Origin of the sequence: Agrobacterium sp. NPDC089420 (assembly GCF_044900305.1) — a bacterium.
Taxonomy (GTDB): Bacteria; Pseudomonadota; Alphaproteobacteria; order Rhizobiales; family Rhizobiaceae; genus Agrobacterium.
Genome location: NZ_JBJDMY010000013.1, coordinates 115344 through 171788 on the forward strand (window position 1 = coordinate 115344; position 56445 = coordinate 171788).

54 protein-coding genes (2 of these 54 running past the window's edge) are annotated in these 56445 nt (G+C 61.3%); 23 read left to right on the forward strand and 31 right to left on the reverse strand.

The genetic code is table 11. The features are described 5' to 3' along the window. Together ACI2KA_RS19385 and ACI2KA_RS19390 are read left to right on the forward strand one after the other, a co-directional pair. Positions 1 to 800 carry the 3' portion of an ABC transporter permease gene (locus ACI2KA_RS19385; RefSeq protein ID WP_404504089.1) on the forward strand. Its footprint begins 70 nt before the window's first position, so 800 of the gene's 870 nt are visible here — the last part of the coding sequence; the start codon falls outside the window, past its left edge; its stop codon occupies positions 798 to 800. Continuing rightward, on the forward strand, positions 797 to 1531 hold the full coding sequence (locus ACI2KA_RS19390; protein WP_404504090.1) for an ABC transporter ATP-binding protein: 735 nt from the start codon (positions 797 to 799) through the stop codon (positions 1529 to 1531). The genes ACI2KA_RS19385 and ACI2KA_RS19390 overlap by 4 nt, the downstream gene beginning before the upstream one ends. A gap of 5 nt (positions 1532 to 1536) precedes the next feature. Here the strand turns inward: ACI2KA_RS19390 and ACI2KA_RS19395 are convergent, their stop codons facing one another. The 7 genes from ACI2KA_RS19395 to ACI2KA_RS19425 form a co-directional block, all read right to left on the reverse strand. After that, entirely contained in the window at positions 1537 to 2364 is an 828-nt protein-coding gene (locus ACI2KA_RS19395; protein ID WP_404504091.1) for a carbohydrate ABC transporter permease, read from the reverse strand. Continuing rightward, positions 2361 to 3245 carry a carbohydrate ABC transporter permease gene (locus ACI2KA_RS19400; protein WP_404504092.1) on the reverse strand — a complete coding sequence of 295 codons (885 nt, stop codon included), beginning with the start codon at positions 3243 to 3245 and terminating at the stop codon, positions 2361 to 2363. Before ACI2KA_RS19400 ends, ACI2KA_RS19395 begins: the two co-directional genes overlap by 4 nt. Positions 3246 to 3315: 70 nt before the next feature. After that, a complete protein-coding gene (locus tag ACI2KA_RS19405) occupies positions 3316 to 4590 on the reverse strand; it encodes an extracellular solute-binding protein (protein ID WP_404504093.1) in 1275 nt (424 codons plus the stop codon). A gap of 72 nt (positions 4591 to 4662) precedes the next feature. Next, positions 4663 to 5736, reverse strand: a complete 1074-nt coding sequence (locus ACI2KA_RS19410) for an ABC transporter ATP-binding protein (protein ID WP_404504094.1) — start codon at positions 5734 to 5736, stop codon at positions 4663 to 4665. Between the two features lie 7 nt (positions 5737 to 5743). Further along, positions 5744 to 7255, reverse strand: a complete 1512-nt coding sequence (locus ACI2KA_RS19415; protein WP_404504095.1) for an alpha-N-arabinofuranosidase — start codon at positions 7253 to 7255, stop codon at positions 5744 to 5746. A 120-nt stretch (positions 7256 to 7375) separates the two neighbouring features. Next, entirely contained in the window at positions 7376 to 8305 is a 930-nt protein-coding gene (locus tag ACI2KA_RS19420) for an ArsR/SmtB family transcription factor (RefSeq protein ID WP_404504096.1), read from the reverse strand. Between the two features lie 159 nt (positions 8306 to 8464). Next, positions 8465 to 9757 carry an ABC transporter substrate-binding protein gene (locus ACI2KA_RS19425; protein WP_404504097.1) on the reverse strand — a complete coding sequence of 431 codons (1293 nt, stop codon included), beginning with the start codon at positions 9755 to 9757 and terminating at the stop codon, positions 8465 to 8467. A gap of 111 nt (positions 9758 to 9868) precedes the next feature. On the opposite strand from ACI2KA_RS19425, the gene ACI2KA_RS19430 reads away from it, so the two are divergent. From ACI2KA_RS19430 to ACI2KA_RS19455, 6 genes are all read left to right on the forward strand, one after another. Beyond that, positions 9869 to 10924, forward strand: coding sequence for a LacI family DNA-binding transcriptional regulator (locus ACI2KA_RS19430; RefSeq protein ID WP_404504098.1), 1056 nt, complete (start codon positions 9869 to 9871; stop codon positions 10922 to 10924). Next, complete coding sequence (locus ACI2KA_RS19435) at positions 10917 to 12794, forward strand: DUF2264 domain-containing protein (RefSeq protein WP_404504099.1); 1878 nt, start codon at positions 10917 to 10919, stop codon at positions 12792 to 12794. Before ACI2KA_RS19430 ends, ACI2KA_RS19435 begins: the two co-directional genes overlap by 8 nt. Continuing rightward, entirely contained in the window at positions 12791 to 13807 is a 1017-nt protein-coding gene (locus ACI2KA_RS19440) for a hydroxyacid dehydrogenase (RefSeq protein ID WP_404504100.1), read from the forward strand. The genes ACI2KA_RS19435 and ACI2KA_RS19440 overlap by 4 nt, the downstream gene beginning before the upstream one ends. Continuing rightward, the gene (locus ACI2KA_RS19445; protein ID WP_404504101.1) at positions 13804 to 14580 is read left to right on the forward strand and encodes a sugar phosphate isomerase/epimerase family protein; all 777 of its coding nucleotides are present in this window, start codon (positions 13804 to 13806) and stop codon (positions 14578 to 14580) included. Before ACI2KA_RS19440 ends, ACI2KA_RS19445 begins: the two co-directional genes overlap by 4 nt. A 95-nt stretch (positions 14581 to 14675) precedes the next feature. Further along, positions 14676 to 14930, forward strand: a complete 255-nt coding sequence (locus ACI2KA_RS19450) for a DUF4160 domain-containing protein (RefSeq protein ID WP_404504102.1) — start codon at positions 14676 to 14678, stop codon at positions 14928 to 14930. 2 nt (positions 14931 to 14932) lie between these two features. Continuing rightward, the gene (locus ACI2KA_RS19455) at positions 14933 to 15412 is read left to right on the forward strand and encodes a hypothetical protein (protein ID WP_404504103.1); all 480 of its coding nucleotides are present in this window, start codon (positions 14933 to 14935) and stop codon (positions 15410 to 15412) included. A gap of 41 nt (positions 15413 to 15453) precedes the next feature. Here the strand turns inward: ACI2KA_RS19455 and ACI2KA_RS19460 are convergent, their stop codons facing one another. The 4 genes from ACI2KA_RS19460 to ACI2KA_RS19475 all read right to left on the reverse strand — a co-directional run bounded on the left by ACI2KA_RS19460 (position 15454) and on the right by ACI2KA_RS19475 (position 19736). After that, on the reverse strand, positions 15454 to 16530 hold the full coding sequence (locus tag ACI2KA_RS19460; protein ID WP_404504104.1) for an ABC transporter ATP-binding protein: 1077 nt from the start codon (positions 16528 to 16530) through the stop codon (positions 15454 to 15456). 88 nt (positions 16531 to 16618) lie between these two features. Next, positions 16619 to 17494, reverse strand: coding sequence for a carbohydrate ABC transporter permease (locus tag ACI2KA_RS19465; RefSeq protein WP_020809242.1), 876 nt, complete (start codon positions 17492 to 17494; stop codon positions 16619 to 16621). After that, the gene (locus ACI2KA_RS19470) at positions 17487 to 18365 is read right to left on the reverse strand and encodes a carbohydrate ABC transporter permease (protein ID WP_404504149.1); all 879 of its coding nucleotides are present in this window, start codon (positions 18363 to 18365) and stop codon (positions 17487 to 17489) included. The genes ACI2KA_RS19465 and ACI2KA_RS19470 overlap by 8 nt, the downstream gene beginning before the upstream one ends. Before the next feature lie 81 nt (positions 18366 to 18446). Further along, complete coding sequence (locus ACI2KA_RS19475; RefSeq protein ID WP_404504105.1) at positions 18447 to 19736, reverse strand: ABC transporter substrate-binding protein; 1290 nt, start codon at positions 19734 to 19736, stop codon at positions 18447 to 18449. A 117-nt stretch (positions 19737 to 19853) separates the two neighbouring features. On the opposite strand from ACI2KA_RS19475, the gene ACI2KA_RS19480 reads away from it, so the two are divergent. From ACI2KA_RS19480 to ACI2KA_RS19510, 7 genes are all read left to right on the forward strand, one after another. Further along, on the forward strand, positions 19854 to 20552 hold the full coding sequence (locus ACI2KA_RS19480) for a TetR/AcrR family transcriptional regulator (protein ID WP_404504106.1): 699 nt from the start codon (positions 19854 to 19856) through the stop codon (positions 20550 to 20552). A gap of 245 nt (positions 20553 to 20797) precedes the next feature. Further along, entirely contained in the window at positions 20798 to 21940 is a 1143-nt protein-coding gene (locus tag ACI2KA_RS19485; RefSeq protein ID WP_404504107.1) for a Gfo/Idh/MocA family protein, read from the forward strand. A 10-nt stretch (positions 21941 to 21950) separates the two neighbouring features. Next, positions 21951 to 23114, forward strand: a complete 1164-nt coding sequence (locus ACI2KA_RS19490; RefSeq protein ID WP_404504108.1) for a dihydrodipicolinate synthase family protein — start codon at positions 21951 to 21953, stop codon at positions 23112 to 23114. 24 nt (positions 23115 to 23138) lie between these two features. Then, on the forward strand, positions 23139 to 23960 hold the full coding sequence (locus ACI2KA_RS19495; protein ID WP_404504109.1) for a sugar phosphate isomerase/epimerase family protein: 822 nt from the start codon (positions 23139 to 23141) through the stop codon (positions 23958 to 23960). A gap of 19 nt (positions 23961 to 23979) precedes the next feature. Beyond that, positions 23980 to 25215: a Gfo/Idh/MocA family protein gene (locus ACI2KA_RS19500; RefSeq protein ID WP_404504110.1), complete on the forward strand. Its 1236-nt coding sequence runs from the start codon at positions 23980 to 23982 to the stop codon at positions 25213 to 25215. Between the two features lie 327 nt (positions 25216 to 25542). Beyond that, on the forward strand, positions 25543 to 25713 hold the full coding sequence (locus ACI2KA_RS19505) for a hypothetical protein (protein WP_404504111.1): 171 nt from the start codon (positions 25543 to 25545) through the stop codon (positions 25711 to 25713). A 538-nt stretch (positions 25714 to 26251) separates the two neighbouring features. Next, a complete protein-coding gene (locus ACI2KA_RS19510) occupies positions 26252 to 26542 on the forward strand; it encodes a hypothetical protein (protein ID WP_404504112.1) in 291 nt (96 codons plus the stop codon). Between the two features lie 372 nt (positions 26543 to 26914). Here the strand turns inward: ACI2KA_RS19510 and ACI2KA_RS19515 are convergent, their stop codons facing one another. The 5 genes from ACI2KA_RS19515 to ACI2KA_RS19535 form a co-directional block, all read right to left on the reverse strand. After that, positions 26915 to 28012 carry an acyltransferase family protein gene (locus ACI2KA_RS19515; protein WP_404504113.1) on the reverse strand — a complete coding sequence of 366 codons (1098 nt, stop codon included), beginning with the start codon at positions 28010 to 28012 and terminating at the stop codon, positions 26915 to 26917. 155 nt (positions 28013 to 28167) lie between these two features. Beyond that, positions 28168 to 30126 carry a MacB family efflux pump subunit gene (locus tag ACI2KA_RS19520; RefSeq protein WP_404504114.1) on the reverse strand — a complete coding sequence of 653 codons (1959 nt, stop codon included), beginning with the start codon at positions 30124 to 30126 and terminating at the stop codon, positions 28168 to 28170. Between the two features lie 3 nt (positions 30127 to 30129). Continuing rightward, positions 30130 to 31353 carry an efflux RND transporter periplasmic adaptor subunit gene (locus ACI2KA_RS19525; protein ID WP_404504115.1) on the reverse strand — a complete coding sequence of 408 codons (1224 nt, stop codon included), beginning with the start codon at positions 31351 to 31353 and terminating at the stop codon, positions 30130 to 30132. Between the two features lie 21 nt (positions 31354 to 31374). Further along, on the reverse strand, positions 31375 to 31668 hold the full coding sequence (locus ACI2KA_RS19530) for a hypothetical protein (RefSeq protein WP_404504116.1): 294 nt from the start codon (positions 31666 to 31668) through the stop codon (positions 31375 to 31377). A 126-nt stretch (positions 31669 to 31794) separates the two neighbouring features. Next, entirely contained in the window at positions 31795 to 32418 is a 624-nt protein-coding gene (locus ACI2KA_RS19535) for a hypothetical protein (protein WP_404504117.1), read from the reverse strand. A 202-nt stretch (positions 32419 to 32620) separates the two neighbouring features. Between ACI2KA_RS19535 and ACI2KA_RS19540 the strand changes: the two genes are divergently transcribed. Beyond that, positions 32621 to 33352 carry a response regulator gene (locus ACI2KA_RS19540; RefSeq protein ID WP_404504118.1) on the forward strand — a complete coding sequence of 244 codons (732 nt, stop codon included), beginning with the start codon at positions 32621 to 32623 and terminating at the stop codon, positions 33350 to 33352. Continuing rightward, positions 33349 to 34611: an ATP-binding protein gene (locus ACI2KA_RS19545; protein WP_404504119.1), complete on the forward strand. Its 1263-nt coding sequence runs from the start codon at positions 33349 to 33351 to the stop codon at positions 34609 to 34611. The genes ACI2KA_RS19540 and ACI2KA_RS19545 overlap by 4 nt, the downstream gene beginning before the upstream one ends. Before the next feature lie 39 nt (positions 34612 to 34650). On the opposite strand, the gene ACI2KA_RS19550 is transcribed toward ACI2KA_RS19545, so the two are convergent. From ACI2KA_RS19550 to kduI, 6 genes are all read right to left on the reverse strand, one after another. Next, a complete protein-coding gene (locus tag ACI2KA_RS19550) occupies positions 34651 to 35745 on the reverse strand; it encodes a glycoside hydrolase family 105 protein (RefSeq protein WP_404504120.1) in 1095 nt (364 codons plus the stop codon). 154 nt (positions 35746 to 35899) lie between these two features. Next, entirely contained in the window at positions 35900 to 36778 is an 879-nt protein-coding gene (locus ACI2KA_RS19555; RefSeq protein WP_404504121.1) for an amidohydrolase family protein, read from the reverse strand. Beyond that, positions 36775 to 37911 (reverse strand): D-galactarolactone cycloisomerase, encoded by a 1137-nt coding sequence (locus ACI2KA_RS19560; RefSeq protein ID WP_404504122.1) that lies wholly within the window; start codon positions 37909 to 37911, stop codon positions 36775 to 36777. Before ACI2KA_RS19560 ends, ACI2KA_RS19555 begins: the two co-directional genes overlap by 4 nt. Before the next feature lie 24 nt (positions 37912 to 37935). After that, positions 37936 to 38847, reverse strand: a complete 912-nt coding sequence (gene kdgD, locus ACI2KA_RS19565; protein ID WP_404504123.1) for a 5-dehydro-4-deoxyglucarate dehydratase — start codon at positions 38845 to 38847, stop codon at positions 37936 to 37938. 112 nt (positions 38848 to 38959) lie between these two features. Beyond that, on the reverse strand, positions 38960 to 39703 hold the full coding sequence (gene kduD / locus ACI2KA_RS19570; protein ID WP_404504124.1) for a 2-dehydro-3-deoxy-D-gluconate 5-dehydrogenase KduD: 744 nt from the start codon (positions 39701 to 39703) through the stop codon (positions 38960 to 38962). Then, positions 39700 to 40524, reverse strand: a complete 825-nt coding sequence (gene kduI / locus ACI2KA_RS19575) for a 5-dehydro-4-deoxy-D-glucuronate isomerase (RefSeq protein ID WP_080820777.1) — start codon at positions 40522 to 40524, stop codon at positions 39700 to 39702. Before kduI ends, kduD begins: the two co-directional genes overlap by 4 nt. A gap of 138 nt (positions 40525 to 40662) precedes the next feature. Here kduI and ACI2KA_RS19580 point away from each other — a divergent pair, with 138 nt between their 5' ends. The 3 genes from ACI2KA_RS19580 to ACI2KA_RS19590 all read left to right on the forward strand — a co-directional run bounded on the left by ACI2KA_RS19580 (position 40663) and on the right by ACI2KA_RS19590 (position 42667). Beyond that, on the forward strand, positions 40663 to 41460 hold the full coding sequence (locus tag ACI2KA_RS19580; RefSeq protein ID WP_404504125.1) for an NAD-dependent epimerase/dehydratase family protein: 798 nt from the start codon (positions 40663 to 40665) through the stop codon (positions 41458 to 41460). A 108-nt stretch (positions 41461 to 41568) separates the two neighbouring features. Further along, a complete protein-coding gene (locus ACI2KA_RS19585) occupies positions 41569 to 42306 on the forward strand; it encodes a FadR/GntR family transcriptional regulator (protein ID WP_404504126.1) in 738 nt (245 codons plus the stop codon). Between the two features lie 43 nt (positions 42307 to 42349). Beyond that, the gene (locus ACI2KA_RS19590) at positions 42350 to 42667 is read left to right on the forward strand and encodes a cupin domain-containing protein (protein ID WP_003499912.1); all 318 of its coding nucleotides are present in this window, start codon (positions 42350 to 42352) and stop codon (positions 42665 to 42667) included. An 8-nt stretch (positions 42668 to 42675) separates the two neighbouring features. Here the strand turns inward: ACI2KA_RS19590 and ACI2KA_RS19595 are convergent, their stop codons facing one another. From ACI2KA_RS19595 to ACI2KA_RS19620, 6 genes are all read right to left on the reverse strand, one after another. Further along, positions 42676 to 43908, reverse strand: a complete 1233-nt coding sequence (locus tag ACI2KA_RS19595) for a M24 family metallopeptidase (RefSeq protein ID WP_404504127.1) — start codon at positions 43906 to 43908, stop codon at positions 42676 to 42678. 234 nt (positions 43909 to 44142) lie between these two features. Continuing rightward, positions 44143 to 46146: an aldo/keto reductase gene (locus ACI2KA_RS19600; protein WP_404504128.1), complete on the reverse strand. Its 2004-nt coding sequence runs from the start codon at positions 46144 to 46146 to the stop codon at positions 44143 to 44145. Positions 46147 to 46190: 44 nt separating this feature from the next. Beyond that, positions 46191 to 47276: an ABC transporter ATP-binding protein gene (locus tag ACI2KA_RS19605; protein WP_404504129.1), complete on the reverse strand. Its 1086-nt coding sequence runs from the start codon at positions 47274 to 47276 to the stop codon at positions 46191 to 46193. Positions 47277 to 47287: 11 nt separating this feature from the next. Beyond that, on the reverse strand, positions 47288 to 48124 hold the full coding sequence (locus ACI2KA_RS19610; RefSeq protein WP_404504130.1) for a carbohydrate ABC transporter permease: 837 nt from the start codon (positions 48122 to 48124) through the stop codon (positions 47288 to 47290). Continuing rightward, the gene (locus ACI2KA_RS19615; protein ID WP_404504131.1) at positions 48121 to 48981 is read right to left on the reverse strand and encodes a carbohydrate ABC transporter permease; all 861 of its coding nucleotides are present in this window, start codon (positions 48979 to 48981) and stop codon (positions 48121 to 48123) included. The genes ACI2KA_RS19610 and ACI2KA_RS19615 overlap by 4 nt, the downstream gene beginning before the upstream one ends. 259 nt (positions 48982 to 49240) lie before the next feature. Next, positions 49241 to 50512 carry an ABC transporter substrate-binding protein gene (locus ACI2KA_RS19620; RefSeq protein WP_404504132.1) on the reverse strand — a complete coding sequence of 424 codons (1272 nt, stop codon included), beginning with the start codon at positions 50510 to 50512 and terminating at the stop codon, positions 49241 to 49243. A gap of 86 nt (positions 50513 to 50598) precedes the next feature. Between ACI2KA_RS19620 and ACI2KA_RS19625 the strand changes: the two genes are divergently transcribed. Further along, positions 50599 to 51495, forward strand: a complete 897-nt coding sequence (locus ACI2KA_RS19625; RefSeq protein WP_404504150.1) for a helix-turn-helix domain-containing protein — start codon at positions 50599 to 50601, stop codon at positions 51493 to 51495. A gap of 193 nt (positions 51496 to 51688) precedes the next feature. Here the strand turns inward: ACI2KA_RS19625 and ACI2KA_RS19630 are convergent, their stop codons facing one another. Next, complete coding sequence (locus ACI2KA_RS19630; protein ID WP_404504133.1) at positions 51689 to 52543, reverse strand: AraC family transcriptional regulator; 855 nt, start codon at positions 52541 to 52543, stop codon at positions 51689 to 51691. Positions 52544 to 52667: 124 nt separating this feature from the next. Between ACI2KA_RS19630 and ACI2KA_RS19635 the strand changes: the two genes are divergently transcribed. Further along, positions 52668 to 53864 carry an MFS transporter gene (locus tag ACI2KA_RS19635; RefSeq protein WP_404504134.1) on the forward strand — a complete coding sequence of 399 codons (1197 nt, stop codon included), beginning with the start codon at positions 52668 to 52670 and terminating at the stop codon, positions 53862 to 53864. An 84-nt stretch (positions 53865 to 53948) separates the two neighbouring features. After that, positions 53949 to 54845 carry a LysR substrate-binding domain-containing protein gene (locus ACI2KA_RS19640; RefSeq protein WP_404504135.1) on the forward strand — a complete coding sequence of 299 codons (897 nt, stop codon included), beginning with the start codon at positions 53949 to 53951 and terminating at the stop codon, positions 54843 to 54845. A 24-nt stretch (positions 54846 to 54869) separates the two neighbouring features. On the opposite strand, the gene ACI2KA_RS19645 is transcribed toward ACI2KA_RS19640, so the two are convergent. After that, positions 54870 to 56150 carry a TRAP transporter large permease gene (locus ACI2KA_RS19645; protein WP_404504136.1) on the reverse strand — a complete coding sequence of 427 codons (1281 nt, stop codon included), beginning with the start codon at positions 56148 to 56150 and terminating at the stop codon, positions 54870 to 54872. Positions 56151 to 56153: 3 nt separating this feature from the next. Continuing rightward, positions 56154 to 56445, reverse strand: partial view of a TRAP transporter small permease gene (locus ACI2KA_RS19650; protein WP_269709742.1) — the 3' portion only. 260 nt of this gene lie beyond the right edge of the window; the window shows 292 of its 552 coding nt (coding positions 261–552); its start codon lies beyond the right edge, outside the window — the gene reads right to left on this strand; its stop codon occupies positions 56154 to 56156.

A 56445-nucleotide genomic window follows, 5' to 3' on the forward strand; every position in this document is an offset into this window, starting at 1 on the left:
CGGCGCAAAGGGTGGGGAACTTCTTCGGGCGGTTCGACCTGCGCGGCGCGATCGTGCCGGTCGGCTCGCTGCTGCTGCTTGAGTTTTTTGTCCGCATGGGCTGGGTCAGCCCCTATGTGCTGCCGCCGCCGTCGGAGCTTTACGATACGTTCCTGCGGCTCGCCGAGGGGCCATTATGGACGAATGTCGCAGCCAGCACGGCCCGCGTTTTCATCGGCTTCGTCATCGGTTCTCTGCTTGCGGTCGTCATCGGTTCGCTGGTCGGGCTGGTGATTGCCGCCGAGCGTTATCTCGAGCCGACATTTCAGGCGCTGCGGGCGGTTCCGAGCCTTGCATGGGTGCCGCTGCTGATGATCTGGTTCGGCATCGGCGAAACCTCCAAAATCGTCCTCATCGCCAAGAGCGCGTTTTTTCCGGTCTATCTCAACCTCTTCTCCGGCATTCGCAATGTCGACCGCAAGCTGGTGGAAGTGGGGGAAATGTATCGCCAGCCCTTGCCGGTGCTGGTGTGGCGGATCTTCATTCCCGCATCCCTGCCGCATCTGTTCACCGGCCTGCGTTACGGGCTGTCGCTGGCCTGGCTGAGCGTCGTTGCCGCCGAGCTTCTGGCCGCTTCGGAGGGCATCGGCTACATGCTTTCCGACGGGCGGGAACTGTCGCGGCCCGATCTGGTGATGATCGCCATCATCTGCCTGGCGGTACTCGGCAAGATTTCCGACAGCCTGTTCAAGATCGTTGAAGATCGCTGCCTGCGCTGGCGCGACACCTACCCCCTGCAGCAAGGAGGGCGGCTGCGATGAGTCTGCTTCACGTGGATGTACGCGAAAAAGCCTTCGGCGACACCGTGATCCTGCAGGATATCCACTTGGCGCTCGGCGATGGCGAGGCGGCGGTTCTTCTCGGACCCAGCGGTTGCGGAAAGAGCACCCTGCTGCGCATCGCCGCCGGTCTCGACCGGCATTTCACCGGCACGGTCAAGATCAGCCAGGCGGAAGAGGACGGTGCGGCGGCTACGCCGCCGATCGCTTTCGTCTTTCAGGAACCGCGCCTGATGCCCTGGCTGACGGTTGCCGAAAACATCGGTTACGCCGCCGGGAAAAAATATGACACGCAGCGGGTGCGGGAGCTGATCGATGATGTCGGCCTGAGCGGCCATGGCGATGCGCTGCCCAAAGCCCTGTCCGGCGGCATGGCCCAGCGCGTCGCCATTGCAAGGGCGCTTTATACCCGGCCGCGCATATTGCTGCTCGACGAACCCTTCAGCGCGGTGGACGCGTTCACCCGCATGAAGTTGCAGGACCTCGTTCTCAAGCTCGTCGAACAGCGAGGCATCTCCTTCCTGCTCGTCACCCACGATATCGATGAAGCGCTCTATCTGGGTGACCGGATCTACATGATGGGCGCCCAAGACGGGCGCATCCAGCAACGGATGGAAGTGGACATGCCACGCCCGCGCGACCGCCGGTCACCGCACCTTGCCAGCCTCAAGAACGAGGTGCTGACCGCCCTGCACAACGCCCACATCATCTGAAAACCTCACCCCTTCACCCCGGAGGAAATCATGATCGCCTCCGTTACCCGCCGCTGGAAGACGACATAGGCGATGATGACCGGCAAAGCCGCCAGCATGGCGACGGCCATCAGCCGCGCATAGGCGACACCGAAGGCGTCGTTGACCTGGGTGATGCCGACCGGGATCGTCATCATGTTTTCGGAAGTGACCACGAGGAAAGGCCAGAAGAAGGCGTTCCACACCGAAATGAACGTCACGATCGCCATGGCGGTCGTGATGCCCCAGTTGAGCGGCAGATAGACCTTAAACAGGATCGTGTATTCGCCGCCGCCATCCAGCACCACGGCCTCGCGCATCTCCTTCGGCACGCTGTCGAAAAACTGCTTGTAGACGATGATGACGATGGGCGTGATGAGCTGCGGCAGGATGATGCCCGCCCAGGTGTTGATGAGGTTGAGGTTCTTCATCAAGATGAACTGGGTGACGACGAGCGTCTGCGCCGGCACCATGAAACTCGCCAGCACGATACCATAGAGCAGGCGCCGGCCGGGGAAACGGATCTGCGACAGCGCATAGGCGCACAACATCGAAATGAACAGCACGGAAACCGTGACGATGACGGCTGTGCCGATGGAATTCACATACCATGTCATCAGCCGGGTATTGAAGATGGCATTCATGTAAGCGCCCAGCTGGAACTCGTCCGGCAAGAGCGACGTGTTGCCGGCGACATTCTCATCGGAACGAAGCGAGGTGATGAAACTCCAGTAGAGCGGAAAAATCCACACCAGCGCCGCCGCAAAGGTCAGCAGGGTCAGGACGATGTTCTCGAGTTTTCTGGCGGGGCTCATGAATTCCTCCGGATGCGCAGCAGCTGGAACTGGAGAACGGAAACGATGACGATCAACAGGAAGAGCACGGTCGCCACGGCGGAGGCATAACCGCCATGGTTCATCTGGAAGGCTTCGCGATAGACTTTCAGAAGGAGGACGAAGCTGGAATTGAAGGGGCCGCCGCCGCTCAACAGGTAGATCTGGTCGAAAATCTTCAGCTGCAGGATCAATTGCAGCGTCAGGACAAGAGCCGTGACCGGCCAGAGCAGCGGCCAGGTGACGCGGCGGAAGCGCTGCCAGGTCGTGGCACCATCCAGCGCTGCGGCCTCGTAAAGCTCGGCCGGGATATTGCGCAGGCCGGCGATGAACAGCAGCACGTTAAAGCCGTTCGTCCACCAGATGGTGACGACGGCAACCATCGGCATCACCCAATAGGGGTTCTTGAAAACGGCGACCGGCTTGCCGGCCAGCAGCGAAATGACCGGCTGCAGAACGCCGAACTGCAGATCGAGCATCCAGGCCCAGATTTCCGTCACCACCGAGACAGGCAGGACATAAGGCAGGAAAAACAGGCTCATGGCGATTGTCTGCCCGATGCCCGACAGCCGGCTGACGGCGAGCGCGATCGTCAGCGCGATGATGGTTGTCGGCACCACGGTCAGGAGGACGAAATAACCATTGTTCCTGAGCGAGGTGACGAACAGCCGGTCGCCCAGCAGTTTCGCGTAGTTTTCCAGACCGACCCAGTTACCGTCGCCGATCAGCGGCGCATCCGTGAAGCTGATGCGTACCATCTCGACCAGCGGATAAAGGAAGAAGGTGGCGAAGACGACGATGAACGGCGTCACCATCGACAGCGCGATCAGCGACTTTTTCCGCCGGTTTTCAATCATTGCCATGAAATGCCTCCGGGCCTGTGCGCATTGCACCGTGCCCTCCGGCCACCAGGGACCGAAGGGCGGGCGTGGATTACTTGAGCTTGCCCTGAAGCTCGGACTGGATCTGCTCGACGGCCTCCGCACTGCCCACATAACCCTGGATGGCCGGTGCGATGACATTGAGCGCCGCGTCATAGGCCGGAGAGGCGACCCCGGTAATCGTGGTCTTCGGGTCAAACACCGCCGCCTCCGCCAGCGAGGCATAGGTAGCGTTCGGCTGCATTTCCTTGTATTCGGCGCTTTCGGTGATCGACTTATAGGCGGGAATATGCCCGGCATCGGCCCAGCTGATGGCGTGTTTTTCCATCCAGCCGATCACCGTCATGACGGCGGCGCGTTTTTCGCCGGAAACCGTCTTGTCGCCTTCATTGGGGATGGCGAAAGCATGGGAATCCGCCCAGGTGGCGCGCTTGCCCATCAAAGGCGGCACTTCCACGGCGCTCCATTTGAAACCGAGCTTGCCGTTCTTTTCCAGATCTTTGTAGGTCGGCACTTCCCAGACGCCGTTCAGCTGGAACGCGGATTTGCCGGCGGAAAACAGCGCCACCGAGGCCTCATATTCCGCCTGTTCCGGCGCCCAGCCATTTTCCCGCCACCGGGACAACGTGTCGATGGCCTTCGCCGCCTTTTCGGCATTGTCGCCGGCGAGAACCTCCTTGCCGGTGACGAGTTCGCCGCCCTGCTGCGACAGCAGCGTGTAGAACACGCGCCACACCCCGCCCTCGCCGCCCGACTGATAGGTGATCGGTGTCTGGACGCCATTCTCCTTCGCCCACGCCAGCGCCTTTTCGAAATCCTCGATCGTCTCGATGCCCGTCAGCTTGCCTTCGGCATCGAGATAGGGAGAGCCTTTCAGAAGATCGGCGTTGTAATAAAGGACAAGCGCGTGAATATCGAACGGCACGGCATAAAGCTTGCCATCCTGCGTGGCCGCATCCACCGGCGCGCTGAAGAAGTCTTCGGTCTTCAGCCCGGCATCCTCCAGATCCTTCGCGGTGATTTCGCTCAGCACCTTTTCTTCAAGACCGAGCGGCGCGCGCGACAGGTGATAGGTCATGATGTCCGGCCCGGCCCCCACGGCGGAGGCCGTGCGCACCTTGGTATAAAAGGGAACGCCCCATTCCAGCGTCGTGCCCTTGATCTGGATATCGGGATGTTCCTTGTTAAAGGCCTCGATCAGCGCTTTCATGCGCACGCCGTCGCCACCGGCCAGAAAGTCCCACCAGATGATATCCTGCCTTGCAAGCGCCGGCATGGCGGTCAAACCCAGAACCGTGCCGATAAGCAATGTCTTGATCAGTCGCATCATTATTCCTCCCGTTTCTTGAAACACCCCGTCAGGGGATGGTTTGCTGCATCGAAAGGCGCCTCCTCGCGCCTATCGCAACCTTTTGCCGTCGCTGTCGAAAACCAGGATCCTGTCGGGCGCGGCGGCAAGCGACACGGACCGGCCGTCCAGCTGCTCGCGGGAGCCCTGCCGCTGCACCACAAGCTCCTTTCCCGCCCGGGTGCGGGTATAGAGGTAAGACAGATCGCCAAGTTCCTCGGCCACCTCGACAATGACCGGCAAGGCGCCCTCATCCGTGATGGCCAGATGTTCCGGCCTGATGCCGATTTCGAGCCGCTGGCCGGGCGACACCGGCTGCGACAGCAGCACGTCGAGAGGCCGCTCGCCGCCTTCGAGCGCCAGCGTCACCCGGCCGTCGCGCTGCTCCACCACAGCAGCCTGCAGGAAGTTCATTGCCGGCGATCCGATAAAGCCCGCGACGAAACGATTGTCGGGATCGTCATAAAGCGTCAGCGGTGCGCCCGCCTGCTGCACGATGCCGCCCTTCAGAACGAAAATCCTGTCGGCAAGCGTCATCGCCTCCACCTGGTCATGCGTGACATAGATCATGGTCGCGCCGAGCTTGCGGTGCAGCCGCGTCAGTTCCAGCCGCATCTGTACGCGCAGCTCGGCGTCCAGATTGGACAGGGGTTCATCGAACAGGAACACCTTCGGCTGCCGCACGATGGCGCGGCCGATGGCCACGCGCTGCCTCTGGCCGCCCGAAAGCTGGGAGGGCCTTTTGTGCAGATGTTCGTCAAGCTGGAGGATGCGGGCAGCCTCACCCACCCTCTCCGTCACCTCCGCCTTCGGCCGGCGGGCAAGCCGCAGGCTGAAGGCCATGTTCTCGAACACCGTCAGATGCGGATAGAGCGCATAATTCTGGAAGACCATGGCAACGCCGCGATCCGCCGGCTCGACCGCGGTAACGTCGCGGTCGTCTATGGCGATGCGCCCGCCGCTGGTTTCCTCAAGGCCGGCGATCATGCGCAAGAGGGTGGATTTTCCGCAGCCGGAAGGCCCCACGAACACCGCGAAGCTGCCGGCCGGGATTTCCATCGACACATCCCGGAGCGCCGTAAACGAACCGAAGGACTTGGCGATATTGTTGAGACGGACGCCCATCACCGCCTCACTGAACCTTCAGGCGCAGCACATGATAGGACAGCGCCGGCACCGAGCCTTTGAGCGCCCCATCCTCGACGGCGACGCCGCTGCCCGGCACCGGCACGACGCGGTCGGGCTGGTCGGGGCCGTTTCCGACCCGCAGGTCATATCCCGCCATGGCAAGATGCAGGCTGAGCGCGGCGGATGAAAATCCGGTGAGGCTGACATCAATCTGCGCCGCCTCGGTGAGATGGCGGTTGAGGACGAACAGCGTCACCACGCCTTCCTCCTCGCTGAAGACACCGGCGACATCGAGATATTTGACGTCATCGGCCGCGTTGCAATCGTAGGTCGGGCAATCGACCGCGACGTTCAGCGCGACGCCGCGACCATAAAGCGAGGCGAACTGATAGGGGTAATAGATCGTCTGACGCCAGGCCGGCCCGTTCTTTTCCGCCCGGATGGGGGCGATGACGTTGACGAGCTGGGCGATGCAGGCGATGCGCACCCGGTCCGAGCGGCGAATGAATTCATTGAGCAGACCGGCAACAAAAAGCGCATCCTCGAAATTATACGTCTCTTCCAGCAGGGCCGGCGCTTCCGGCCAGTCCCAGCTCTTGATGCGTTTGCTGTCGTCTTCGCGGATGTGATACCAGACATTCCATTCGTCGAAGCAGATGGACACCTCATTTTTGGCGCGCTTCTTGGCCTTCACATAATCGATGACGCCGGCAATCGTCTGGATATAACGACCGGTCTCTTCGATCTTGCCGAAATAATTCAGCGTGTCGCGGCTGTTATTGCCGAAATATTTGTGCAGCGAGATATGATCGACATTCTCGTAGCATTCTTCCAGCACCTCGCGTTCCCATTCGGGATAGGTCGGCATGCCGTCATTTGAACTGCCGCAGACGATCGCTTCGATTGTCGGGTCGAAGCCCTTGAAAGCCTTGGCGGTTTCATTGGCCAACCGGCCATATTCCACCGCCGTCTTGTGGCCGATCTGCCAGGGGCCGTCCATCTCGTTGCCGAGGCACCACATCTTCACGCCGTGGGGTTTCTCGGCGCCGTGGCTGCGGCGAAGATCGCTGAGCTCGGTGCCGCCGGGGAAATTCACATATTCGAGGAAGTTGCGGGCATCATCCAGACCGCGGGAGCCGAGATTGACGGCCAGCATCATCTCGATGCCAGCCATCGACGCCCAGTCGGCAAACTCATTGATACCGATCTGGTTGGTTTCCTTGGAGCGCCAGGCGAGGTCAAGACGGATAGGCCGCTTGTCGCGCGGGCCGATGCCGTCTTCCCAACGATAGGCCGAAACGAAATTGCCGCCGGGATAACGGATGGCGGGAATTTTCAGGTCCTGCACGAATTTCAGGACATCCCTGCGAAAGCCGTTCTCATCCGCCTGCGGATGGCCGGGCTCATAAATCCCGCCATAGATCGCACGCCCCATATGTTCGATGAAGGCGGAATATAGGCGATCGTCGATACGCCCAATCCGGAAGTCCCGGTGGACTGAAACCCGCGCTTTCATAGGCTCTCCTCCCTGCGCATTTATATCTTAAAATATGATATGAACCATATTTGATAATATAGTTGCCGAGGGAATCGGCGCCTGTCAACCGCGAAAATCATACTTTTAAAATTTGAAAGCTCAGTCTGCCGTGCGCAGCCGCAGGACGATGTCCTGATCGTAATTTCCGAAACCCCGACCGAAGATATTCAGCCCGCCCGGATGTTTCGCATCGGCCTTGACCTCGATGCGCAGGCGGATGGAACGATGGCTGATGAGATCGATATCAGCCAGCGTCACATCCGAAATACGGGTGCCATCGACATAGGTCCCCTGCGCAGTGATGCGCCAGGTTTTGAGCATGCCATATTGAGAACCGGAAAGTTTCCACCAATCGGGCGTAAACACCCCCCGCTTGTCGCCGAAGTCGCCCGGCGAGGTCCATACGCCGATTTCCCTGCCATTGACGGAAAGGGTGATGTCCGATGGCCAGTTGCTGTGCGTTCCCGGCACCTCGGAACTGACCTCCATCGAAAACTCGATTTCCTCGACGTTTCGGCCCTGAATCTTGGCATTATTGGGGAATTGATATTCCACAAAGCCGGATGTCAACCACAGTAGCGCCGTCTTCATGCGGTCAGGATCCATGAAGGTATCGGGCACATCCAGAAGCCCGATTATGCCCTCCGGCGAACAGATACCGCAGGGTGCCGTTACCGAACTCTGGGTATAAAGACCAAGCGGCATGGCCACCGCTATATAGTTGGAAGCCGCCGGCGTCTCGGGTTTGCGGAAGGAAACGATGAGTTCGTCGCAGGTGGCGAAGCAGATTTTCTGGCTGCCCTTGCGCGCCTTGCGCGTCTCGGTTCGCAACAGCCCCGCCTCTTCAAGAACGGCAACGCCGGCAGAAACGGTGGACTGGGGCAGATCCAGCCGCTGCGCGATCTCGTTGACGTTGAGGCCGCTCGCCTCATGCAGCAGCTTCAATATCTGTACGCGGATCAGCGACGCAGCCGCTTTCAGCACATCGAATTCTTTTTCAGCATCAACGAGGAGGAAATTGGGCGCCATTCTCTAATCTTCAGATTTATCGATCCAGATCAGGATTTCTGGCTTAAATGCCCCACACTTGTCCAGTGTTGTTTATCGCGCAGGCCTATCTGCCGGTGAAAGACCTGAAAAGGCACCGCCACGCGCCTTCGACGCAACGTGGCGGTGCCCGCTTTGTCGTCAACCGCGCTTGCGCAGGGTCCGCGTGCCGGTGTCGACAAGATTCTGCGCCGCCTCATCGACGCTGGCGCGACCGAAGGCGAGCGAATCGGCGATAGGACGCATCACGCCGCGATCGAATTCGTTGGCGCCGATGGGGGCGGGTTCGGGATAGGGATCGAGCTTGCCGGACAGACCCTCGATATAATCCACCGTCTTGCGTTCGGTCTCGTTGAGGCTTGGCAACACTGCCTCGCGCACCTTCTTTGCCGGCGGCACGCCGCGTTCGACGCCCAGCACCTTGCCGGCTTCGAGGTCGTTGACGAAGAAGTTGATGAACTTTGCCGCCGCTTCCGGATTGGCGGCGGTGGAGGAAATGCACCAGATGAGCCCCGGCCGGTAATAATGCCCGGTCGGCTTGCCCGCCCCCTCACCCGGCAGCATGCCGATGGAAAGAGTCTTCTTGTTCAGCGCCTGATACCCCACAAGCTGATTGGAATAGGCAAAACCGATGGCGGAATTGCCAAGCGTCAAGGCGTTGGATTCAATGGTATTGTCATCGCGCGTCTGGATATCGGCGGAAACGCAGAGCTTGTCCTCGCGCAGCTTCTCCCAATAGGCGAACCATTCCTTCGCATCTTCCTTGTTGAAACCGATGGTGCCATCCTGAAACAGCAGCTTGCCGCGCTGGCGAAGCCAGACGTCGAAGACGTAATGATAACGCGCGCCATAAGGGATGGCCCAGTAATTGCGCCGCGCCGGGCCGTTCTTCTTGAAGTCACGGGCCAGTTCCGCAAGCGCCGTCCAGGTGATCTGCCCTTCCGGAATGGAGACTCCCGCCTCCTTCAGCGTCTCGGCATCATACATCATGCAGAAGGAATTAAGCCCGAGACCAACGCCGTAAAGCTTGCCGTCAATGCGGCAAAGATCGATCTCGCTCTTGCCGAAGCTGGAAAGATCAAGCGACGAACCAACAAACCGGTCCAGCTCCATGCAGGCGCCGCGGCCGGAATAATCGGCGATGGTGGATGGTTCGAGCTGGAAGATATCGGCGACATTGCGTCCGGCCATCGAGGTCGCCAGCTTGGTCCAGTAATCGGAGCCGGCGATCATTTCGCCGCTGACCACCGTTTGCGGATCCGCCTTCTGATAAAGGGCAATCACCTCGTTGGTGCGCCTGTTGCGATCCGCCGACCCCCACCATACGCAACGAAGCCGGGTCTCGGCCGCCGCCGCGCGGAAGCCAACCGCCGCAACCCCAAGACCGGTCAAGGCCGCCGTCACCAGAAATCCACGTCTGTCGATAGTTTGCATCTGCTCCTCCCGCGTTTTGCAAATTTTCCGCCGATTACTTAATTCTTGCAAATTTTCTGTATTTGCAATATTTGCATCATAATAGATTTTTTTGCAAGCGCAGGAGACGACATGAACGATACGCCCGACATCAGCCGCCCGCGCCAGTCGGATATCGCCCAGCGGGCCGGCGTCTCCATCAGCACCGTTTCGCGCGTCCTCGCCGGGGAAAAGGGCATCAGCGCCTCGATCCAGACCAAGGTTCTGGGGGTGGCGGCGGAACTGGGCTATCCGCTGCGGCCTGCCGGCAACCAGACCGGCGGCGTTCCGCTGGAAGGCAAAAAGGTCCTCGCCCTCATGTCCGCCGAGCGGGCGACCGGGGATATCGGCGCTTTTTATCACGACATTTTCGACATGCTGCGCAGCCTCGCGCAGACGGACGGGTTCGAACTCGATATCCGGCTGCTGCACCAGAAGCAGGTGGATGACGCCCTGACGCAGCGGGTCTGCGAAGCCGACGGCCTTCTTGCCATCGGTCTCGACCCGGAAGACGAGATCATTCACCGCATCACCCAGGGCGTGCTGCAGCCGGTCCTGGTCAACAGCGCCGATCCCTCGATGATGCTGGATTGCGTTTCACCTTCCAATTTTTACGGCGGCGCGCTGGCGGCGCGGCGGCTTCTGGAACTCGGACACCGCAAGGTCGCCTATATCGGCCCGCAGCACCGCCATACCATACGCGAGCGCATGCGCGGCTTCCGGCACGCGATCCTCGATGAAGAGAGAACCACCTATGACGAATTCCTGCTCTCCACCGTGGATAGCGGCTTCGGACAGGCGGGCGACGCGGTTCGCCAGCTGCTGGCCAGGAACCCCGACCTCACCGGCATTTTCTGCATGAACGATGCGATTGCGCTCGGCGCGCTGGGAGCGGCACAGGAACTTGGTCTTGCAGTGCCGGACGATCTTTCCATCATCGGTTTCGACGACCTGCCCTTTGCCGAATTGTCCACCCCTCGGCTCAGCACCATCCGCGTCGACCGCCGCGAGATCGCGCGCGAGGCAGTGGAACTGATGCGCCGCCGGATGACGGAACCTTCCGCCAATGCCAGGCAGGTGCAGCTGGGCGTGCAGCTGGTGGAGGGACAGACCGCCGGACAGGCAAAAAAGGCGACGCGTCATGCATGATGCGGCAAAAAATGATCCGATGACCCGTTTCAACCCCTTATACGGCAATCCGTTCAAGACCCGCGCCGATGTGCGGCGGGCGCTGGATGACAGTTTCGCGCCGCTTCTTCCCTATTTTTCGCAGGGCGGCGCCAGGGTAACGCTCAGCGGCACTGCCGCGCATTTCGACCGGGCGGCGGCCGATCTGGAGGGATTTGCCCGGCCGCTCTGGGGCATCGCACCGCTGGCGCTCAGCGGCGACCGCTTTGATCATTGGCCGCTTCTGGCGAAAGGCATCGCCAATGGCACCGATCCCGGCCATCCCGATTATTGGGGCGACGTGCGCCAGAAGGACCAGCGGCTGGTGGAACTTGCCGCCCTTGGCTTTGCGCTGCGGCTTGCACCGCAACATCTGTGGGAGCCGCTGTCCGACGCGCAGAAGAACAATGTCAGCCGCTATCTCCTGACGGCGCGCGAACGCAATTACGCCGATAATAACTGGAAATTTTTCCGGGTGATGGTCGACATGGCGCTCGATCATCTCGGCATCGATTTCGACCGCAGCCTGACGGAAACATTCAAGGCGGAGCTGGACGGTTTCTACATCGCCGACGGCTGGTATCGTGACGGCGATTATCGCCGCATCGACCATTATATCGCCTTCGCCATGCATTTTTACGGCCTGATCTACGCTAAACTCAGCAAGCCGGGCGATATCCATGCCGAACGTTACCGCGAACGCGCCCGCCTGTTTGCCGGCGATTTCGCCAGCTGGTTCGACGATGATGGCGGCGCTCTGGCCTTCGGCCGCTCCATGACCTATCGTTTCGCCTGCGGCGGCTTCTGGGCAGGCCTTGCCTTTGCCGATGAGGAAGCCCTGCCCTGGGGCGAGATCAAGGGGCTTTATCTGCAGCATCTGCGCTGGTGGGCACAAAAGCCGATTGCAGACCGCGACGGCGTTCTTTCGATCGGTTACGCCTATCCGCAGCTGACCATGTCGGAAAGCTACAATTCGGCCGGTTCGCCCTATTGGGCCTTCAAGGCCTTCCTGCCGCTCGCTCTGCCCGAAAGCCATCCTTTCTGGCAGGCGGATGAAAAACTGCCCGAAACGACCTCAAATCCCCGCCCGCTCATTCATCCCGGCATGGTGATGATGCGGGCAAAGGGCAACGTCACCGCGCTTTCCAGCGGGCAGGAAAACCTTTCCATGCGCGGCGGGCCGGAGAAATATGCCAAATTCGCCTATTCTTCGCGCTACGGTTTCGGCGTGGAGGTGGATGAGCGCGGCTTCAGGACCAATGGTTTCGACAATATGCTGGCCTTTTCCGAAGACGGCCTGCATTACCGCGTGCGCGAGACCAATGACAAGGTTCTGCTTGCCGGGGAAACACTGCGGGCGACATGGAAACCATTCCCCGATGTCGAGGTTGAAACGACGCTGGTTGCCGCCGGCGAGTGGCATGTCAGGCTGCATCGCATCACCGCTGCCCGGCCCCTTTCGGTTACCGAAGGCGGCTTTGCCATCAATCGCAACGACGGCGACCGCGACGTCGTCACCGAGACAGCCGGCCGTGCGTCGGCCGACTGTGGCGCCGACATTTCCGTAATCATCGATATCGGTTCCGGCGTTCCCCGCCAGGGCGTGGCGCTGAAGGCGCTGCCCAATACCAATCTTATTCATGCCAAAACTACGGTGCCGCAATTGCGGAGCGATATTCCGGCAGGCAAAACCCTGCTTGTATGCGCAGTCTTTGCGGGGCTGGCCGGACCTGAAAGCGAAAAAGCCCTGACGGCCCCTCCAGCACTTCCGGACCTTGAAGCGCTCGACCGCCTGTTTGCGGAACGCGGAGCCCCGGTCAGCAGCATGGCGGCGGCGGGAGAACCGCGATGACGAGTCCGCTTCCGCGTCTCAGCCTAGCCATGGACCCGGAGCGGACGCAGCATGTGCTGACACAACAGGCGTTTGAGCGGTTGTCGCAAGGTGTCGAGATTCTCGACACGCGACGAATATGCGATTTTCACGATCCATCCGTGCAAGACCAGCTGGAACGGACGGATATTCTGCTGACCGGCTGGGGCTGTGCCGATATCGGCGCACGGGAGCTGGCGCTGATGCCGCGGCTGAAACTGATTTCCCATGCCGCCGGCACGGTGAAATATTTCCTCTCCCAGGCGGTCTTCGAACGCGGCGTCACCGTGTGCAGCGCTGCGGAGGCCAATGCGCAGCCGGTCGCCGAATTTACGCTGGCGATGATCCTGCTTGCCGGCAAGCGCACCTTCGGCTTCCGGCGGGTCTACGGGCAGGATCGCGGCCGAGACACGGTCGAGCGATTGCAATCGCAGGCCATCGGCAATCTCGGCCTCGCGGTCGGCATTGTCGGCGCATCGCGCATCGGGCGTCGCGTCATCAATCTGCTGAAACCCTTCGATCTCGATCTCCTCCTCTTCGACCCGTTTTTAAGTGCAGCGGAGGCGGACCGCCTTGGCGTGCGGCTGGTGTCGCTCGAGGCGCTGATGGCGATGAGCGACGTCATCTCGCTGCATGCGCCGTCGCTGCCGCAGACCCGGCATATGATCGGCGCACAGGCGCTTGCCCGGATGAAGGCCGGCGCAACCCTGATCAACACCGCACGCGGCGCACTTGTCGATGAAGAGGCGCTTCTGGCGGAACTGAAAACCGGACGTATCGAAGCCGTCATCGACGTGACCGACCCGGAAGTACCGCCGCCGGATTCCGCCTTCTTCAGCCTGCCCAACGTGTTCCTGACACCACATATCGCCGGCGCCATCGGCCTTGAGCGCGCAAGGCTGGGCGATATGGCGATTGCCGAGATCGAACGTTTTTGTCGGGGCGCAGCACTTGAACAGCAGGTGCGGCCGGAACATCTGGAACTGATCGCATGAGAGTTTTCGAGCCGGGCCTTTGCTCCGTCACCTTCCGCTCCCTGCCGCCACAGGCGGTCATCGATCTCGCCGCCGCAAACGGTATCAGGGCAATCGAATGGGGTGCGGATATCCATGTGCCGCCCGGCGATCTCGCCAATGCAAGCGATGTGGCCGAACGGACGGCGCAAGCCGGCCTCACCGTTTCGTCCTACGGCTCCTACATCTTTGCGCCGGATTATTCGCGGGAAGATCTGACCGCGGTTCTTGAAACCGCCAAAGCCCTCGGCACCGGCCATATCCGGATCTGGCCGGGCCACCGCAAACGGCCCTCCACGGACTACTCTTCCGCCGAGCGCCGCACAGCCACCGCGGCGCTGGCAGAGATCGCCAGCCGCGCGCAAGACTACGGCATGAGCATTGGCCTCGAATATCACCCCAATTCGCTGACGGACACGCTGCCTTCGGCCCTGCAGCTGGCGCAGGACCTCGACGCACCCAATCTCTTCTTCTACTGGCAGCCGGCACCCGGCCTGCCGCTCGAAAAGGCGCTCGCTGAAATATCGGCGCTCGGCTCCCGCATCTGCCATCTGCATGTCTTCGCCTGGCTCACTGACGCCAACCGTCTGCCGCTTGCCGAGCGGGCTGACTATTGGCGGGCCTGCATCGAGGCCTTGCCGGAGAACGGCTGGACGAAAAGTGCTTATGCGATGCTGGAATTCGTCAAGGATGATGACGCCAATCAGTTTGCGGAAGATGCGGTAGTGCTGCGCCGCATTCTTCAAGCGTCATAGATTTCCCGCGGATTCCCACTCAGGAAGATATGCCTCCCCACCCCTTCACATAGTGAAACTTATGCACTATATTTCTTTCGTGTCGCGGGTGATGCATGGGCAAGCTTGTTCAGATCGGGAACATCATCATACGCGTTTACGCGAACGATCACTTGCCGCCGCATTTTCACATTATAACGCCGGATGCTGATGCGCTCGTCGACATCGAAACTCTGGAAATTCTGCGCGGCAAGTTGCCGCGCAGGGCTGAAGCCGAAGCTCTGGCATGGGCAAAAACCAACGGGAGCCTGATTGTCGATGAATGGAATCGTACAAACGTGCGCTTTCCCATTGTAGAAAAGGAAAACTAGTCATGACACCGCGCGTCAAAGCCGTCCTGCCTGACCTGCCCAGCTTTCTCACCATCGACTGGGTCGATGGCAGCCAATCAACCGCTGACCTGACCGGATGGATAGCGACAGGAGGAGAATTGCTCAATGCACTCCGTTCGGTGGATATCTGGAAGACCGCAACAGTCACCGACTTCGGCGCAAGCGTGGAGTGGGACGGCGAAGAACTGGCCATCGATGCCTATCATCTTTACCAGATCGCAGAAGACCAGCGGGACTTCAATGTCGAGGATTTGCGCAAATGGCAGGAGGAAATCGGCCTTTCCAACAATGAGGCGGCGGATTTTCTTGGTGTTGCCTTGCGCACGTGGAATAACTACCGTGCGGGCGCACCGGTAAGCCACGCCGTCAAGATGCTGCTGCGGGCCACCCAGCGCGACCCGCTTCTGATGCACGCGCATTTCCGTCCGCGCCGGCCCGGACGCCCGAAACACGCCGCTTAGGAAACACCGGACTCCGGCTCAGAAATGCGGCGGGCAACAGGCTATATCCGCCGCCCATCCGCTCCGAACAGATGCGTCTGTGCCAGATCGAATGCAAAGGGAATGGTCTCGCCGATGCGGATATGGCGCTGGCCGTCCAGCAGCACGGTGGCCGGCTGTCCGTCGGGCGTACTGGTGTAAACCACCGTCGAGCCGCCGAGATGCTCCACAAGCTGGATCGACGCCTCGCCCAGCGACGCCGATTGCGCCTGCGGGTTCACATGCTCGGGGCGGACGCCGAAGGTGAGCGGTTCATCCTGCGCCGCCGCAACCGGCTTTTCCAGCACGATACGCCGACCGGCCACCTCGATGGTACGGTTGGAACTGTCGCCGGCGGCCACTTTGGCGGAAAGGAAATTCATCTTCGGCGAGCCGATGAAACCGGCCACGAACTGGTTGGCGGGATTGTTGTAGAGATCGAGCGGGCGGCCGACCTGCATGATGCGGCCGTCACGCAGAACCACGATCTTGTCGGCCATGGTCATGGCCTCCACCTGGTCATGCGTTACATAGATCATGGTGCTGCCAAGCGTCTGGTGCAGCTTGGCGATTTCGACGCGCATCTGCACGCGCAATTCGGCATCGAGGTTGGACAGCGGCTCGTCGAACAGGAAGATCTTCGGCTCGCGCACGATGGCGCGTCCGATGGCGACACGCTGGCGCTGGCCGCCGGAAAGCGCTTTCGGCTTGCGTTGCAACAGCGGGCCGATCTGGAGAATATCGGCCGCCTTCTGCACCCGCGCCTCGATTTCGGGTTTCTTGTAACCCGCCGTTTCCAGGCCGAAGGCAAGGTTCTTATAGACGCTCATATGCGGATAAAGCGCATAGGACTGAAACACCATGGCAATGCCGCGTTTCGAGGCTGCGGTCTCATTCACCCTTTCGCCATCGATGTGAAGTTCACCTTCGGAGATTTCCTCAAGCCCCGCGATCATGCGCAGGAGCGTGGACTTGCCGCAGCCCGAAGGGCCGACGAAGACGGTGAACTCGCCCGGTTCGATTTTGAGATCGATGCCGTGGATGACCGAAAAAGCGCCGAACCGCTTGACAATCCTTTCGAGCGTAATGCTGCTTGCCATGCTGTTTCTCCCGACTGCCGCGCCGCATAAAAAACGGCGGCGGCAGTGTTGATGGTCTTGTAAGATATGTTCCCGATCCGCGTCCCGTTCAGCGTTTCATTCCCGTCGTGGCGATGCCTTCGATCAGCAGCCGCTGGAAAAACAGGAAGAACAGGAAGACCGGCACCAGCGACAGGTTGGACATGGCGAAAAGCGAGGTCCAATCCGAGCTGCCGGTGGAATCCACGAAGGATCTGAGGCCGAGCTGCACGGTGTAGGTGTTGATGTCGTTCAGGTAGATCAGCGGCCCGAAGAAATCGTCCCAGGTCCAGATGAAAGAAAAGATCGCGGCCGTCGCCAGCACCGGCAGCGACAAAGGCAGCATGATCTTCCAGTAGATGCGGAAGGGCGAGCAGCCGTCCATCACCGCCGCCTCGTCCAGCTCACGCGGGATACCACGGAAGAACTGCACCATCAGGAAGATGAAAAAGGCATCCGTCGCCAGATATTTCGGCACGATCAGCGGCAGCGAGGTGTTCACCCAGCCCATTTCCAGAAACAGGATATATTGCGGGATGAGCACGACGTGATAGGGCAGCATCAGGGTGCCGAGCATCAGCGCGAACCAGAAATTGCGCCCGCCGAAGCGAAGCCGTGCGAAGGCGAAGGCGGCGAGCGAGCAGCCGACCACGTTGCCGATGGTAGCGAGCACCGAGATGAAGAAGGAGTTCCAGAAGAACTGCCCGAAGCTCACCTGCAGCCCCGTCCAGCCGCGAATATAACCGCCGACATCGACCGCCGAGGGAATGAGCGAGGAGGAGCCGAACAGCTCGTCCTGCGGCCGGAAGGAGCCTGATATCATCCACAGGATCGGATAGAGCATCGCGAAGGAGGCGATGATCAGCGCCGTGTGGAGCATCACCGATTTCAGCGGCGAGCGTTGCGGGCCTTGGCCCGGCCGGGGAGCGGTAACAGCATCAGTCATCGTAATGCACCCAGTATTTCGCGCTGAGGAACGAGAAGGCCGTGAACAGCGAGATGATGATCACCAGGATCCAGGCAAGCGCCGAGGCGTACCCCATGCGGAAGAAACCGAAGGCCTCCTGGTAGAGATAAAGCGTATAGAACAGCGTCGAATTGATCGGCCCGCCGGTGCCTTCGGAGATGATGAAGGCGGGGGTGAAGGCCTTGAAGGCGTCGATCGTCTGGATCACGGCGTTGAAGAAGATCACCGGCGTCAGAAGCGGCAGCGTGATACGGAAGAACTGCCGCACCTTGCTTGCGCCATCGATTTCGGCAGCCTCGTACATATCCTGCGGGATTTGCCGGAGCCCGGCGAGGAAGATGATCATCGGCGAACCGAACTGCCAGACGGACAGGATGACCAGCGTGTAGATCGAATAATCCGGATTGGAAATCCAGCTTGGCCCTTCGTAACCGAAGACCTGCCAGAGAACCATGTTGACGAGACCATCCGAGGCGAAAAGCTGACGCCAGAGAACGGCAATCGCCACGCTGGAGCCGAGCAGCGACGGCAGGTAGAAGATCGCCCGATAAAGCGTCAAACCCTTGATGCCACGATTGAAGGCGAGCGCGACGAGCAGCGCGAAGATCAGCTTCAGCGGCACGGACAGCAGCACATAGGTAAAGGTGACCTGCATGGCTGCGGCGAATTTCGGATCGGCGGTGGCGATGCGGACGTAATTGGCCGCCCCCACCCAGTCCGGCGACTGCAACAGGTCGTAATTGGTGAAGGACAGATAAAGAGATGCGAGCGCGGGACCGAGGGTGAGGCCGAAAAAGCCGACCAGCCAGGGCAGGAGAAACAGATAGGCGTGAATATTGCGGTTAAACATCCGCTTGACGCCGCCCCGCTTCGGGAGAGCCGCGCCACGGCTCTCCCCCACAAGAGTTTCAGATCGAAAGGCCATGCGCCATCACTTCCGTTTGATAACGGTTTCGGATTCCTTGACGAGACGGTCACCGCCCTCTTCCGGCGAAATCTTGCCGAAGCCGACTTCCTCCGCCGTGCGTTTCAGGACGAAGGCGAATTCGCCAGCACCCGGAGGCGGCGCCGGCGGCAGCTCGCCGACGCCGGGGGTAATCTCGGCAATATAGTCCACCATGATCTTGCTGACCTCGTCGAGCTTGCTGCTCAGCTGGTCACGCATGGATTCCGATGCCGGAACGCCGCGTTCGACACCGAGAATATCGATGCCCTGCGGTTCCGCGACGAGGAAGTTGATGAAACCGACCGCCTGTTCGATGCCGGCGCTGCCATTGGCGACGCTGATAAGCATGGAGGGTTTCAGATAATGGCCGGATGGGCCATCCTTCGCGCTCTTCGGATAGGAGCTGATCGCCAGCTTGGACTTGTTGAGCTTCTGATAACCGACGAACTGGTTGGAATGGGCGAAGGCGGTGGCTGCCTTGCCCGTCGTCAAGGGATTGGTCTCGATATTCAGCTGGTCCAGCGCCTGCACATCGGCGGGCACGCAGGCGCCGCTCTTGCGAAGGTCCGCCCACAAAGTGAACCATTTGGTCGCGTCAGCTGGATCGAAGCCGATCGCGCCATCCTGCGTGTAAAGCGACTTGCCGTTCTGGCGCAGCCAGTTTTCGAAGCTCGGCTCCACACCGCTCGCATCGGCCGTGGCGTAATAACCGGGTTTCGGCTTGTTCTTGCTGAGCTTGGCGGCGTTTTCGGCAAATTCCTCCCAGGTCTGGCCGACCGCCGGCGGTGTCGCGCCGGATTTCTCCCAGGCCGCCTCGTCGAAGAAGACCGCACTGGAATTGACCCCGAGATTGATGCCGTAAAGCTTGCCATCGACCCGGCCGGAATCGATGTTCATCTTGCCGAAATCCTCGATCTTCAGACCCTTGCCGATATAGTCGTCCAAGGGGGCGAGCGCGCCGCGGCGGCCATATTCGAAGATATAACGATAATCCATCTGGATCAGATCGGGCGCGTTGCGGCCCGCGACCTGCGTGGCAAGGCGCGGCCAGTAATCGCTCCAGCCGGCGAATTCGCCGGCAATGTCGAGATCGGGCTTGACCTGCTTGTAGGCGGCGATGGCCTTGTTGGTGCGATCGGCGCGTTCCTGCGAACCCCACCACAACATGCGAAGGCGTGCGGCCTGCGCCTGCGCCGACCCCCCTCCCAATGTTGCGAGCGACAGGGCCGCAAGCCCTGCTGAAAGCACACCTCTCCTCTGAAGCATCACGGGCATTGGCAACTCCTCCCTATTGACTGCCAATTGATGATGAACGTAAACGACACTTGCCGTTTTATAACTAATTGGTTACATGGGAACACTGATCGCAAACATTGTCAAGCGGGTGCTGAAATGGAAGAAACGACGAAAAACCATCAGCCCGATCCGGCTCCGGAGAAAGTACCGGCCGCCAAACGCAAGCGCACGACGGCGCAGGTCAGAAACCCGGAAAGAACAAAGGCCGCGATCCTTGAAGCCGCCCGCCGCGAGGTGGCCGCCAAGGGGCTGGCGGGAGCGAGAATCGATGTCGTGGCGCGCCGCGCCGGCACCAACAAGCGGATGATCTATCACTATTTCGGCGACAAGGATGCGCTTTATCTCGCAGTTCTGGAAGACGCCTATCGCCACATCCGCCACACGGAGCGGCGGCTCGACCTTACCCGCAAGGCCCCTTCGGAGGGACTGCGGGAACTTGCGCTGTTTACCTGGCATTATTTCCTCGACCATCCCGAATTTTTAAGCATCCTTGCTACAGAAAACCTGAACAAGGCCCGCTATCTCCGGCAATCCCCGACGATCACGGCCATGCATTCGAATTTCATTTCCGAGCTTGAGGAGGTGCTGCGGCGCGGCCGCGATACCGGCGAATTTCGCGATGGGCTCGATCCGATCGACGTCTATCTGACGATCGCATCGCTCGGAGCCTTCTATCTGTCGAACCGGTTCACGCTGTCGACGATCTTCCAGCGCGACCTGACCGACCCTGCCGAACTGGAACGCTGGGGCCAGCACATTGTCGACACGCTGCTTGCTGCAGTGCGGCCGGTCTGATCGACCCGAGCCGAATTGTCCTTTAACAACAGAGACGACGCGCTATTCGCATCCGCGAAGCGCGTCGTTTTCTTTTGCGGCGCAGTGAAGACGGCCGGCTGCGGCCCGCGGCAAAGCACGAATTTTTCCTGCCAAAAACACCTTGACAGATCGCATCCTTCGCGATCACAAATAACCAAATGGTTACAAATTGCCATGGTTGACGGAAGCGGCTTTCGGGAAAAGGCCGCCTTGGGAGGAAATTCATGAAACGTATCGGCGTCATCATGCACGGCATTACCGGCCGCATGGGTTACAACCAGCATCTCGTGCGCTCCGTTCTCGCCATTCGCGATCAGGGCGGCGTGGTTTTGAAGAATGGCGAAAGGGTCATGCTCGACCCCATTCTGGTCGGCCGCAACGGCGCGAAGATCGAGGAAATCGCCAGAAAGCACAATGTCGCGCGCTGGACGACCGATATCGATGCCGCGCTTGCAAACCCCGACGACACGCTGTTCTTCGATGCCGGCACGACGCAGATGCGCGGCAGCCTCCTGGAAAAAGCCATCAAGGCCGGCAAGAACGTTTATTGCGAAAAGCCGATTTCCGACACGATGGAAGAGGCGCTCGCCATCGCCCGGCTCGCCGAAAGCGCCGGCATCAAGCACGGCGTCGTGCAGGACAAGCTGTTCCTGCCGGGCCTGCGCAAGCTCGCAATGCTGCGCGACAGCGGCTTTTTCGGCAAAATCCTCTCGGTGCGCGGCGAGTTCGGTTATTGGGTTTTCGAGGGTGACTGGCAGCCGGCGCAGCGTCCCTCGTGGAACTACCGCCTGAAGGATGGCGGCGGCATCATTCTCGATATGTTGTGCCACTGGCGTTATGTGCTCGACAATCTGTTCGGGCCGGTAAAATCCGTAAGCTGCCTCGGCGCCACCCATATTCCGGAACGTTTCGACGAGCAGGGCCGCGCCTATGCGGCGGATGCGGACGATGCGGCCTACGCCACCTTTGAGCTGGAAGGCGGGATCATCGCCCATATCAACTCATCCTGGGCGGTGCGTGTGCGTCGCGACGATCTCGTGACCTTTCAGGTGGACGGTACCCATGGTTCGGCGGTGGCGGGCCTGACCAAATGCTTCACCCAGCACCGCACCAACACGCCGAAGCCGGTGTGGAACCCCGACCAGCCGCAGACCATCGATTTCTACAAGACCTGGCAGGAGGTGCCGGACAATGTCGTCTATGACAACGGCTTCAAGGCGCAGTGGGAAATGTTCGTGCGCCATCTGGTGGACAATGACCCATGGCCCTATGGGCTGATGGAAGGCGTGAAGGGCGTGCAGCTTGCCGAACTGGGGCTGAAATCGTGGAAGGAACGCCGCTGGCTCGACGTTCCCGCCCTTTCCTGAGGAGGCTGAGGTGAACGAACTCAAGCTTCCGAAGGATGACCGCAGCATCGAGGTCTACAGATTGTCCGGCACGCCGGTCGCGGTTGAAAAACGCAGTGCCGCGGATTTCAACCGCGTCGCTTTTGCCGCCGCCCATGTCGTGGCCGATCCGCTGGCCGATAACGACCCGTGGCTGACGCCCGCCATCGACTGGGACGCCACCCTGCGTTTCCGTCACCGCCTGTGGGATCTCGGCCTCGGTGTCGCCGAGGCGATGGATACGGCGCAGCGCGGCATGGGGCTGGCCTGGCCGCAGGCGCAGGAACTGATCTCCCGTTCGCTGAAGGAAGCGGCCAGCCGCAAGGATGCGCTGATTGCCTGCGGCGTCGGAACCGACCATCTGAATGGCGGCGGTTACAACCTGAACCAGATTGTCGACTCTTACCTAGAACAGCTTGATTTTGTTCAGGGAGAAGGCGGACGCGTTATCCTGATGGCGAGCCGCGCGCTGGCCGCTGCCGCCCGCTCGCCGGATGATTATCTCAAAGCCTATGCCAGGGTGCTTTCCCGTGCCGAACAGAAGGTGGTGATCCACTGGCTGGGCGAGATGTTCGACCCGGCGCTCGAGGATTACTGGGGGTCTGGCGACCATATGGCGGCGATGGAAACCTGCCTTGCCATGATCGAGGAGAATGCCGACAGGATCGACGGCATCAAGATTTCGCTTCTTTCCAAGGAAAAGGAAATCGTCATGCGCCGCCGTCTGCCCGCTGGCGTGCGCATGTATACCGGCGACGACTTCAACTATGCCGAACTGATCGCCGGTGACGAACAGGGCCACTCGGATGCGCTGCTCGGCATATTCGACGCGATTGCGCCGGCCGCCTCCAAGGCGCTCGCCAGCCTGAAACGCGGCGCGGACAACGAGTTCTTCGATATTCTCGAGCCGACGGTGGCGCTGTCGCGCCATATCTTCAAGGCTCCCACCCGCTTCTACAAGACCGGCGTGGTGTTCCTCGCCTATCTCAACGGATTGCAGGATCATTTCACCATGGTCGGCGGGCAGGAAAGCACCCGCTCCACCCAGCATTTCACTGAGCTTTTCCGGCTGGCGGACAAGGCCAATGTGCTTTCCGAACCCGATCTCGCCACGCATCGCATGAGAGCGTTCCTGGCCGTCCGCGGCATTGGTTGAGGCAAAACGAGGGGAGATATCGACATGAGCCTTGAAGGCCTTTCCATCAATTTCGCCACTGTGCGTCAGGGCGGCAATTTCGGCGCCATTGTCGATGCCTGCCTCGCCCATGGCATCACCGCCATCTCGCCCTGGCGCGAGCAGGTGCACGGCGTCGGGCTAACGGAAGCCGCGCGCATCGTCGAGCAGAACGGCCTTCGCCTCAGCGGTCATTGCCGTGGCGGCTTTTTCCCCGCCCCCGATGCCGAAGGCCGCCGGCTCGCCATCGAGGATAATAAACGCGCCGTCGATGAGGCCGCCGCCATGAAGGCCGATTGCCTCGTGCTTGTCGTAGGCGGCCTGCCCGCCGGTTCCCGCGATCTGAAGGGCGCGCGGCAGATGGTGGAGGACGGCATGGCCGAGCTCCTGCCCCATGCGCGGGCCGCCGGCGTGCCGCTCGCGATCGAGCCGCTGCATCCCTTTTATGCCGCTGACCGCGCCTGCTTCAACACGCTGAAACAGTCACTCGATCTCTGCGACCGGCTAGGCGACGGCACCGGCGTCGCCATCGACGTCTACCATGTCTGGTGGGACCCGGAGCTTGCGGAACAGGTGGCGCGCGCCGGCAGGAACGGGCAGATTTTGGCCCACCATATCTGCGACTGGCTGGTGCCGACCACCGATCCGCTCAATGATCGCGGCATGATGGGCGACGGCGTGATTGACCTGAAGGCATTTCGCGCCATGATCGAGGCTGCGGGCTTCCACGGCCCGCAGGAAGTGGAAATCTTTTCGCATCGCTGGCAGGCGCGGCCGATGGACGAGGTCCTCACCACCGTGGTCGAGCGTTTCAAGACTGTTTGTTGATATATCCGGGAGAGAGAGAATGCCTGAAAGGGTGAAACGCAAACGCTATGCGCTGGTCGGCACCGGCAATCGCGGCACCACCATGTGGGGCCGCGAATTGCTGGCCGGCTGGAGCGATTATGTCGAGCTGGTCGGCATTTGCGACCTGAACCTGATGCGCGCCGAACGCGCCCGCGCCATGATGGGATCGACCGCGCCGCTCTACGACGATTTCGACCGGATGATGGCGGAGCAGCGCCCGGAACTGGTGATTGTCTGCACGCCGGACGATACCCATGACGACATCATCATCCGCGCCTTGGAAGGCGGCGCCGATGTCATCAGCGAAAAGCCCATGACCACCACCCCCGAAAAGATCGACCGCATCCGCGCGGCGGAGGCCAGAAGCGGCCGTCGGGTCGACGTGTCCTTCAATTACCGTTTCTCGCCGACGGCCGCACGGATCAAGGAACTGATCGACGACGGCGCCATCGGCACCGTCACTTCGGTCGATTTCCACTGGTATCTCGATAACAAGCACGGCGCGGATTATTTCCGCCGCTGGCACGCCTTCACCGAACATTCCGGCAGCCTGTTCGTGCACAAGGCGACGCACCATTTCGATCTTCTGAACTGGTATCTCGATTCCGATCCAGTGGAAGTGAAGGGCTTCGGGCAATTGCTGCATTACGGCAAGAACGGCCCGTTCCGCGGAACGCGCTGTCGCACCTGTCCGCACAAGGACGAGTGCGATTATTTCATGGATCTCGGCGCCGATCCCTTCCTCGATGCGCTCTATGAGGACCCGTCGAGCATTGACGGCTATATGCGTGACGCCTGCGTCTTCCGCGAGGAAATCGACATTCCCGATACGATGAGCGCCTCGATCCGTTATGCGAACGGCGTGCAGGTCTCCTATTCGCTCAACACCTATATGCCGATAGAGGGCCATCACATCGCCTTTAACGGCCATAAGGGCCGCATCGAGATGCGCCAATATGAAAAACAGCCCTGGACGGAACCGCCGGCCGACGAAATCCTGCTGGTGAAAAGTTTTGGCGGCGGCGTGGAGCATATCTGGGTGCCGCATGAGCCCGGCGGCCATTATGGCGGCGATAACCGCATGCGCGACATGATCTTCAAACCCGGATCCAACGACCGGCTGCGGCAGCGGGCCGGTTCGCGCGCCGGCGCCATGTCCGTCCTCTGTGGCGTCGCGGCGCTGAAAAGCGCCCGCGAGGGTGGCGCTGCCGCGGTGAAATCGCTGCCTCTCTAGAACGTTCAGATGCGCGGCTCGGTTAGCGGGGGCCGCGCGCCCAACGGCCAAAAAAGAACGGACGATATTCCGCAGATTACGCGCTTCCTCCATGCCGGTAGAATGATCGCCGGGGGAGAAAGAGTGAGTCATGTCCAGTTTTGAATCCTTCGTTCCGCTCATCGTCATCGGCGCCAGCCTCTTCCTGTTTTTCAAATGGGTCGGGCGCGACATGAACCGCGAAGAGAAAAAACCGCGCTCCCGCCGTTGACGGCGAAAAAGCCGGCGCGGCGTCCTGGAACCTCGTCTGCTCCCCGGCGTTTTCCCTTGCAAAAGGAGGACGCGGACATGACGCAAACGACAAAACCGAAAACAGCCGGAAAAGGACCTTCCAGCCCGAGCGACATTCCCCCGGCCGGGCCGCACGCCAAGCCGTCGCTCACCGACTATGACAAGACGCCGGGTGCCGGCAGCCTGCCGGACGAGGATACGAAGGACGTATCCCCCGGTGCGGGCTGAGGAGAAAAATGATCGTCATCGGACTTGTTTTGGCCACATTGCTTTCCTATATCGCGGTCAAGGCAGTCGCTGGTGAGCGCAAATGATATTGCACTCGCGATTGTTTTAAGTCGCTTCAGACTTTTGACCACGGATGTACTGGCACTGGTGTTGAGAGCGATATGAGGAAGGTCGGTGCAATATTGCCCCGGCCTTTTTTGTTGCCTGTCAAAGCGGCGATCACAAATATCATCGAATGACCCGCCGCGGCCGAATTAACTTGCCTATCCCCTACAAAGAGCGCACGCTCCCGCATCGGCAATGAAAGGGCGTTGCCGCCGTCGGGCTACATGCCGTCCCAAAACCCCGTTCTGCTCCCGTCATTGATCGGCGGGACCGTTTCGCAGTTTTACACGACATGCATGGCGGCCGCTGCCGGGACACCGGATATCGTTCCTGGCGTCGCCCGTTATCTCAAGACGTTGAAACGGCCTCGCATGGCGTCCGGCCCGGCCATGGCGTTTGCGTTTTCGTGCACTCCATCAGAAAGGAGGACATCATGTCTTCCGCAGGTGATAATTGCATTATCTCGTCACAGGACCTTAAAATGCTTCAGTCCGTGCTGGAAGGTCTCGGTTATGGCCGCGACCTCATGGATGATGATGAGGCCATTCTTTATACCAATGCGGCCCGCAAGGTGATCCAGTTGTTTCAGGACGGATTGACCGACCCCGCCGGTCTGTCGGAGGAAATGCTTTTTCTCTTCGGCGCGCGCAAACATGAACGCGTCAAGCCGTGGAAGCCCCTGCCGCGTTATGCAATCCAGGGTCTGCCGCCTCTTTACCGGTAAAGGGGCCGCGCCCCCGCGACGACCGCAGGGCGCGACCTTCAAAATCACCGATGAAAATAACGGCTTGGCAAATGGCATATATCAGGCAAAACTGAAATTGAAACTGTCGTGCACGGATCAGGCGTGGCACGCGGTTTGCGGATGGGGTGCGCAGCGTTGCAAATGACGCGACCGGCCAGCAGCAATGCGGACGGTGTCCATACCGATAGGTTTTGCGTCTGCGTGGAGGGTGAGTATGACGTATGACTGGAGCGGCCGCCGAATGCGCCGCATGCGAGCGGCAAAACTGACGATCATCAGCCTCGTCGCAGCTTTCGTGCTGACGGCTCCGATCTTTGCCCATTATTGAGATGTAAAACCCAGCCCGTCGAGCTAGACCGGCTGGCGGATTTCCGCGCGTTTGCGCAGGCGGTCCCTCAGCCATTTCTGGACCGGCTGGTCGTAATGGACCGTCAGCCACCATGACAGGCACGCTGTCGCGGCCACGAAGACGATACCGGCCGGCAGCGCGACGCTCTGCCGCGTCGCTGCCGGAAGCAGAAACTCCGTCCAGGCCAGAAGCGGAATGTGCAGCACATAAACCGCGTAGGACGCCGTACCCAGAAACACCGACACGGCGCCTGTCTTCGGACCCGGAATTGTCCTGCTGGCCACAAACAGCAGCGGCGGCCAGACGAACAGCACAACCGCCAGATCAAAAAACGGCCGCAGCCCGCCGGGCATCGGGACGGCGAGGATGACGCAGACGAGCAGAAGACAAAGACCGGCCTGAACGGGCTTCAACGCCGGCACATGGTTGCGGAACCGGTAGATCAGCACGCCGGCGAAAAACGAAAAGAACACCCGGCCCATGCCGGCATACATTTCATGCCAGCGGAAACCGGCATGCAGCTTGCCGAATTCCGCCGCCGCCACCATCAGCACGGCGGCGCTGATGGCCAGCACCGCCGCCGTCTGTTTCGTCGTCGCCCGGACACCCCAGCGGGCGTAAACAGCATTCACCACCAGTTCGTTGAAAAGCGACCATGCCGGACTGACGAGAAACAGCGCACCGTTGAGGGTCAGCGTGAAGGGCGCCGGCAGAAACAGCAGTCCCGTCACCAGGGCCAGAGCCAGTTCGCCCGGATCGATGAGACGATGCAGATCATCGATCGGGGTGGGCAGGCCGAGCAGGTAAAGGCAGATGAAATAGGCCGCCATCAGCGCCAGCGCCAGCACGTAAAGCGGATAAAGACGTGCGAACCGCGCCTTCATGAAAAAACCGGGCGTAATCGTTCCCTCGGCTAGTTTCCGACTATAGGCATGGGCCAGCACGAAGCCGCTGAGCGCAAAGAACAGATCCACGGCAAGATAGCTCGAAGCCGGATCCCTGCCGAAGAACTGCTCCGCATGGCGGTGAACGATGAAGAGCGCGGCCACGCCCCTTATGCCGTCAAGCAGGATGAAGCGTTCCGGGTGGGATGGGATCATGGCGTTGGGGCTCGGTGACACTGGATTCTGATTATACCGCGAAAACGAGGTTTATCGCACAGCGGTTCATCGCTACCAGTCACAAACCGTTCAACACGGCTCCCGCTTTACCTCCATCCCCCAGATGATGCCAAGCCGCGCCGGTCTCAACCCCGTCATCCCGCCGACAAAGCCGCCACGGGATCGAGTTTCGACGCGTTGCGGGCCGGCAGATAACCGAAGACCACGCCAATCAGCGTCGAACAGACAAAGGCGGCGATGATCGACGTCGTGGAATAGACCATGATGAAATTGCTGCTGAAGGCGGAGAAAAGCGCGCCGAAGCCAAAGCTGCTCAACACCCCGAGCGTGCCGCCGATGATGCAGACGAGCACCGCCTCGATCAGGAACTGTCGCAGAATGTCGGTGCGCCGCGCGCCCACCGCCATGCGAACGCCGATTTCCGAGACGCGCTCGGAAACGGAAACGAGCATGATGTTCATCACACCGATGCCGCCGACGAGAAGCGATATCACCGCAATCGCCGCAACCAGCAGCGTCATGGTCTGGGTGGTGCTGGTGATGGTCTGGCGGATGTCGTCGGTATTGAGGATGTAAAAATCGCGCGTGCCGTGGCGCTGGGTCAAAAGCGTCGTCACCGCCTGTTCGGCAATGGCGGCATCGGTATCGTCCGCCACCTGCACCGTGATGCTGCGCAGCGACAGGCTGCCGAGAAAGCGCGACTGCACGGCGGTATAGGGCAGGTAAAGCGAAAGGTTCTGGCTTGAGCCGAAACCGCCCTGCTGCGCCTGCGTGATGCCGACAATGCGGGCGGGCACCTTGCCGATGAGGATGACCTGGCCGACCGGACTGCCGTCGAAATCCGCAAACAGCGATTTGCGGGTATTTTCGTCGATCACCACCTCCTGCGCCTTCTGCGTGACGCTTGCCGCATCGAAGAAGCGACCCTGCGACAGCTTCGTGCCCTTGGCGACGAAATAGCGCTCGCTGACGCCGTTGACGAGCGCATTCGCCTCCTTGGCGCCGAAACGCACCGTGCTGGAGGTCGAGACCGTGGGCGTCACCGCCGCGACATAGGATTGCTTGGCCAGCGCCTCGGCGTCGGAAACGACCAGCGTGGTGATCTTGCCCGATCTTATGTCGCCGAAATCCTTGCCGGCGAAGATTTCCAGCGTATTGGTGCCGAGGCTGGAGATGTTTTGCAGCACGCGCTGCTGCGAGCCCTGCCCCAGAGCCACGACGCTGATGACCGAAGCGATGCCGATGATGATGCCGAGCATGGTCAGGAAGGTGCGCAGCTTGTGCGCCCGCATCGACAGGAGCGCCATGTGCAGGGCTTCCCGCAGCGAGGAAAAAACACCGGCGATGCCGGACATCCCGCCGGAAACGGCAGCGGCGCGGGCTTCCTTTCCCGGTGCGGCGGCCGTATCCGCTTTGCGGTCGGAGATGATTACCCCGTCGCTGATTTCGATGATCCGCCCGGCGCGTCTGGCAATCGCCATGTCATGGGTGACGATGATGACGGTGCGGCCTTCGGCATGCAGCTCGTCGAGAATGCGCAGCACCTCGTCGCCGCTGGCGCTGTCGAGCGCGCCGGTCGGCTCGTCGGCGAGAATGATCTCGGCGTCGTTCATCAGCGCGCGGGCGATGGAGACGCGTTGCTGCTGGCCACCGGAAAGCTGGCCGGGACGGTGGCCGAGGCGTTCGGCCATGCCGAGACGGCCAAGCAGCCTTGCCGCATTGTGCCTGCGATCCCCTTGCGTCTTTCCGGCATAGATCGCCGGAATTTCGACATTGCCGAGCGCCGAGAGCTCGCCCAGCAGATGGTAACGCTGGAAGATGAAACCGAGATGTTCGCGCCGCAGCGCCGACAGCGCATCGGCATCGAGACCGCCGGTTTCCCGGCCCCTGATGCTGTAGCTTCCGGCCGTCGGCCGGTCGAGGCAGCCGAGAATATTCATCAGCGTCGATTTGCCCGATCCGGACGCGCCAACGATCGCCACCATCTCGCCAGCCTCGATGGTGAGGTCGATATTTTTCAGGACGCTGATCTTGCCTTCGCCGGAAGGATAGTCTCGCCACACGGATTGAAGCGAAATCAGGGGTTCTGCCATGGTTCAGAACCCCATCGGCGGGCCGCCCGGCCCAGGCATGGTACTTGTGGCGGTTTCGGCCGAACGCTCGCCGGTCACCACGCGCTCATTCTCGGCAAGCCCCGAGCGCACTTCCGCCGTGACCTTGTTGTTCAGGCCGATCTCGACCTTGCGCTCAGAAATCGTCCCATCGGCGCCGACGACACGGACGGCATAGTCGCCATTGCCGTCCACGCCGCCAAGGGCCGAGGCCGGAACCGTCAGCACGTCTCTGGCTTCGCCGAGGACGATATGAACCTCCGCCGTCATGTAGGTGCGCAGCTTTCCGTCCGGGTTCGGCACTTCGAACACGCCGTTATAATAGATCGCCTCCGACGACGACGTGCTGGAGGACGACGAGCTGGAGGACGAGGACGTCGAGGAACTGAAGCTGGAATCGCTGCGCACCGATTCCGGCGCCGGCTCTATCGAGGCGAGCGTCGCATCGTAACGCTGCTGCGGCTCGCCCAGCACCGTAAAATAGACCGGCAGATCCGGCTTTACCCGGGTCACGTCCGCCTCGGAAATTTCCGTGCGCACCGTCATGCGGGTGAGCTGGCCGAGAATGACGATGGTCGGGGCCGACTGCGTGGCATTGACGGTCTGCCCCTCCTGGCTGACGATCGACAGCACCGTGCCGTCGATGGGGGCGGTGATCTGCGTATAGCCGAGATTGGCCTCGGCCGTCTCGACAGCGACCTGCGCTTCCTCGATCTGCGCATCGATGGCCTTGATCTGCGCCTCGGTAACGGCGAGCGCTGCGGTGGCGCTTTCGAAATCGGCGCGGGAGGCGGCGTTTTTTGCCACCATTTCCTGCTGGCGGGCAAGGCTCTGGCGATTGAGAACCAGGGTTGCCTGTTTTTCCACCCGCTGCGCCTTCACATTCGCAAGCGCCGCCTGCGCGGTGCGCAGACTGTTGGTCTGGGTCACGGAATCGATCTCGGCAATGAGATCGCCCGCCTTTACCGTTTCACCGAGCGCCACCTTGACGGCGGTGATGCGGCCGGAGACCTGCGCACCGACGGCGACCAGGCGAACGGGCTTCAGCGTTCCCGTCGCGAGAACCGTCTGTTCGAGATCGCCGCGTGTGACCGGCGATGTGATATAGGCGGGCGTGGCGGCCCGCGTATAGTGCGAGGATAACCAGTAGCCACCCGCAGCGAGCGCGACAAGCGCCAGCAATGCGCCTGTCTTGCGTGCCGTTTTCATCTTGATGTCCTGTCCGGCCGGTTATTCGAAGAACGACACCGGCGTCATGTCGTGTTTCACGAGGATGAAACCTCTCTCGGCTTCGATCCATTCATAGGCGCTGGCGGCTTTTCCGGCCGCCGCCTTGCGGCATGCGCTGCGCAGACGCGCGGAACCTGCTTTGTCCCGTTGCCCCTTGGCGCAAACGGGCTGGCGCTGCCTGTCGTCCTGCCGCGACTTCGCCGCCGGCACGTCGACCGCCTTGTCCCTGGCCGCGACCGACCAGGCGAAGCTCAGACCGAAGGCCGTCGCCAGTACCAGGTAGAAATATCTCATCATCATCGTCCTGCTTGGAAATCACGCGGGGGATCGCAGGCGAGCGATCCCCCGGCTGCAGCCGTTGCCGGCTGATTTCCTCCTTTACTGGGGGGCAGATTAAAGGAGGAAACTTTAAAGAGCGCGTCAGCCCCGGTCCGCTTCCGGCGCCGGCGGCGGCATATCGCCATGCCGCGGCGCGAAGCGTCCGGCCTCTGGCGGCCCATGGCGCGGGCCGGGCGGCGGCATCAGGGCACGCTCGAGTTCGGCAAGCTTCAGCACCTGCTGCGGCGACAGTTTCGGCTTCAGCGTGGCGACGGCATCCTGCAGGGCCTTTGCCTGTTCCGCCTTCTGCGCCACGATGCCGGCCAGTTCCTCGCCCGCAAGACGCGGTTCGGGCTTTGCCTTGCCTTCATCCGGCGACGGCGGCAGCGGATTGCGCTCCGGACCCGGTGAAACGAGATCGATCAGCGCCGTGGCATAGGCGCGCCACGGGCCGAGCTGCTCGGGTGTGACGCCGAGATAGATTTCGGCGGCGGACAGTCTCGTCGCCAGCCCCAGAACATCCGGTCCGGGCATACCGCGCATATGCGGCGGCAGCGGACCGCGATCCGGGCCGCGTCCGGGGCCGAGATCAGGACCGGCAGGCGGCGGGGCGGCCTGTTCCGCCGCCTGCGGGGCGGCCATAGTCTGCTCCGCTGCCTGCACGGCGGCCGAAGCACCCAAAAGAGCTGTCGCGATGACGGCGGTGGCCAGTAGCGAGTGTTTCATCTTACCTTCCTTCCGTTTTCCAACATGAAAGGACGATAGGAGCGTCACGTTTCCGGCCTTGGTCCGAATGTTTCCGGTCTTCTTCCGCAAGGGGCCAATTTGTAACCGAATGTTGCCAGGAAGGCTGCGGAAAGCTTTCGTTGCAAAAAACCGCCGTTTCTTTTCGCCGCTTATGTATAGTGGCATCAAAAGGTTGAACGATATGACGACGGTTTCGGTGACACATATATTGATCGTTGACGACGATCCGGAAATACGGACATTGCTGGCGAAATATCTCGGCTCGCAGGGATTTCGCGTCTCGATGGCGGCTGACCGGCGTGAGTTCGAGGAGAAGATCGCCAGTTCCGATCCCGACCTCATCGTGCTCGACGTGATGCTGCCGGATGGCTCCGGCCTCGATATCTGCCGCGACCTGCAGGGTCGCCGGCCGCGCACGCCGGTCATTCTCCTGACAGCATTGAAGGAAGATGTCGACCGCATCGTCGGGCTGGAAATCGGCGCCGACGACTATCTCGGCAAACCCTTCAACCCGCGCGAACTGACGGCGCGCATCAAGGCCGTGCTGCGGCGCGCCACGCCGCAGGAGGCGCCGCGCCGCGCCTCCGCCGCCTATGGTTTTGCGGATTTCACCGCCGATCCGGAACAGCGCTCGGTCATCCGGGCCGGCGGCGAGAAGATCGAACTGACGGGGGCCGAGTTCGATCTGCTGAAGGTCTTTCTCGACAGGCCCGGCCGGCTTCTGTCCCGCGACCAGCTGCTCGATCTCACACAGGGCAAGGATCGCGGTCCCTTCGACCGCTCGATCGACGTGCTGATGAGCCGGCTGCGCAAGAAGCTCGACGCCGACAGCCGGACACCGATCTTCAAGACGGTGCGCAATGGCGGCTACCAGATGACGGTTCAGGTCAGAAGCCTGCCGGTGCAGCGATGAATTCGCTCCGAAACCGCATCGCGATCCTGCTGATCGCCTCCATCATCGCGGTCATTGCGCTTGCGACGGTGGTGGCAGACCGGACATTGCAGCCGCCGCCGCCCGATGCCACCATCGAGCCCCTGGCCCGCAGCCTCGCCTTTGCCGTGACCATGGCCGAGCGCGATCCCTCCCTGCAACAGCCGGGCTATTTCCGGATCGAACCGAAACCGCCGGAAGGCGATCTCGACGGCATGTTGTCGGAATTTCTGGAGAAGGCGCTGGCCCGGGTCGGAGAGCCGCGCACCGCGATGGTCATCCGCTCGCCGGGAAACCCGGCACCGGTGGCGGCGATCGCGCTCGAAAAAGACGGCTGGCTGGTCGCCGACATTCCGCATATGGGTCCGCCGCCGGGCGGCTGGAAGATTTTCGGCATGTGGATCGGGCTGATCATCCTCGGCAGCGCCGCAATCTCGGTCTTTGCCGCCAGCAAGATCACCCGCCCGCTCGACATGCTGGAAAACGCCGCAGCCAGTATCGGTCCGGACGGTTCGCTGCCGCATCTGCCGGAAACCGGTCCCGGTGAAATCCGCGCCACGGCGCGGGCGCTGAACGAACTCGCCAGCCGCCTGAAGGCGGCGATGGAAAGCCGCATGCGCCTTGTCGCCGCCGCCGGCCACGATCTCAGAACCCCGATGACCCGCATGCGGCTCAGGGCGGAATTCATCGAAAACGACGAAGAGCGGGCAAAATGGCTGGCGGACCTCGAGGAACTCGACGCCATTGCCGACAGCGCCATTCTGCTGGTGCGTGAAGAAGTCAGCCAGGACAGCATCAAGACGATCGATCTCGGCAGGCTTCTCGGGGAAATCGTCAGCGAACTTTCCGACCTCGGCCATGCCGGTGCGCTCGATTTCACCGAGCCCGAGGCGGCCATGACCATCAAGGCCGCTCCGCTCGCACTCAAAAGAGCATTGCGCAACCTCGTGCTTAACGCCGTCACCCACGGCAGGAAGGCGCATATCGATCTGACCGAGGACACAAGCGAAATCGTCGTGACGATCAGGGACGAAGGCCCCGGCATTCCGCAGGAGTTGATCGGACGGGTTTTCGAGCCCTTCTTCCGGGTTGACCTCGCCCGCCGCAAATCCGTTCCCGGCGTCGGGCTCGGCCTTGCCATCGCCAAGGAAATCATCGAGCGTTTCGGCGGAGCGATCACCATTGCCAACCACAAGAAACAGGGGCTCATCCAGACGGTGATCTTCGCAAGAACGGCATGACGAACCGCCGGAATGCGCCCGGCGCAGCGGCAATGCCCGTCACGCCAGGAGCAGGCTTTCGGCATGGGCCATCATCAACGGGCCGACACCTTTTGCATCGTCGCTGACGACCGGCTCGGTCAGGTAATAATCCGGCGAGCCATCACGATAATTGCCCTCGAAACCGCCGAGGCCGGCGACATGCACGATGCCGGTCAAACGGACAACGCCCTGTTCGTCCGCCCTGAGACGTGTCTCCAGCAGCGCCCTGAGGGCACGATGGCCCGCCGACAGGGCCACATGCGCCTCCCTGCCCTCCACAAGCTCCAGCCGCGCGGCACGCAGCAGGGCATAAGCGAACATGGCCGAAGCGGATGTTTCCTCGTAATTGCCGACGAGACCCGGCTTGTCGAACACCTGCATCCACAGGCCGTTTTCCGTCTGCCGCGCGACGATGCCGCGGAGAAGAAGACGCGCGCTGTCGCGAAGGCCGGCCGTGGCGCCATCTTCCGGCAGGATCACCAGGGCGTCGACAAGCGCCATGGCGAGCCAGCCGACGGCCCGAGCCCATATGGCCGGTGACTTTCCGCTCTCGGGATCGGCCCAGCGCTGGCCGCGACTGTCGTCGTAACCATGGACATAAAGGCCGCCCGCATCGGCGGTGAGCGCAAGCGCCGACGAAAACTGGCGCAATGCATCATCGATCAGATCGGTGCGGCCCTTTGCCAGCGCATATTCGATCTGGAAAGGCAGTCCCATATAAAGCCCGTCCAGCCAGACCTGATGCGGATAACGCTTCTTATGCCAGTAATTGCCGGCCGGGATGCGCGGATGGGTGGCCAGTTGCCCGGCCAGATGGTCCGCCGCGACACGATAGCGGCGGTCGCCGGTTTCCGCCGCCAGAGGAAGGAGGATGCGCCCGGCGAGAATATGGTCGATATTATACTCCTGCGGATCGTAACCGGTGAGCGTTCCGTCAGCCGAAATCTGGGCATCGGCCAGACGCCGGAGGTGATCGTTCCAGTTACCGTTACCGGTGGCCTGAAACAGAAGCTGCAAACCCCGGTAGATACAGCCATCCTCATAACACCAGCTGCCACCCTTGTAGGGTTGATAGCGATTTAGGAATTGATGAAAATAGTCAGTAGCTTGCATGGTTTTTCTCAACATTTTCCAAGCGAAGGGACGGCATTGACGTGCGCCGGACCGCAGCACCTTTGCCGGCGAGACCAGCCGCGAATGGATCGTGCAAAGCCTTTCGCCGGAAAGGACGACGGGAATCTCCCGTCCCCCGGCCGCCCGGATTGAACTATGCCGCCTTGAACGGCGGCAGCTTGAACAGCGCTTCAGGATTGTCCACCAGCGCGAGATGGCGCGCCGCCTCGTCCGGCAGCCATCCAAGGGTGAGTTCCGCAAGACGGGCATCATCCGGATAGGCTGCGGTCTCGCGAATGGAGTTGTGCGGCCAGTTGGTGCCCCAGACGATGCGCTCGGGCGCGTGGGCCGCAATCACGCGCGAGAAGGCGGCGACGTCTTGATAAGGCCAGTCCTCGCGCGCGCTCTCGTAGACGCCGGCGAATTTGAACCAGAGATTGCCGCGGTCGATGAGCTGCAGAAGGGCCGACATTTCCGGACCATCCGTTTTGATGCCGCTGAAGAACTTGCCATGGTGATCGAACACCCAGCGGGAGCGGATTGTCCGGAGACGCGGCAGATGATCGAGAAGCCGGTTGCCGTCGAACTGGACCGCCACCATCCAGTCGGCCGCATACGCCCGTTCATCCACGGCTTCCAGCTCGGACAGATTCACCGCGCCGCCTGGCAGATCCATGATACGCGCGCCGACGGCCCCGGCGGCGGCGAGGCTTTCCATGTCCTTCTCCGTCGTACCGGCATCGATGATGACCACGGCGCGCGCCGCATCGCCGATTTCGGCGACGCAGGCGAGCGTATTGGCGTTGTCGCGCTGGTGGGCGTTGCCCTGCGTGATGATGACCCGGTCAATGCCGAGCCATTGCATGAGCCTGCGATAATCGGCAGGCCCCGGAAGCGCGCCCGGCGGCAGGCCCGGTCCGCCCGGAAGGGCGGGATAGCCCGGCAGATAGAGATGCATCTGCGTGTCGACGGCGCCTTTCGGAAAGGCGGGGTTCGGCGCTATGCCCGTCAACTGGCGTTCAAGGGTGCTCATGCGTCCGGCATCCTGAATTGGATGAGGGCGTCACGGTCGATCTCGATGCCGAGACCCGGTCCGTCCGGAATGGCGACGACGCCGTTCACCGCTTCGATCGGCTGTTTCAGCACGGCCTGGCGGAAGGGATTTGGCGTGCGGTCGAATTCCATGATCGGCTCGATGGGATTGACGCGCACCGGATCGGGCGTCATCGCCGCCATGAATTGCAGGGCCGCCGCGATCTGCACGCCCGTACCCCAGACATGCGGCACGATACGCACGCCGTGCAGCGTAGCGAGCGTCGCGATCTTCTGCGTTTCGGAAAAGCCGCCGCAGCCGCAGAGATCGGGCTGGAGAATATCCACGGCGCCGGCGGAGAGCGCCTGCCACATGCCATGACGCCCATGCCAGGTCTCACCGCCGGCAACGGGGATCGGCTGGCCCGCCCGCACCCGCTGATAGGCATCGAGCTGCTCGGGAACCACCGGCTCCTCGAACCAGTCGATGCCGAATTCGGCGGCGCGCTTGCCGAGCGTGATGGCTTCGGTGACGGTATAACCATGATTGGCGTCGATCATCAGCCGCATATCCGGCCCGATCGCGTCGCGCACCGCGGCGATGACCTGAAGGTCTTCCTCGATGCCGAAACCGATCTTGATCTTGCAGGCGTGAAACCCTTGCGCATGCCGTTCCGCCATTTCGGCGGCGTTGTCGGAAACGCGGTCCACGCCATCGCGCTTGAAGCTGCCGGTGGCATAGGCGCGCACGCTTTCGCGCCAGCGCCCGCCAAGCAGCATGGAGATGGAAGCGCCGTAGTGCTTGCCCTTGATATCCCACAGCGCGATATCGATGCCGGAAAGGGCCGTGATGCTGAGGCCGCGCTGGCCCTGATCGCGCAGGGCATTATAAAGCACGGCCCAGATCTTTTCGGTCTGGCGCGGGTCCTGGCCGATGAGCCAGCCGGAATAAGCCTGAACCACGGCGGCGTTCGGTCGCGCCGGACCGAGGCATTCGCCCCAGCCGACGGTTCCGTCGTCGCACTCGATTTCGACCAGAATATGGGCGCGGCGGTCGAAGCGCATGGAAGCGCTTTCGAACGGCGTGTCCAGCCGGTGTTCGAGCAGATGCGTCCGCACCGCTGTGATCTTCATGGCTCCCCTCCCGTTTTAACGCGATCAGGCCTTGCGCTTGTGCGTGCCGATCAGGGCATCGAGCATGCCGACTTCCTCATTCGTCAGGTCCTTCAGCGGCGCGCGCACCGGACCGGCGTCGAAGCCCTGCAGACGAACGCCCGCCTTGATGGCGGAGACCGCATAACCCTTGGCGCGGTTGCGGATCGCCATGAACGGATAGAAGAACTCTTTCAGGATGCGTTCGCAGGTGGCGCGCTCGCCGGCACGCAGCGCCGCATAGAACTCGTTGGCAAGACCCGGCACAAAGTTGAAGACGGCCGAGGAATAGGTGGTGAAACCGGCGCCGAGATAGGCTTCGGCAAACAGTTCCGCCGTCGGCATGCCACCGAGATACATCAGGCGGTCGCCCATCTTGGCGGTGATCTGGCGAACGAGGCCGATGTCGCCGGTGCCGTCCTTGAAACCGACAAGGTTCGGGCATTCGTCGCAAAGACGCGCGAGCGTATCGGCCTGGAGCACGGAATTGTCGCGGTTATAGACCATGACGCCGATACCGACGGACTGGCATACCTTCTTGATGTGGGCGTAAAGGCCTTCCTGCGGCGCATCGATGAGGTAATGCGGCAGGAGCAGGATACCGTCCGCGCCGACCTTTTCGACGGAGCGGGCGATATCGACGGCGATATCGGTGCCGTAACCGCAGCCGGAAACGATTGCCGTTTCACCGGCCACCTCCTTGGCGGCGGCAACGATGGTCGGAATTTCATCCGGCTTCAGCGAGAAGAACTCGCCGGTGCCGCCGGCGGCAAACAGCACCGGCGCCTTGTAACCGGCAAGCCATTCGACATGTGCCCTGTAGCTATCGGCCGCAAAACGGCCCTCGGAATCGAAATGGGTGACCGGGAAGGAGAGCAGGCCGGAGCCAAGCGCCGCCTTGATTTGTTCAGGGTTCATAACCGAAATTCCTCTGCAAGTTCACTGACTGAAAGCCACCTAAACCGCTTGCCGTATATTTGTCAACAACTCATCATATATCTTGTATGATGAATTTCGAAACCGGCGCGCATCAGCGCGCCAGCCAGCCGCCATCGACATTGAGGATGGCGCCATGCACATAATCCGCCGCCGGCGACGCCAGGAACACCGCAGCGCCGGCGATATCTTCGGAATGGCCCCAGCGGCCGGCCGGAATGCGCTCCAGAATGGCCTTGTTGCGGGCGGCATCCGCACGCAGCGCTTCGGTGTTGTTGGTTTCGATATAACCCGGCGCAATGGCGTTCACATTGATGCCCTTGGCGGCCCACTCATTCGCCAGCAGCTTGGTGAGGCCGGCAACGCCGTGTTTCGCCGCCGTGTAGGACGGTACGCGGATACCGCCCTGAAAGGACAGGAGCGAGGCGATATTAACGACCTTGCCGGAGCGGCCTTTCGCCAGCAGTTCCTTCGCAAAGGCCTGCGTGGTGAAAAACAGCGCCTTGAGGTTTACGTCCATCACCTCGTCCCAGTCGAGCTCGGAAAACTCGACGGAATCGGCCCGGCGGATGATGCCGGCATTGTTGACGAGAATGTCGAAACCGGCGTCCGTAAAACTGTCCTTCGCCGCCAGCGGATCGGCAAAATCGATGAGCAGCGCACTCGCCTTGCCGCCCCCTTTTGCGATGATGTCCAAAGTCTCGTCCGGCGCCCGGCGGGCGGCGCAGACAACCTCCGCGCCGGCGGCGGCGAGCCCGACCGCGATCGCCTGGCCAAGGCCCGTATTCGCGCCGGTGACGAGCGCCTTGCGTCCTTCAAGCGAAAAGGGATTTTTCATTTCAGGTCCCCCGGCTGGATGAAGTCCATGTCGGTATAGTCGACATTGTCGCCGGCCATGGCCCAGATGAAGGTGTAAGATCCAATCCCTGCGCCCGAATGGATGGACCAGGGCGGCGAAATGGCGCCTTCCTCATTGGAAATGAACAGATGGCGGGTCTCCTGCGGCTCGCCCATCAGATGCAATACGCGCGACTTCTCATCCATGCCGAAATAGAGATAGGCTTCCATGCGGCGGTCGTGAATATGCGAGGGAATGGTGTTCCAGACGGATCCGTCCTCAAGCGTCGTATAACCCAGCACCAGCTGGCAGCTTTCCATCACGAGCGGATGGATGAACTGGTTGATGGTGCGCTTGTTGGAGGTTTCCGTCGCGCCGAGCTTGACCTCCTTGCTGTTGGCAAGCGTGACGAGCTTTGCCGGAAGACTGCGATGCGCCGGGCACGAGGTGATGTAGAACCGGCCGGCGCCGTCAAAGGTGACCGCACCGCTGCCCGCACCGAGGTAAAGCACGTCGCCGCGATTGAGCGTATAGGTCTCGCCGCCGGCACTGACGGTGCCGGTCTCGCCGATATTGACGATGCCCATTTCGCGCCGGTCGAGGAAAGACGGCGTCTTGGTTTCCTCCACCTTGTCCAGCGTCAGCGGCGCGCCGTTCGGCACGGCACCGCCCATCACGAAACGATCATAATGGGTGTAGATCAGCCTGATTTCACCGGAGCGGAACATGTCGTTTGCAAGGAAATGCCGGCGGAGCCCTTCGGTATCCAGTGTCTTTGCATATTCCGGGTTCACGGCCTGCCTTGTTTCGACGGTCAGCATCAAACTCATCCTTCATGATTGTTGCGTATGGCACATAATATATGTTATCCGCTTTTTGTACGATCTGTATGACAAGGTCAAGAGGCAGGGCATATCTGGACCGCATCTCGGGCGTGCCATGCGTTTAGGAGAATTGCAATGAAACGGCTTCTTGTTACCGGCGCGGCAGGCCAGCTCGGCCGCGTCCTGCGCGAACGCCTTGCATCGATGGCCGGGACATTGCGTCTTGCCGATCTCGCGCCACTCGATCCGGCAGGCCCGAACGAGGAATGTGTGCAATGCGACCTTGCGGATGCGCAGGCTGTGGACGCCATGGTCGCCGGCTGCGACGGCATCGTCCATCTCGGCGGCATATCGGTGGAGAAGCCCTTCGAACATATTCTTCAGGGCAACATCATCGGGCTTTATAATCTCTACGAGGCCGCCCGCGCCCATGGATTGCCGCGGATCGTCTTCGCCAGTTCCAACCATACCATCGGTTATTATCCCCAGACCGACCGGCTCGGTCCCGACGTTCCCTTCCGCCCGGACGGGCTTTACGGCGTCTCCAAATGTTTCGGCGAAAACCTCGCCCGCATGTATTTCGAGAAATTCGGACAGGAGACGGCGCTTGTCCGCATCGGCTCCTGCACGTCGGAACCCAATAATTACCGCATGTTGTCCACCTGGTTCTCGCATGACGACTTCGTGTCGCTGATCGCGGCGGTGTTTCGTGCGCCGGTGCTTGGCTGCCCGGTCGTCTGGGGCGCATCCGCCAATGATGCCGGCTGGTGGGACAATTCGCATCTCGGTTTTCTGGGATGGAAGCCCAAGGACAATGCCGAGGCCTTCCGGCAGGACATCGCTCGAACCGTCCCCAAGCCGGATCCCAACGATGCGATCGCGCGCTTTCAGGGCGGCCTTTTCGTCGACAATCCGATCTTCAAGGAGACGTGAGATGTCGCAGGGACCTGTGCTGCGCCGGTGGCGGGATTGCATGCCGGGCAGCGAATGACGTATCGAGGAACGGTGCACGCAACGCGATTTTTTAGAACGGCGACCAAGATGACAAAAGCGACGACTTCCGAACCGGCAGCTCCACAGGGCAGAACGCTTGTGGTGAAGGTTTCGGAGGAGATCCGCAGCCAGATCGCCAAGGGCCGCTACAAGACCGGCGACCGCCTGCCTTCGGAAGCGCAGATGACACAGGAATTCGGCGTCAGCCGCACGGTGGTGCGCGAGGCGATCGCGTCGCTGCGCTCCGACGGCCTGGTCGAGCCGCGCCAGGGCGCCGGCGTCTTCGTGCTCGAGCCGGCGCCGGCCGAGCGGCGTCCCTTCCACAATGTCGATCTCGCACGCGTTTCCTCGCTGATCGAAATGCTGGAGCTGCGCACCGCCGTCGAAGGCGATGCCGCCGGCCTTGCCGCCATTCGCCGTTCACCGGCGCAGGAGGAAAAGATCATCGAGGCCTTTGATGCCTTCCGCGCCAGCGCCGCCAAGGGCATTCCGACGGCAGAGGCCGATTTCGCCTTTCATCTGGCCGTGGCCGAAGCCACCAACAATCCCCGCTTCAGCGAATTTCTGCAGGTGCTCGGCCCGACCGTCATCCCACGCCGCGCGGTGGCCGGAAACGGCTCCGAGACGGTGCTGTCACCCGCCGATCTCAGCCGCCTCGTGGGCGAACACGAAGCAATCCTGATCGCCATACAGGACGGCAACGAGGAGGCGGCGCGCAGCGCCATGCGCAACCACCTGAAAAGCAGCCAGATGCGTTACCGCGCCATGCTGCGCGCGCCGCGCTGAAGGCGCCCGCCCCAACCGCATTGCATGACCGAGGAGACCCCAAATGCAACAGCTTCCGACATTCCCCACCGTTTCGCCTGACGATGGCGTCGAACGCACCGTGCTGTCCGAAGCCCCCGAACTGATGGTCGTGTCCTTCCGCTTCAAGACCGGCGCCGAAGGCAAGCTGCACAGCCATCCGCATGTGCAATCCACCTATGTCGCCAGCGGCAGCTTCCGTTTTTACCGTGACGGCGAGGCCTATGATCTTCAGAAAGGCGACAGCCTTGTCGTGCCCGGCCATATCGAACATGGCTGCCTGTGCCTGGAAGAGGGCGAGCTGATCGACTGCTTCACCCCGCGCCGCGACGATTTTCTCTGATCCGGCGCTCAGCCGCCGGATAAATCCCTGAGGGTGCGCGGCAGGCTGTTCATGCATTGTGCGCCGGATGGCGTGACGAAAAACTGATCCTCGATCATCAGCGCGCCCAGCCCCTCGCCATAAAATGGCGCTTCAAGCGCGACCACCATGCCGGGAAGAATGATCTCCTGATTGTCATGGGAAAAGAACGGCCATTCCTCGATGCCGACGCCGCCGCCGACGGCATGGCCGAAATGACCGCGATAATATTCGCTGAAGCCGTCCTTGCGCATCGAGGCCAGCATGGCGGCGTGCACGGCGCCGAACCTGTTGCCTGGGCGGAGCGCCTCCAGCCCGGCGGCGAAGGCGCCTTCCAGCGCCTTGAATATATCGGCCGCCAGCGGCGATACCGCTCCCCATGAGAAGGTTCTTGCGCCATCGGAGGAATAGCCGTCGACCAGCGTGCCGACATCGGCCTTGATCAGCGCTCCCGGCGCGACCGTCGCCGCCATGTCCGACAAGGCCGGACCTACCGATATGTAATCCCAATGTCCGCTCAGCGAAAAACCGGATGTCTGCGCATGCGCCTGCGCACCGGCCTTCCAAGCGGCGGAAAGCCGGCCAAGCGCCGCACCGGGCCGGACGGCGGCGGCCATTGCGACCAGCCCGGCCTCAGCCGCCGCCGCCGCTTGCCTTAAAAGCGCAATCTCGCGGTCGGATTTCACGGCGCGCAGACGGCGAAGCACGGTTGAACCATCGATCCAGTTCACATCGGGAAGCGCCTGACGCAGAGCGAAAAAATCGGCGGCGGGCATGAATTCAAGGTCCGCGCCGATACGCGCCGCAGACAGGCCGCGTTCCCGCAGCAGATCGGAGAGCAGGCCAAAACAGGCGGCGCGATCGAATGTCTCCGGTCTCGGGCCGCCGGAAGTCGTGAGGCGGTAGGCGTCGTCCACCTGCCTTGCGGTTTCCACTCCCGAAAGATCGACCATATCGATCCAGATGCGATGGCAGCGCAGATCGATATCCGGTGCGGCCTTCCTGACGAGCGGGGCGGCATGATCGCTGACGACGGCGGCAAGCCCGGCCGCCGCATCGGCCGGCACCAGGGCAATCACTGAGCCCGCCCTGCCCCACATCGCCGCTACGCCGGCCTGGGCGCCAACCGCATAACGGAAAGCTTCCGGCTGGAACAGCACCAGCGCATCGATATCCGCCTCCCGCATCAGCTGCTGCGCCCGGCTTCGGTCGATATCGCTCATGGGAACCCCGGTTATTCTCTGCCTGCCGTGTTTTACGGCGCGTTTTATGAAACTACGCTTTAGCAGTCGTCGGGAGAGGAAAGAAGGTGGAAGATGACATCTCCACCCCAAAGGTCGTCAGCTGAGGCGACCGCATGCCACTTGTTTCTTCTCCCCGGCAGGGGAGAAGAAACACGCCGCACCGCCTTGCCCTATCCGGCCAGGGGCGACGGAGAACCCGGGGCCTATGGCGGTTTACGCCTCCAGCCACGTCACCTGTTCGGCCGTCAACGCAATATCCAGTGCCGAAAGACTGTCTTCCAGCTCGGCGATGGTGCGCGGCCCGATCAGCGGGATGACCGGAAAAGGCTGGGCGATGACATAGGCAAGCGCGATGTGGATCGGGTGGCGGCCGAGTTTCCGCGCAAGTTCGATTGCCCGGTCGCGGCGGACGAAATTGCGGTCGGAATACCAGACGCGGACGATTTCCTCATCGTCATGCTTGTCCCGCCCTGCCCTGTCGGTGAAGAAACCGCGCCCCTGGCTGGACCAGGCGAAATTGGGGATCTGGCGCGATTGCAGCCATGCCTTCCATTCGTCATCCGATGCGGCAACGCAGCCCGCCCAGATGGGATCGAGCATTTCGGCGAGCGAAAAATTGTTGGAAAGCGCGCCCGGAGCCTGCTTGCGGTTCTTCTCCGCATAGGCGGCCGCCTCATCCATGCGTTCACGCGTCCAGTTGGAGCCGCCGAAAATGCCGCGAATGCGTCCGCGCCGGACTTCGGCATCCATGGCATCGACAAATTCGCCAACCGGAACGTCCGGATTGTCGCGATGCATGAAATAGGCATCGACATAATCCGTCTTCAGCCGTCCAAGCGACTGATCGAGCTGCTTTGCGATCATATCAGGATAGCAGAGCGGCGAATGCGCGCCCTTGCCGATCAGTACGATTTCCTCGCGCGGCACCTTGCGGCTGGTGTGCCAGTCGCCGAAAATCGCCTCGGTCCTGCCTGCGCCATAAACATAGGCCGTATCGAAGAGATTGCCGCCCGCCTCGTAAAAGGCGTCGAGCGTCAGGGATGCGGCGGCGAAATTGGGGAAGAATTCGAAACCGAGCGCGACCACGGAAGCGGGCTTGGCAAGGCCCGGTATCTGCCGCTTCGGCACTGCATTTCCGGCCACGACCTTGCCGCCGGCAATATTCGCGATGCGCGACGTTGCCTTTTCGACGCTGTATTCGAGGCCGACGGATGCGCGCCACTGATCCATGACACGGAGATTGCCAAGACTATCGGCCCAGGCCATGCCGGGTGCCGCGAATTCCTGTTTGCCCTGGCGGATCGCCTCGCCCGCCGCATCGACCTCGAAGGAATAAAGCCAGCGATCCTCCGGCAATTCGATGGTTTCGACCTTGTCGCCCCTGATGATATCGATCCTGCCGGTACCGCCCTTGTGGCCGGCGGCGAACCAGAAATCCTTGACCTCGATGCGGCCCTCTGAGCCGATGATGCGCAGCACATTGTCCTGCGCCGCCATGATCGAGCACGAGACTTCGGCGACGATGCCGTTTGCGAATTTCAGGACGGCCGAGGCCCATTCATCGACGCCCGACTGGCCGAGATGGGCCGCACCCGCCACTTTTTCCGGCTCGGCAAAAGGTTTTCCATCCACAGCGCCCGCGATCATCCGCACCATGGAGACCGGATAACCGCCGACATCGAGAATGCCGCCGCCCGCCATTTCATTGGCGAAAAGCCGGTGATCGGCCCGGAACGAGCCCATGTTGAAACCGAAACTGGAACGGATGATGCGGATATCGCCCACCGCACGGCTCCTGACCAGTTCGAGCAACTTCGCCGTCTGCGGGTGCAGGCGATACATATAGGCTTCGCCCGCGAAGACCCCCGCCTTTTTGGCTTCATGGAAAATGGCGTCAGCATCATAGGCGGACAGCGCGATGGGTTTTTCCACCAATACATTCTTGCCGGCGCGAATGGCCTTGATCGCCCATTCGGCATGGCCGGTATGGGGTGTGGCGACATAGACGGCATCGATATCGCGATCGGCAAGCAGCGCGTCGTAACCATGGATGATGCGCGCGCCGGCAAAGGCTTCGGCAAGACCGGGCTTGTCCGGATTGCGGGTGGCGATGGCCTCTAACCTGCCGGTGCGGGAATGGGCGATACCATCGGCAAACGTCCTGGCGATGGTGCCCGGGCCGATGATGCCCCAGCGGATCGATTGTGCGGTCGTCATGAAATCCTCGTCTTTCCTATGAGCATTGGTGCTTGGGAGAAGGGTCAGCGCAGGCGTTCGCCCTTGCTGTCGAAAAGGAACGCCTTGCGGGCGGAAAGGCCGACAGTCAGCCGGTCGCGATTGCCGACATCGCGCGATTCCGGCCGTTCGATGATAAGCTGCTCGCCGCCTTGCGCGCGGGCATAGACGTAGCTGGTATTGCCGAGATGTTCGGCGACATCGACATGAACGGTGAGATCGGCATCGCCGGCACCCGCATCGGCGAAATGTTCGGGCCGGATGCCGAGCGAAACCTTTGCGCCCTCGTTCAAACGGTCCTTTACGGGCAGGGTCAGCCGCACCGCGGGATCGCTGTCCAGCGAGAGCGTCACGCTCTCCGCGCCGCTGCCGATGATGGTGGCGTCGAGAAAATTCATTTTCGGTGAACCGACGAAACCGGCAACGAAACGGTTGGCGGGATCGTCGTAGAGATCGAGCGGCGCACCGACCTGTTCGATATTGCCCGCCCGCAGCACGACGATCTTGTCGGCCAGCGTCATCGCCTCGGTCTGGTCATGGGTGACATAAATCATCGTGGTGCCGAACTGCTTGTGCAGCCGCGAGATTTCCACGCGCATCTGAACCCGCAATTCGGCGTCGAGGTTCGACAGCGGCTCGTCGAACAGGAAGACCTGCGGTTCACGCACGATGGCGCGGCCGATGGCGACACGCTGGCGCTGGCCGCCGGAGAGCTGTTTCGGCCGGCGGTCCATCAATTCGTTGATCTGCAGGATTTCGGCGGCGCGGTTGACCCGCTTTTGCGTATCCGCCTTCGGGTTGCCGTTCATCCTGAGGCCGAAGGAGAGATTTTCGGCGACCGTCATATGCGGATAAAGCGCATAGGACTGGAACACCATGGCGATGCCGCGATCGGCCGGATCGGCGTCGCTGACCGTCTTGCCGCCAATCACGATATCGCCGCCGGAAATGTCTTCCAGCCCGGCGATCATTCTGAGAAGCGTGGATTTGCCGCAGCCGGACGGGCCGACGAAAACGACGAATTCCCCGTCCTCCACCTCCAGATTAGCGCCATGGACGACTTCCAGCGCGCCGTAACGCTTGACCACGTTCCTGAGCGAAAGTTCCGCCATGCGGCCTCCCCTTACTTGACTGCCCCGGCGGAAATGCCGGCGATGAAGTGACGCTGCAACGCCACGAAAACCACGAGGATGGGCGCGGTGAGCAGCACCGCACCGGCCATGATGCCGCCCCATGACACCTTGGTCAGCCCGATGAGGGTGCCAAGCGCCACGGGTGCGGTCATCATTCCTGGGCGGGAATTGATGAGAAGCGGCCAGAGATAGTTGTTCCACGAGGCCAAGAAGAGGATGATCGACAGCGCCGCCATGGTGGGCCGCGCCAATGGCAGGGCGATGCGCAGGAAGATCTGCCACTCCTTCACGCCCTCCACCCGTGCCGCATCAAAAAGCTCGGTCGGCATCATCGAGAAGGATTGCCGCATGAACAGCACGCCGAGCGAATTGAACAGCGGCGGCACGATCAGCGCCACCCAGGTGTTGGCGAGCTTGAACTCCCGCGCCACCATGATGAATTGCGGAATGACGACGACCGCGAAAGGCAGGGTGATGGTGCCGAGGATGATGGCGATCACCACCCCGCGTCCGGCGAAACGGTAACGCGCCAGCGCCCAGCCCGCCATCGATGTCAGCAGTACGGAAAGAACCGTGTAGATGACGGCGACGGTGATCGAGATGAACATCGCCCTGAGAAAATTCGTATCCGCCTGCAGGTTGTTGAAATTCTCGACGAAATTGCTGGAGGGAACGAGCACGATGTCCGGGCTGAAAATGCCGTAATCCGGCATGGTCGAGAACACGAACATCATCCACAACGGAAACAGCCAGATGATGGCGAGCGGCGTCAGAGCCGCATGCAGCGCGATCTTCTGCCAGAAAAGCGACCTCGACTTCGATCTCATTTCGGCTCCCTCCCGACCCAGAGATTAAGCAGCGAAATGGCGATGGCGAGCGCCGCCATGGTGTAGGCGATGGCCGAGGCGTAACCGAAATTGAGCGAGGTAAAGCCCTGGCGGTACAGGAACAGCCCCAGCGTCTCCGTGCCGCCGCCCGGCCCGCCGCGATTGGTGATGAGGAAAGGCTCGGCAAACAGCTGCATGGTGCCGATGACCGACAGGACGACGCAGAACAGGATGATGGGTTTGAGGAGCGGCAGGGTGATGTAAAGGAATTGCTGGCGCTTGCTCACCCTGTCCAGCGTCGCCGCCTCGTAGACATCACCCGGAATGGATTGCAGCCCGGCCAATATGATGATGGCGTTGTACCCCGCCCAGCGCCAGGTGACGGCGATGATGACGAGCGCCATGGCGGCATTGGCATTGTCGAACCACGAGATCGGCGACAGGCCGACGGAGGTGATAAGTTTGTTGATGATGCCGAAATCGGCGCTGAACATCAGCCGGAACACCGCCGCATAAGCGACCTCGCCGACGACAACAGGCGCGAAAAAGGCGAAACGATAAAGCGGCCGCGCCTTCAGCAGCGGCGAGTTCAGCAGCACTGCCATGACGGTGGCGAGCGCGATCATCACCGGCACCTGAATGACCAGGATGATCAGTGTGTTATAAAGCGCATTGTAAAAGGCAGGATCGGAAACGAGCCGCCCCCAGTTCATGGCGGGTGCGAACCGCCACGGATTGATGCGCGTGTTCTGGAACGACAGCATGAACGAGCTGATGATCGGCCAGACCCAGAAGGTGGCGAAAATCAGCAGATAGGGCGCAAGAAACGCGTAAGCGATCCTGTTCCTTGACGGCATGACGACCTCCAGATGCCGGCGATTTGGCCGGATAAATGGAAAAGCTTGGAAGAGGCCCGCCCCCGTTTGAGGGAAAGGCGTCGCAAGGCGGTGCCCGCAGGTTTCTTCTTCCCGTGAGGGAGAAGCTGGCCCGAAGGGTGGGATGAGGGGGCAAGCTCTCGGCCTATCGCTGACGCCGCCCCCTCATCCCGCTGCCGCGACCCTCTCCCCGGCGGGGAGAAGAAATTCGTGGCGCCCGCTCGGTTCCTAAACCGCCGGTTTACTGCGCGACCGGCAGCCCCGTGGCCGTCTCGATCTGCTTGGCCGCATCGTCAAGCGCAGCTTTCGCATCCGGATATCCGCCCGCGAAATATTTCGTCTGCGTCGCCTTGTAGATCGCATCCGCATCCGACTGGAACGCTGTGCCGCGGCTCGGCACGATCTTCGGCAGGGTGGCGAGAATATCGGTCCAGACGGCCTGACCGCCCCAGTAGGGCTGCTTTTCCTTGACGAAAGGATCGTCGACGGCCGACAGCAGCGAGGGAACCAGGCCAAAGGATTTCAGCATCGTCACCTGACCTTCATTGGTCGTCAGCGCGTAATCGATATATTTCCACGCCGCTTCCTTGTGCTGAGACGTCGAGCTGATCGCCAGCGACGAACCGCCGAGATTGGCCGCATGCGGACCATCCGGCGTCAGGCTCGGCATCAGATAGACGCCCCATTTGCCGGAAAGGTCGGGTGAGCCGGAACGAACCGTGCCTTCATACCAGGCGCCATACATCTGGCTGGCGGCCTTGCCGGCGGTGTTGGCCTGGATTTTTTCATCCCAGATCGCCGCCGTGATGATGCCCGCATCCTTCATCTCCTTGACCTTTTCAAGGGTCGCGACACAGGCGGGCTGATTGATGGTGATGCTTTGGCCATCGGTCGAAAAGTAACCGCATCCCTGCTCATTGGCGATCATGCGAAACCATTCGCTATCACCGTTGAAGTCGGCCTGCGCCATGACGGTGCCGGGATTGGCGGCCATGACCTTCTTGCCGGCGGCGATGAAATCGTCCCAGCTTTTGATCGTGGCCGGATCGACGCCTGCCTTCTCATAGAAGTCGCGGCGATAAAATACCGCCACTGGGCCGGAATCCCACGGAACCGCATAAGCGACACCGTCGACCTCCAGCTCCGTGCGTTTGAAGTCCGGGAAAAGCGCCTGTTTCTCAGGCGTGTAGCCAAGCTCGGTCAGATTGGCGAAACAATCGGGGAAACGACTCCAGAACAGTTCCGCCTCGAAATTCTCGATGGTGACGATATCAGGAAGACCATCGCCGCCGGCTGCGCAGGCGGCCAGCGTCTTGTCAAAAACCTGATTGTTTCCAAGGTCTTCAACGACGATCTTGATATCCGGATTCTGCTTGTTGAAGCCCTCCACCGTGGATTTCAGCGCGGAAGCCGCGACATTCCAGCTCCAGATGGTAACGGTCTCGGTTTGCGCGAGGGCCGGCGCTGCGAGCAGCAGCATGGCCGTGGACGCGCCAAGAAATTTCAAGCACATTGAAAACCTCCCTTTTTCAATTGCCGTTCTTCAGCGAACATGGGCACATTAGCGGCAGCAGGAAATCTGTCTCGTAAAAAGGGAACATCGATTTGGCGAAAAGTAAGATTGTCGAAAGAGCATTCTACCAGCCCGGTGCAAGCAGCATTGAAGGCATGCCAACGACGCTTCAGCTTTTTCACAATCATCCGCCCGTCATGCTGCGGCCGCACTGGCACGCGCAGGTGGAGGTAAACTACGTGATGTCGGGATCGGTGCATTATCTGATGGGCGACCATGAGCTTTCGCTGAAGGCCGGTGAGATGTGTATTTTCTGGGGCGGGCAACCGCATCAGATGGATTATTGTTCGGACGATTCCTTTTATGCCGGCGCCCATCTGCCGCTCGTCCATTTCTTCCGCATGCGCTTCCCGGCCACCGTCTCCAGTCTGCTGATGGGTGGCGCGACGATGGTGAGCGCGGAGACGGACAAGGCCGATGCGGAAAATTTCGGCCGCTGGTTTCGTTACGTTACCTCAGGTGATCCGGCAAAGGCGCAGCACGCGGTGGAGGAATTGCTGCTCAGGGTCGAGCGGATGTTTCTCGAACCCTATTCCATCATGTCCGCCGCCCTGGATAGACAACGCAAGCAGGACGACGAAAGCATGGCGCCCTCCATTGGCGTCGTGCGTATGTGCGATTTCATCGCGGCCAATTTTCTCGATGACATCGACGCGGCCGATATTGCCCGCGCCGCCTCGCTTCATCCGAAATATGCGATGAACCTGTTCCGCAAATCCACCGGCATGACGCTGATCAAATACCTGACCCTGCTGCGGCTTTCCCGCGCGCAGGCGATGCTGATGACCGGCAAGGACAACATCCTGCAGATCGCCATGGAAAGCGGCTTCGGCTCCGTCAGCGCCTTCAACAAGGCCTTTCGCCAAATCGCCGGCATGTCGCCTTCCGATTTCCGCCGCGACATGCGGGCGGCTGCGGCTTAGGGTATTTCCGATGCAGCCGTTACCGTAAGCAACCTACATGGTGCCGACCCGTCCCATCTCCACCCCTCATTCCTGTGCTTGTCACAGGAATCCAGCCGACGCGCGTCTGCGCGGCGGGAAGGAATCCCTCTCAGCCCAAGGACTTGGGCTGGCTGGATCCCTGTGACAAGCACAGGGATGAGGAGCGTTAAGCCTAGTCCCCTATATCTTCCAAGTCGGAAGAAGCAGCGCTGCGCTGCCGCGCCGCCTGACGATAGGCCCTGGGCGAGCTGCCCAGCATTCGCCGGAACATGGTGGTGAAAGCCGGGATGTTCTCATAACCGGCATCCAGCGCCACATTGGTTACGGCCTCTCCCGCCGCAAGCCTTGGCAGCGAGGCGAAAATGCAGGCCTGCTGACGCCAGGTGACGAAGCTCACCCCCAGTTCCTTGCGAAACAACCGTGTAAACGAGCGCCGGCTGATGCCCATGGCGGCCGCCCAGTCATCGATCTCCACCCGCGCCACAGGCCTGTTCAGGAAATCGCGGCATAATCCGGCAAGGCGCTGATTGCCGGGAAATGGCAATCCGAGCGGGCGTTCCGGCAGACGGTTGATTTCGTCCAGCAACAGCGCCCGCACCAGACCGCGCCGATGGAAGGCGACCGGTTGATGCTCTTCGCTCAACAATTCCGCAATCAGGCTGGAGGCAAGTGGGGTGATTTCCACCACCCTTGGCACCTCCGCCTGAAACAGGTCGGGATGAACGTAGATCGAATGCATTTCCACCGTCGAAATGGTCTCAGATTCGTGTTCCAACCCGGCGGGAATAATGAGCCCGTGGCCGGGCGGGATCATCCAGCGGCCATCTGCGGTGCTGACCAGAACGACGCCTTGATGGGCGTACCAGATCTGCGTCCGGCGATGGCTGTGGACCGGTCCCAGGTGCCCCTTGGAATAGGTGCGGCAAAGCGCCAGCACCGGTTCGTTGGTGCCGTCGATCAGGTTCAGCATATAGTTGTGGTCTTCGGCCGAGAAGGAGCCGTAGACCAACGACTTGATTTTTGCCATTTGGCCCACTCACAAAGAAAATCGTCCAGAACACAAATGCAGGCCAGAAACAATATGAATAAAAGCGGGAAGAAATAAAGACATGTTTCCCGCTTCGTCAGCGGGAATCTGGAGAGGATAAATCATGGCCACCGTCACCAGCGCCGGGTTCAACCCGCAACGCACGGCGTTTTCGATCATCGCAGCCGCCAGCTTCTGCCATATGCTGAACGACATCATGCAATCGCTGCTGACGTCGCTTTACCCGCTGCTGAAGGCCAATTATGCGCTCGATTTCGTGCAGATCGGCCTGCTCACTTTCGCCTTTCAGGTCACCGCATCGTTGCTGCAGCCTGTTGTCGGCATGGTGACCGACCGCTGGCCCATGCCGTTCTCGCTGCCCGTCGCCATGCTGTCCACCTGCGCCGGCCTCATCACGCTCGCCTTTGCCCACAGCTTCGAGGTTCTGGTAATCGGCGCCTGCCTCATCGGCATAGGCTCGGCGATCTTCCATCCGGAAGCCTCCCGCGTCGCACGCCTGGCCTCCGGCGGCCGTCATGGGCTGGCGCAATCCTTCTTCCAGGTCGGCGGCAATACCGGCACGGCGATTGGCCCGCTGCTCGCCGCCTTCATCGTCATCCCGCTTGGTCAGTCGAGCCTCAGCTGGTTCTCGCTGATCGCGCTGCTGGGATTCGGCGTGCTGTCTTGGGTCGGCGTCTGGTACACCCGCCACCGCCGCGCAACCGTCGGCAAGGCGCCAGCCAGCCGTGCCCTGCCGCTGGCACGCGGCACCGTGATGCTGACGCTTCTGGTGCTGGTGGTCCTGACCGCCACCAAGAACGCCTATCTCGCCAGCCTGTCCAGCTACTTCACCTTCTACACCATCGACAAGTTCGGTCTCGGCGTACAGGACGCGCAGGTTCTGCTGTTCCTTTTCCTCGGCGCTTCGGCACTGGGCGTGTTCTTCGGCGGCCCGATCGGCGACCGTTTCGGCTCACGCGTCGTCATCTGGTTCTCGATCCTCGGCGTCATTCCCTTCGCGTTGCTGCTGCCCTATGCCAACCTGTTCTGGACGGCGGTTCTCGTGGTCGTCATCGGCTTCGTCTTTTCCTCCGCCTTCTCGGCCATCGTCGTCTTCGCGCAGGAACTGGTGCCGGGACGCGTCGGCCTGATTGCCGGCATGTTCTTCGGTTTCGCCTTCGGTTTTGGCGGCATCGGCGCTGCGGTTCTCGGCGTCTATGCCGATAAGGAAGGCATCGAATTCGTCTACCGCATCTGCTCCTACATGCCGCTGCTCGGCCTTCTGACGGTGTTCCTGCCAAAACTGCCGAGCCACCGCTAAAAGCCTCGCCTTCAACGCTTTTCAACACGGCGGTCACCTGTGATACTCAGGTGACCGCCCTATTTCGTTGAGCGAACCCCACCGATGCAGATACCGATAAAATCGATCCTCATCTTCCATGCCGCAGCAAGGGCCGGCAGCATTTCCCGGGCGGCGGAGGAATTGAGCGTCACTCCTTCGGCCGTTTCCCAGCAGATACAGGTTCTGGAAGGCCAGCTTGGCACGACGCTGATGGCGCGAACCGGCCGCAAGGTGACATTGACCGAGGCGGGCGAGCGGTATTTTTCGATGATCACCGCCCAGATCGAGCAGATATCAGACGCCACCGACAGTATTCGCGGCTTCCGTTCGGTCACCACGCTGACGATCCGGGCAACGCCGACCATATCCAACAAATGGCTGCTGCCGCGTCTCGGCTCGTTTCTGGAGGAACACCCGGAACTGGAAGTGCGCCTCGACGGCACCAACGAGCCGACAGATTTTTCGCAGGAACTCGTCGATATAGAATTGCGCCATGGCGATGGCCGCTGGCCGGGCCTCTTCGTCGAAGGGCTGGTGGAGGAGGAATTCCTGCCGGTCTGTTCGCCGAATTATCAGGGTGCGGGTAAATTTCTGCCCGAGGAATTGCAGAACCAGCGGCTTATCCATTCGGTCAAGGCGCAGGCGCAATGGAACCACTGGTTTCCGCTGGCGGGCGTGACGGCCGAAAAGCGCTGGCGGCGTGTCCTGTTCGACCGCAGCCACATGGCCATCGATGCCGCCGTTCTCGGCATCGGCGTGGCGCTGGAAAGCACCTTGATGATGGAGCGGGAGCTGCAGGATAAAATGCTGGTGCCGGCCGTGACGGACGCACCACGCATCAAGCTCGTGACGCAATGGATCGTCTGCCCGCATTCCCATCTGCGACAGAGAAAGGTGATGCTGTTTCTGGAGTGGATGCGGAAACAACGCGACGAGTGGCAAGCCCGCCGCGTTGTCTGAGGTTTCAGGCAATCCGTTTTCGCGTCAATAAAGCCCCATCAGCCGGATCGGCCCAAGCGTCAGCACCGGGAACAGCACCAGCGCAAAGATGGCAAGCGTCAGCACCGTCATCGGCGCCAGCGAACCACGAATGACATCCTCGATCTTCATATTCGCCACCTGGGCTGCGGCAAACAGGCAGACCCCCACCGGCGGCGTCACAAGCCCGAGCGTCAGCGTCATGACAGTCACGATCAGGAAATGAATGGGGTCGATGCCGAGCGCCTCGACCGGCGGCATCAGCACCGGGATGAGGATGAACATCGCCGGAATGGCTTCCATGAAGATTCCGATGATGAGCAGGAACACGAAGATGACCAGCATGCCGGACATCGGCCCGAGATCCATCGCCTTCAGGAGATCAGCCACCTGCTCCGGCAGGCCGTCGAAGGTGAATATCCACGCGGCAAGCTGCGAGGTGGCGGCGATGAACAGGATCGTGCCGGAAATGCGCGCCGTCGAGATCAATATTTCCGGCAGTTCGCGCACCGGCAACGTGCGGTAGACGATGACGCCGAGCACCGCCACATAAACCACCGCAATGGCAGCCGCCTCCGTTGGCGTGAACAGTCCGCTGGCAATGCCGATGATGAGGATCAGCGGGGTCAGCATCGGCAGGATGGCGCGCAGACCGGTGACCACCACCAGACGGACATTGAACGGCGTCGGCGGATTGTAACCGTAATGCACCGAATAGAAATGGTTGAAGACCAGAAACGCGAAGGCGATAAAGAGGCCGGGCACGAGGCCTGCGATCAGCAGCGTACCGATGGACACGTTGGCGATCGAGCCGGCAATGACGATCAGGATCGACGGCGGAATGATCGAGGAGAGCGTGGAGGTGCAGAGCGTCATGCCGACGGCATAACCCTTCGGAAATCCATGCCGCTCCATGGCCTTGATCTCGATGGCGCCGACCGAGGCGATATCGGCGACGGACGAGCCGGAGACGCCGGAAAAGATCACCGAGGAGATGACGTTGACGTGGCCAAGCCCGCCGGGAAGCCAGCCGACCATGGCCTCGGCGAAATCGAAGATGCGCTCCGCCACCCGCCCCCGCTCCATGACCGTGCCAACGAGAATGAACAGCGGCACGGCGACGAGCAGGAAGGAGTTCATCGACGAGAACATCGTCTGCGACAGCAGGTCCATGGGCATGGAGGTGAAGAGCCACAGCGTGCCGACGCTGGCGAGCGCCAGCGCAATGGCAAGCGGCACGCCGAGCATGCTGAGACCGAAAAAGGCGACGAGAAGAAAGACCGACATGGCTCAATGTCCTGCTGAAATGGAGATATCGGCATGGGCGATCTCGTCCGCCGGCAGGCCAAGCTCGGGAAGCGCGATGAGCTCCCGGCGGCTGCGCAACGATTCGATGATGGCGAGCACGGCGATGATGGCGGAAACGGGCAAAACCATGCCGATGGCCCACATCGGGATCGGCAAAGTGGCGGCGGTCTCGTTCATCATGATCTGCTGGCGCACCAGTGTCAGGCCCGTCCAGCCCATCATGCCGAAGAAGAACACCGATGAACCGACATAGATCGGCACCGCCAGCCGCCGG

Excerpts from the sequence above, each read along its gene's own strand:
- ACI2KA_RS19455 (WP_404504103.1), top strand. The coding sequence starts at position 14,933 with ATGACACCGCGCGTCAAAGCCGTCCTGCCTGACCTGCCCAGCTTTCTC.
- ACI2KA_RS19495 (WP_404504109.1), top strand. The coding sequence starts at position 23,139 with ATGAGCCTTGAAGGCCTTTCCATCAATTTCGCCACTGTGCGTCAGGGC.
- ACI2KA_RS19505 (WP_404504111.1), top strand. The coding sequence starts at position 25,543 with ATGACGCAAACGACAAAACCGAAAACAGCCGGAAAAGGACCTTCCAGC.
- ACI2KA_RS19620 (WP_404504132.1), bottom strand. The coding sequence starts at position 50,512 with ATGTGCTTGAAATTTCTTGGCGCGTCCACGGCCATGCTGCTGCTCGCA.
- kdgD (WP_404504123.1), bottom strand. The coding sequence starts at position 38,847 with ATGAACCCTGAACAAATCAAGGCGGCGCTTGGCTCCGGCCTGCTCTCC.
- ACI2KA_RS19630 (WP_404504133.1), bottom strand. The coding sequence starts at position 52,543 with ATGGCAAAAATCAAGTCGTTGGTCTACGGCTCCTTCTCGGCCGAAGAC.
- ACI2KA_RS19450 (WP_404504102.1), top strand. The coding sequence starts at position 14,676 with ATGGGCAAGCTTGTTCAGATCGGGAACATCATCATACGCGTTTACGCG.
- ACI2KA_RS19485 (WP_404504107.1), top strand. The coding sequence starts at position 20,798 with ATGAAACGTATCGGCGTCATCATGCACGGCATTACCGGCCGCATGGGT.
- ACI2KA_RS19395 (WP_404504091.1), bottom strand. The coding sequence starts at position 2,364 with ATGAGCCCCGCCAGAAAACTCGAGAACATCGTCCTGACCCTGCTGACC.
- ACI2KA_RS19645 (WP_404504136.1), bottom strand. The coding sequence starts at position 56,150 with ATGTCGGTCTTTCTTCTCGTCGCCTTTTTCGGTCTCAGCATGCTCGGC.
- ACI2KA_RS19475 (WP_404504105.1), bottom strand. The coding sequence starts at position 19,736 with ATGCCCGTGATGCTTCAGAGGAGAGGTGTGCTTTCAGCAGGGCTTGCG.
- kduD (WP_404504124.1), bottom strand. The coding sequence starts at position 39,703 with ATGAAAAATCCCTTTTCGCTTGAAGGACGCAAGGCGCTCGTCACCGGC.
- ACI2KA_RS19400 (WP_404504092.1), bottom strand. The coding sequence starts at position 3,245 with ATGGCAATGATTGAAAACCGGCGGAAAAAGTCGCTGATCGCGCTGTCG.
- ACI2KA_RS19595 (WP_404504127.1), bottom strand. The coding sequence starts at position 43,908 with ATGAGCGATATCGACCGAAGCCGGGCGCAGCAGCTGATGCGGGAGGCG.
- ACI2KA_RS19410 (WP_404504094.1), bottom strand. The coding sequence starts at position 5,736 with ATGGGCGTCCGTCTCAACAATATCGCCAAGTCCTTCGGTTCGTTTACG.
- ACI2KA_RS19390 (WP_404504090.1), top strand. The coding sequence starts at position 797 with ATGAGTCTGCTTCACGTGGATGTACGCGAAAAAGCCTTCGGCGACACC.
- ACI2KA_RS19540 (WP_404504118.1), top strand. The coding sequence starts at position 32,621 with ATGACGACGGTTTCGGTGACACATATATTGATCGTTGACGACGATCCG.
- ACI2KA_RS19615 (WP_404504131.1), bottom strand. The coding sequence starts at position 48,981 with ATGCCGTCAAGGAACAGGATCGCTTACGCGTTTCTTGCGCCCTATCTG.
- ACI2KA_RS19580 (WP_404504125.1), top strand. The coding sequence starts at position 40,663 with ATGAAACGGCTTCTTGTTACCGGCGCGGCAGGCCAGCTCGGCCGCGTC.
- ACI2KA_RS19425 (WP_404504097.1), bottom strand. The coding sequence starts at position 9,757 with ATGCAAACTATCGACAGACGTGGATTTCTGGTGACGGCGGCCTTGACC.
- ACI2KA_RS19465 (WP_020809242.1), bottom strand. The coding sequence starts at position 17,494 with ATGACTGATGCTGTTACCGCTCCCCGGCCGGGCCAAGGCCCGCAACGC.
- ACI2KA_RS19420 (WP_404504096.1), bottom strand. The coding sequence starts at position 8,305 with ATGGCGCCCAATTTCCTCCTCGTTGATGCTGAAAAAGAATTCGATGTG.
- ACI2KA_RS19605 (WP_404504129.1), bottom strand. The coding sequence starts at position 47,276 with ATGGCGGAACTTTCGCTCAGGAACGTGGTCAAGCGTTACGGCGCGCTG.
- ACI2KA_RS19500 (WP_404504110.1), top strand. The coding sequence starts at position 23,980 with ATGCCTGAAAGGGTGAAACGCAAACGCTATGCGCTGGTCGGCACCGGC.
- ACI2KA_RS19535 (WP_404504117.1), bottom strand. The coding sequence starts at position 32,418 with ATGAAACACTCGCTACTGGCCACCGCCGTCATCGCGACAGCTCTTTTG.
- ACI2KA_RS19600 (WP_404504128.1), bottom strand. The coding sequence starts at position 46,146 with ATGACGACCGCACAATCGATCCGCTGGGGCATCATCGGCCCGGGCACC.
- ACI2KA_RS19445 (WP_404504101.1), top strand. The coding sequence starts at position 13,804 with ATGAGAGTTTTCGAGCCGGGCCTTTGCTCCGTCACCTTCCGCTCCCTG.
- ACI2KA_RS19405 (WP_404504093.1), bottom strand. The coding sequence starts at position 4,590 with ATGCGACTGATCAAGACATTGCTTATCGGCACGGTTCTGGGTTTGACC.
- ACI2KA_RS19555 (WP_404504121.1), bottom strand. The coding sequence starts at position 36,778 with ATGAGCACCCTTGAACGCCAGTTGACGGGCATAGCGCCGAACCCCGCC.
- ACI2KA_RS19520 (WP_404504114.1), bottom strand. The coding sequence starts at position 30,126 with ATGGCAGAACCCCTGATTTCGCTTCAATCCGTGTGGCGAGACTATCCT.
- ACI2KA_RS19460 (WP_404504104.1), bottom strand. The coding sequence starts at position 16,530 with ATGGCAAGCAGCATTACGCTCGAAAGGATTGTCAAGCGGTTCGGCGCT.
- ACI2KA_RS19515 (WP_404504113.1), bottom strand. The coding sequence starts at position 28,012 with ATGATCCCATCCCACCCGGAACGCTTCATCCTGCTTGACGGCATAAGG.
- ACI2KA_RS19635 (WP_404504134.1), top strand. The coding sequence starts at position 52,668 with ATGGCCACCGTCACCAGCGCCGGGTTCAACCCGCAACGCACGGCGTTT.
- ACI2KA_RS19415 (WP_404504095.1), bottom strand. The coding sequence starts at position 7,255 with ATGAAAGCGCGGGTTTCAGTCCACCGGGACTTCCGGATTGGGCGTATC.
- ACI2KA_RS19525 (WP_404504115.1), bottom strand. The coding sequence starts at position 31,353 with ATGAAAACGGCACGCAAGACAGGCGCATTGCTGGCGCTTGTCGCGCTC.
- kduI (WP_080820777.1), bottom strand. The coding sequence starts at position 40,524 with ATGCTGACCGTCGAAACAAGGCAGGCCGTGAACCCGGAATATGCAAAG.
- ACI2KA_RS19545 (WP_404504119.1), top strand. The coding sequence starts at position 33,349 with ATGAATTCGCTCCGAAACCGCATCGCGATCCTGCTGATCGCCTCCATC.
- ACI2KA_RS19440 (WP_404504100.1), top strand. The coding sequence starts at position 12,791 with ATGACGAGTCCGCTTCCGCGTCTCAGCCTAGCCATGGACCCGGAGCGG.
- ACI2KA_RS19590 (WP_003499912.1), top strand. The coding sequence starts at position 42,350 with ATGCAACAGCTTCCGACATTCCCCACCGTTTCGCCTGACGATGGCGTC.
- ACI2KA_RS19560 (WP_404504122.1), bottom strand. The coding sequence starts at position 37,911 with ATGAAGATCACAGCGGTGCGGACGCATCTGCTCGAACACCGGCTGGAC.
- ACI2KA_RS19550 (WP_404504120.1), bottom strand. The coding sequence starts at position 35,745 with ATGCAAGCTACTGACTATTTTCATCAATTCCTAAATCGCTATCAACCC.
- ACI2KA_RS19585 (WP_404504126.1), top strand. The coding sequence starts at position 41,569 with ATGACAAAAGCGACGACTTCCGAACCGGCAGCTCCACAGGGCAGAACG.
- ACI2KA_RS19640 (WP_404504135.1), top strand. The coding sequence starts at position 53,949 with ATGCAGATACCGATAAAATCGATCCTCATCTTCCATGCCGCAGCAAGG.
- ACI2KA_RS19435 (WP_404504099.1), top strand. The coding sequence starts at position 10,917 with ATGCATGATGCGGCAAAAAATGATCCGATGACCCGTTTCAACCCCTTA.
- ACI2KA_RS19530 (WP_404504116.1), bottom strand. The coding sequence starts at position 31,668 with ATGAGATATTTCTACCTGGTACTGGCGACGGCCTTCGGTCTGAGCTTC.
- ACI2KA_RS19480 (WP_404504106.1), top strand. The coding sequence starts at position 19,854 with ATGGAAGAAACGACGAAAAACCATCAGCCCGATCCGGCTCCGGAGAAA.
- ACI2KA_RS19470 (WP_404504149.1), bottom strand. The coding sequence starts at position 18,365 with ATGTTTAACCGCAATATTCACGCCTATCTGTTTCTCCTGCCCTGGCTG.
- ACI2KA_RS19430 (WP_404504098.1), top strand. The coding sequence starts at position 9,869 with ATGAACGATACGCCCGACATCAGCCGCCCGCGCCAGTCGGATATCGCC.
- ACI2KA_RS19510 (WP_404504112.1), top strand. The coding sequence starts at position 26,252 with ATGTCTTCCGCAGGTGATAATTGCATTATCTCGTCACAGGACCTTAAA.
- ACI2KA_RS19610 (WP_404504130.1), bottom strand. The coding sequence starts at position 48,124 with ATGAGATCGAAGTCGAGGTCGCTTTTCTGGCAGAAGATCGCGCTGCAT.